This is a genomic window from Rhizobium sp. BK181, from assembly GCF_014193305.1.
In the GTDB taxonomy this organism is placed as follows: domain Bacteria; phylum Pseudomonadota; class Alphaproteobacteria; order Rhizobiales; family Rhizobiaceae; genus Rhizobium.
On record NZ_JACHZA010000001.1, the window covers coordinates 561,636 to 618,851 of the forward strand.

The 57,216-nt window shown below is 60.7% G+C and carries 52 protein-coding genes (2 of these 52 running past the window's edge); 17 read left to right on the forward strand and 35 right to left on the reverse strand.

Features of this window, described 5'->3' with window-relative positions:
• The 3 genes from FHT77_RS02810 to FHT77_RS02820 form a co-directional block, all read right to left on the reverse strand.
• Positions 1–586: the start of a methyl-accepting chemotaxis protein gene (locus FHT77_RS02810; RefSeq protein WP_183752303.1), read on the reverse strand. Its footprint begins 1,502 nt before the window's first position; the window shows 586 of its 2,088 coding nt (coding positions 1–586); it begins with the start codon at positions 584–586; its stop codon lies beyond the left edge, outside the window.
• A 194-nt stretch (positions 587–780) separates the two neighbouring features.
• Positions 781–1,533 carry a crotonase/enoyl-CoA hydratase family protein gene (locus FHT77_RS02815; protein ID WP_183752305.1) on the reverse strand — a complete coding sequence of 251 codons (753 nt, stop codon included), beginning with the start codon at positions 1,531–1,533 and terminating at the stop codon, positions 781–783.
• A 9-nt stretch (positions 1,534–1,542) separates the two neighbouring features.
• Positions 1,543–3,321: an acyl-CoA dehydrogenase gene (locus tag FHT77_RS02820; protein WP_183752307.1), complete on the reverse strand. Its 1,779-nt coding sequence runs from the start codon at positions 3,319–3,321 to the stop codon at positions 1,543–1,545.
• A gap of 215 nt (positions 3,322–3,536) precedes the next feature.
• Here FHT77_RS02820 and FHT77_RS02825 point away from each other — a divergent pair, with 215 nt between their 5' ends.
• Positions 3,537–4,532, forward strand: coding sequence for a transporter (locus tag FHT77_RS02825; RefSeq protein WP_183752309.1), 996 nt, complete (start codon positions 3,537–3,539; stop codon positions 4,530–4,532).
• 51 nt (positions 4,533–4,583) lie between these two features.
• Here FHT77_RS02825 and FHT77_RS02830 read toward each other — a convergent pair whose 3' ends face one another.
• On the reverse strand, positions 4,584–5,102 hold the full coding sequence (locus tag FHT77_RS02830; RefSeq protein WP_183752311.1) for a BA14K family protein: 519 nt from the start codon (positions 5,100–5,102) through the stop codon (positions 4,584–4,586).
• A gap of 155 nt (positions 5,103–5,257) precedes the next feature.
• Between FHT77_RS02830 and FHT77_RS02835 the strand changes: the two genes are divergently transcribed.
• Positions 5,258–6,247, forward strand: a complete 990-nt coding sequence (locus FHT77_RS02835; RefSeq protein WP_183752313.1) for a glycoside hydrolase family 25 protein — start codon at positions 5,258–5,260, stop codon at positions 6,245–6,247.
• Positions 6,248–6,317: 70 nt separating this feature from the next.
• On the opposite strand, the gene FHT77_RS02840 is transcribed toward FHT77_RS02835, so the two are convergent.
• A complete protein-coding gene (locus FHT77_RS02840) occupies positions 6,318–7,562 on the reverse strand; it encodes an aromatic ring-hydroxylating oxygenase subunit alpha (RefSeq protein ID WP_183752315.1) in 1,245 nt (414 codons plus the stop codon).
• Between the two features lie 415 nt (positions 7,563–7,977).
• Between FHT77_RS02840 and FHT77_RS02845 the strand changes: the two genes are divergently transcribed.
• The 3 genes from FHT77_RS02845 (at position 7,978) to FHT77_RS02855 (ending at position 11,082) form a co-directional block, all read left to right on the forward strand.
• Positions 7,978–8,586 carry a DUF6656 family protein gene (locus FHT77_RS02845; protein WP_183752317.1) on the forward strand — a complete coding sequence of 203 codons (609 nt, stop codon included), beginning with the start codon at positions 7,978–7,980 and terminating at the stop codon, positions 8,584–8,586.
• A 74-nt stretch (positions 8,587–8,660) separates the two neighbouring features.
• On the forward strand, positions 8,661–9,635 hold the full coding sequence (locus FHT77_RS02850) for an L-threonylcarbamoyladenylate synthase (protein WP_183752319.1): 975 nt from the start codon (positions 8,661–8,663) through the stop codon (positions 9,633–9,635).
• 19 nt (positions 9,636–9,654) lie between these two features.
• Entirely contained in the window at positions 9,655–11,082 is a 1,428-nt protein-coding gene (locus FHT77_RS02855; RefSeq protein ID WP_183752321.1) for an FAD-binding oxidoreductase, read from the forward strand.
• A gap of 21 nt (positions 11,083–11,103) precedes the next feature.
• Here FHT77_RS02855 and FHT77_RS02860 read toward each other — a convergent pair whose 3' ends face one another.
• Entirely contained in the window at positions 11,104–13,824 is a 2,721-nt protein-coding gene (locus FHT77_RS02860; RefSeq protein ID WP_183752323.1) for a DUF1217 domain-containing protein, read from the reverse strand.
• Between the two features lie 299 nt (positions 13,825–14,123).
• Here FHT77_RS02860 and FHT77_RS02865 point away from each other — a divergent pair, with 299 nt between their 5' ends.
• On the forward strand, positions 14,124–14,690 hold the full coding sequence (locus FHT77_RS02865) for a DUF6101 family protein (protein ID WP_016552966.1): 567 nt from the start codon (positions 14,124–14,126) through the stop codon (positions 14,688–14,690).
• Between the two features lie 72 nt (positions 14,691–14,762).
• Here FHT77_RS02865 and ubiA read toward each other — a convergent pair whose 3' ends face one another.
• The 4 genes from ubiA to FHT77_RS02885 form a co-directional block, all read right to left on the reverse strand.
• Positions 14,763–15,722 (reverse strand): 4-hydroxybenzoate octaprenyltransferase, encoded by a 960-nt coding sequence (ubiA, locus tag FHT77_RS02870; protein ID WP_183752325.1) that lies wholly within the window; start codon positions 15,720–15,722, stop codon positions 14,763–14,765.
• A gap of 65 nt (positions 15,723–15,787) precedes the next feature.
• Positions 15,788–16,369, reverse strand: a complete 582-nt coding sequence (locus FHT77_RS02875) for a histidine phosphatase family protein (protein WP_183752327.1) — start codon at positions 16,367–16,369, stop codon at positions 15,788–15,790.
• A gap of 57 nt (positions 16,370–16,426) precedes the next feature.
• The gene (locus tag FHT77_RS02880; RefSeq protein ID WP_183752329.1) at positions 16,427–17,686 is read right to left on the reverse strand and encodes a cyclopropane-fatty-acyl-phospholipid synthase family protein; all 1,260 of its coding nucleotides are present in this window, start codon (positions 17,684–17,686) and stop codon (positions 16,427–16,429) included.
• 135 nt (positions 17,687–17,821) lie between these two features.
• Complete coding sequence (locus tag FHT77_RS02885; protein WP_183752330.1) at positions 17,822–20,128, reverse strand: Tex family protein; 2,307 nt, start codon at positions 20,126–20,128, stop codon at positions 17,822–17,824.
• Positions 20,129–20,332: 204 nt separating this feature from the next.
• Here FHT77_RS02885 and glyS point away from each other — a divergent pair, with 204 nt between their 5' ends.
• Positions 20,333–22,510, forward strand: coding sequence for a glycine--tRNA ligase subunit beta (gene glyS / locus FHT77_RS02890; RefSeq protein WP_183752332.1), 2,178 nt, complete (start codon positions 20,333–20,335; stop codon positions 22,508–22,510).
• A 113-nt stretch (positions 22,511–22,623) separates the two neighbouring features.
• Here glyS and FHT77_RS02895 read toward each other — a convergent pair whose 3' ends face one another.
• Positions 22,624–23,064, reverse strand: a complete 441-nt coding sequence (locus FHT77_RS02895) for a YqaA family protein (RefSeq protein ID WP_183752334.1) — start codon at positions 23,062–23,064, stop codon at positions 22,624–22,626.
• A gap of 96 nt (positions 23,065–23,160) precedes the next feature.
• On the opposite strand from FHT77_RS02895, the gene FHT77_RS02900 reads away from it, so the two are divergent.
• Entirely contained in the window at positions 23,161–23,667 is a 507-nt protein-coding gene (locus tag FHT77_RS02900; protein ID WP_183752335.1) for a DUF523 domain-containing protein, read from the forward strand.
• 77 nt (positions 23,668–23,744) lie between these two features.
• Here the strand turns inward: FHT77_RS02900 and FHT77_RS02905 are convergent, their stop codons facing one another.
• Complete coding sequence (locus tag FHT77_RS02905) at positions 23,745–25,562, reverse strand: methyl-accepting chemotaxis protein (protein ID WP_183752337.1); 1,818 nt, start codon at positions 25,560–25,562, stop codon at positions 23,745–23,747.
• 292 nt (positions 25,563–25,854) lie between these two features.
• On the opposite strand from FHT77_RS02905, the gene FHT77_RS02910 reads away from it, so the two are divergent.
• Positions 25,855–27,381 carry a winged helix-turn-helix domain-containing protein gene (locus FHT77_RS02910; RefSeq protein ID WP_183752339.1) on the forward strand — a complete coding sequence of 509 codons (1,527 nt, stop codon included), beginning with the start codon at positions 25,855–25,857 and terminating at the stop codon, positions 27,379–27,381.
• A 100-nt stretch (positions 27,382–27,481) separates the two neighbouring features.
• The gene (locus tag FHT77_RS02915; RefSeq protein WP_183752341.1) at positions 27,482–27,709 is read left to right on the forward strand and encodes a hypothetical protein; all 228 of its coding nucleotides are present in this window, start codon (positions 27,482–27,484) and stop codon (positions 27,707–27,709) included.
• A 106-nt stretch (positions 27,710–27,815) separates the two neighbouring features.
• Here FHT77_RS02915 and FHT77_RS02920 read toward each other — a convergent pair whose 3' ends face one another.
• The 8 genes from FHT77_RS02920 to FHT77_RS02955 form a co-directional block, all read right to left on the reverse strand.
• Entirely contained in the window at positions 27,816–28,280 is a 465-nt protein-coding gene (locus FHT77_RS02920; RefSeq protein ID WP_183752343.1) for a plant virulence effector HPE1-like domain-containing protein, read from the reverse strand.
• 103 nt (positions 28,281–28,383) lie between these two features.
• Positions 28,384–29,655: a phosphoribosylamine--glycine ligase gene (purD, locus tag FHT77_RS02925; RefSeq protein WP_183752345.1), complete on the reverse strand. Its 1,272-nt coding sequence runs from the start codon at positions 29,653–29,655 to the stop codon at positions 28,384–28,386.
• Positions 29,656–29,779: 124 nt separating this feature from the next.
• A complete protein-coding gene (locus tag FHT77_RS02930; RefSeq protein ID WP_183753857.1) occupies positions 29,780–31,720 on the reverse strand; it encodes a DUF2207 domain-containing protein in 1,941 nt (646 codons plus the stop codon).
• 40 nt (positions 31,721–31,760) lie between these two features.
• Entirely contained in the window at positions 31,761–33,020 is a 1,260-nt protein-coding gene (gene aroA / locus FHT77_RS02935; RefSeq protein WP_183752347.1) for a 3-phosphoshikimate 1-carboxyvinyltransferase, read from the reverse strand.
• 92 nt (positions 33,021–33,112) lie between these two features.
• Positions 33,113–33,664: a LemA family protein gene (locus FHT77_RS02940; RefSeq protein WP_183752349.1), complete on the reverse strand. Its 552-nt coding sequence runs from the start codon at positions 33,662–33,664 to the stop codon at positions 33,113–33,115.
• A gap of 337 nt (positions 33,665–34,001) precedes the next feature.
• Entirely contained in the window at positions 34,002–34,961 is a 960-nt protein-coding gene (locus FHT77_RS02945) for a glycine--tRNA ligase subunit alpha (RefSeq protein WP_183752351.1), read from the reverse strand.
• Between the two features lie 77 nt (positions 34,962–35,038).
• Complete coding sequence (locus FHT77_RS02950) at positions 35,039–35,233, reverse strand: hypothetical protein (protein ID WP_016552949.1); 195 nt, start codon at positions 35,231–35,233, stop codon at positions 35,039–35,041.
• A 19-nt stretch (positions 35,234–35,252) separates the two neighbouring features.
• The gene (locus FHT77_RS02955; protein WP_183752353.1) at positions 35,253–36,113 is read right to left on the reverse strand and encodes a S49 family peptidase; all 861 of its coding nucleotides are present in this window, start codon (positions 36,111–36,113) and stop codon (positions 35,253–35,255) included.
• 168 nt (positions 36,114–36,281) lie between these two features.
• Here FHT77_RS02955 and FHT77_RS02960 point away from each other — a divergent pair, with 168 nt between their 5' ends.
• Positions 36,282–37,622, forward strand: a complete 1,341-nt coding sequence (locus tag FHT77_RS02960) for an Nramp family divalent metal transporter (RefSeq protein ID WP_183752355.1) — start codon at positions 36,282–36,284, stop codon at positions 37,620–37,622.
• On the opposite strand, the gene FHT77_RS02965 is transcribed toward FHT77_RS02960, so the two are convergent.
• A complete protein-coding gene (locus FHT77_RS02965) occupies positions 37,619–38,395 on the reverse strand; it encodes a tRNA1(Val) (adenine(37)-N6)-methyltransferase (protein WP_183753859.1) in 777 nt (258 codons plus the stop codon). The genes FHT77_RS02960 and FHT77_RS02965 overlap by 4 nt on opposite strands.
• A gap of 7 nt (positions 38,396–38,402) precedes the next feature.
• A complete protein-coding gene (locus FHT77_RS02970; RefSeq protein ID WP_016552945.1) occupies positions 38,403–38,630 on the reverse strand; it encodes a DUF2007 domain-containing protein in 228 nt (75 codons plus the stop codon).
• Positions 38,631–38,738: 108 nt separating this feature from the next.
• Between FHT77_RS02970 and FHT77_RS02975 the strand changes: the two genes are divergently transcribed.
• From FHT77_RS02975 to moaB, 4 genes are all read left to right on the forward strand, one after another.
• On the forward strand, positions 38,739–39,755 hold the full coding sequence (locus tag FHT77_RS02975) for a polyprenyl synthetase family protein (RefSeq protein ID WP_016552944.1): 1,017 nt from the start codon (positions 38,739–38,741) through the stop codon (positions 39,753–39,755).
• Between the two features lie 129 nt (positions 39,756–39,884).
• Positions 39,885–41,714, forward strand: coding sequence for a tetratricopeptide repeat protein (locus FHT77_RS02980; protein ID WP_183752357.1), 1,830 nt, complete (start codon positions 39,885–39,887; stop codon positions 41,712–41,714).
• A gap of 6 nt (positions 41,715–41,720) precedes the next feature.
• The gene (locus tag FHT77_RS02985) at positions 41,721–42,629 is read left to right on the forward strand and encodes a 4-(cytidine 5'-diphospho)-2-C-methyl-D-erythritol kinase (RefSeq protein ID WP_183752359.1); all 909 of its coding nucleotides are present in this window, start codon (positions 41,721–41,723) and stop codon (positions 42,627–42,629) included.
• Entirely contained in the window at positions 42,613–43,164 is a 552-nt protein-coding gene (moaB, locus tag FHT77_RS02990; protein WP_183752361.1) for a molybdenum cofactor biosynthesis protein B, read from the forward strand. The genes FHT77_RS02985 and moaB overlap by 17 nt, the downstream gene beginning before the upstream one ends.
• A gap of 30 nt (positions 43,165–43,194) precedes the next feature.
• Here the strand turns inward: moaB and FHT77_RS02995 are convergent, their stop codons facing one another.
• Positions 43,195–43,512: a hypothetical protein gene (locus tag FHT77_RS02995; RefSeq protein WP_183752362.1), complete on the reverse strand. Its 318-nt coding sequence runs from the start codon at positions 43,510–43,512 to the stop codon at positions 43,195–43,197.
• Between the two features lie 176 nt (positions 43,513–43,688).
• Positions 43,689–44,207: a glycosyl transferase gene (locus tag FHT77_RS03000; protein WP_183752364.1), complete on the reverse strand. Its 519-nt coding sequence runs from the start codon at positions 44,205–44,207 to the stop codon at positions 43,689–43,691.
• A 137-nt stretch (positions 44,208–44,344) separates the two neighbouring features.
• On the opposite strand from FHT77_RS03000, the gene FHT77_RS03005 reads away from it, so the two are divergent.
• Both FHT77_RS03005 and FHT77_RS03010 read left to right on the forward strand, forming a co-directional pair.
• Positions 44,345–45,502 carry a PA0069 family radical SAM protein gene (locus tag FHT77_RS03005; protein ID WP_183752365.1) on the forward strand — a complete coding sequence of 386 codons (1,158 nt, stop codon included), beginning with the start codon at positions 44,345–44,347 and terminating at the stop codon, positions 45,500–45,502.
• Between the two features lie 111 nt (positions 45,503–45,613).
• Complete coding sequence (locus FHT77_RS03010) at positions 45,614–46,303, forward strand: ribonuclease HII (protein WP_183752367.1); 690 nt, start codon at positions 45,614–45,616, stop codon at positions 46,301–46,303.
• Between the two features lie 80 nt (positions 46,304–46,383).
• Here the strand turns inward: FHT77_RS03010 and FHT77_RS03015 are convergent, their stop codons facing one another.
• From FHT77_RS03015 to FHT77_RS03065, 11 genes are all read right to left on the reverse strand, one after another.
• A complete protein-coding gene (locus FHT77_RS03015) occupies positions 46,384–46,875 on the reverse strand; it encodes a F0F1 ATP synthase subunit B (RefSeq protein WP_183752369.1) in 492 nt (163 codons plus the stop codon).
• 3 nt (positions 46,876–46,878) lie between these two features.
• Complete coding sequence (locus FHT77_RS03020) at positions 46,879–47,505, reverse strand: F0F1 ATP synthase subunit B (protein WP_183752376.1); 627 nt, start codon at positions 47,503–47,505, stop codon at positions 46,879–46,881.
• Positions 47,506–47,583: 78 nt separating this feature from the next.
• Positions 47,584–47,811, reverse strand: a complete 228-nt coding sequence (locus FHT77_RS03025; RefSeq protein ID WP_016552934.1) for a F0F1 ATP synthase subunit C — start codon at positions 47,809–47,811, stop codon at positions 47,584–47,586.
• Positions 47,812–47,880: 69 nt separating this feature from the next.
• Positions 47,881–48,633 carry a F0F1 ATP synthase subunit A gene (locus FHT77_RS03030; protein WP_016552933.1) on the reverse strand — a complete coding sequence of 251 codons (753 nt, stop codon included), beginning with the start codon at positions 48,631–48,633 and terminating at the stop codon, positions 47,881–47,883.
• Positions 48,634–48,706: 73 nt separating this feature from the next.
• On the reverse strand, positions 48,707–49,051 hold the full coding sequence (locus FHT77_RS03035; protein WP_183752378.1) for an AtpZ/AtpI family protein: 345 nt from the start codon (positions 49,049–49,051) through the stop codon (positions 48,707–48,709).
• Between the two features lie 281 nt (positions 49,052–49,332).
• On the reverse strand, positions 49,333–50,511 hold the full coding sequence (locus FHT77_RS03040) for a cell wall hydrolase (RefSeq protein WP_183752380.1): 1,179 nt from the start codon (positions 50,509–50,511) through the stop codon (positions 49,333–49,335).
• Between the two features lie 160 nt (positions 50,512–50,671).
• Positions 50,672–52,570: a potassium transporter Kup gene (locus FHT77_RS03045; RefSeq protein ID WP_016552930.1), complete on the reverse strand. Its 1,899-nt coding sequence runs from the start codon at positions 52,568–52,570 to the stop codon at positions 50,672–50,674.
• Positions 52,571–52,588: 18 nt separating this feature from the next.
• On the reverse strand, positions 52,589–53,563 hold the full coding sequence (locus FHT77_RS03050) for a magnesium transporter CorA family protein (protein WP_183753861.1): 975 nt from the start codon (positions 53,561–53,563) through the stop codon (positions 52,589–52,591).
• Between the two features lie 397 nt (positions 53,564–53,960).
• Positions 53,961–55,115, reverse strand: coding sequence for an iron-sulfur cluster carrier protein ApbC (gene apbC / locus FHT77_RS03055; RefSeq protein WP_183752381.1), 1,155 nt, complete (start codon positions 55,113–55,115; stop codon positions 53,961–53,963).
• A gap of 506 nt (positions 55,116–55,621) precedes the next feature.
• Positions 55,622–56,353, reverse strand: coding sequence for a helix-turn-helix transcriptional regulator (locus tag FHT77_RS03060; protein WP_183752383.1), 732 nt, complete (start codon positions 56,351–56,353; stop codon positions 55,622–55,624).
• Positions 56,354–56,551: 198 nt separating this feature from the next.
• Positions 56,552–57,216, reverse strand: partial view of an IclR family transcriptional regulator gene (locus tag FHT77_RS03065; protein ID WP_183752385.1) — the 3' portion only. Its footprint extends 130 nt past the window's final position; the window shows 665 of its 795 coding nt (coding positions 131–795); the start codon falls outside the window, past its right edge; its stop codon occupies positions 56,552–56,554.

The window sequence follows — 57,216 nt, forward strand, 5'->3', positions numbered from 1 at the left end:
GGAAGGCGGTGCCTTTGCCACCAAGGTCGATCTCCTTGATCATGTCGACCATGGTCTTCAGCGAGAAGTCGCTGCCGACGACGCCGGCCAGCTTGCCACCGCGGCTGACGGGAACTGCCGAGCTGATGATGAGATCTCCGCTCGAGGCATCCACGTAGGGCTCGGTCATGACGCTGGCGTTGGCTTTGACTGCATCCTGATACCAGGGGCGCTTGCGCGGATCATAGCCGTCCGGCATCGGCAGCTTCGGCCACATGGTGAAGACGCCCTGCTCGTCACCGAAATAGGTACTGACGAACTGGCTGGTCAGAACATCATTCTGGAGCACGGTCTCGACGCCCTTCTGGTCGACGGCGCGACCGATGGCGTTGGCCACCATGGCGGTCAGCGTCACGCGGCCGTTCATCCAGTTGGCCAGGCTGTGCGCAGCCTGCTCGCCCGAAGAGTTGATGTTGGCTTCGATTGCCGCCGTCGCGGTGCTTTGCTCGACGGAATTGATGTAATAGGAAAAGGCGGCAAACGCCACGAGGACAACGGCAGACGCGGCAACGAGGATGCGCGTCATCAAATTCGTCTTCTTTTTCAAGGATTTTCCTTTCGTGAGCGGTCCGCGCCGTGTTTGACGAACGCGGGCTGCTCGATGCGCAGGCTATGGGCAAAGCTGAACAAAGCGCCTCATGCGCCCGGACGACCGCGACATCGGCGCGCGCCGTCAAGCCCCTAATATTAGAGGGGCATTTAAAACTGACTTAAAATTCTACGGAATTCGAATTTTTCCAGTCAACGCCGCATGAAGGCTTCGAAGGCCGCCCTCGCTTCGGCGCTGTGCAGGCGTTCGAAGAAGTGGCGTGCCTCATCGTCAATGCGGGTGATGATTTCCTCCCGGTCGCCGCGGATCAGGTCACGGGCGATCTTCAGTGCCTCGGGCGGCTTGGCTGCGAGTTTGGCGGCGGTCGCCAGCGTCGTAGCTTCGACCTCGTCGGCCGCGCAGAGCTTCCAGACGAGTCCGGCTTCCCGCGCTTCCTCGCCGGAGAAGCCTTCGCCGAGAGCCAGAAGCGCAAAGGCACGCTGCTGTCCCATGATGCGCGGCGCAAGCAGGCTGGACGCTGCTTCCGGGACAAGAGCGAGATCGACGAACGGCGTGCGAAACTGGCTGCGCGCGGAGGCGACGGTCAGGTCGCAATGCATGTGCATCGTCGTGCCGATCCCGATCGCCAGGCCGTCCACGCCGGAGACGATCGGCTTTTCCGAGCGGACCATGGCATAGAGAAACTCGACGATTTCCCGCGGCATGGCCCCGCCCATCGCAGCAGCCAGGAAATCACCGAGATCGTTGCCGGCGGAGAAGCAGCCTTCGGTGCCAAGGAAGACCGTCGCGCGAATTCCTGTGTCGCCATTGGCTGCGATCAGCGCATCCGCAATCTTCCGATACATCGCCCGGGTGATGGCATTTTTCTTTTCCGGCCGGTTGAAACGGATGATCTGGATGCCGGGATGCGCTGCATCCCGTTCGACGATGACGTGCTCTGTCATGATGGTCCCTCAGGCAAGAATGATCTTGGCAGCGGCAAGGCTTGCGGCGCCGTTGATGACGCAGTCCTTCAGCGCCGTAACTTCCGAAAGAAGATTTTCCGCGGCAAAGCGGCAGAGCGCGATGCGCCGCTCGGCGCCACCATCCTGCGCCGGTGCGAGCCCGCCCTTGGCAAGGTAGCAGCCGGTCAGGACGAGGCCGAAGAGACGCTGATAGGGTGTCGCGCCGGCTAGCGCCTCAGTCGTCTTGCCATCGCCAACCTTCGCCAACAGCCAGTCCGTCGCTTCGCCGAGGTCGGTTATCGCTGCGTCGAGCTGGTTTGCCGTCGCGCCGAAGCCCTCGAGATTGGAATGGCGGACCTGATCGGCAATCTCGTTCAATTCGGCGATGAAACCGCGGACCTGGTCGCCGTTGGAGAGTGTCAGTTTCCGGGTGACCAGATCGATTGCCTGAATGCCGTTGGTGCCTTCATAGATCGGCGCGATGCGGGCATCGCGCAGGTAACGCGCAGCGCCCGTTTCCTCAATGAAGCCCATGCCGCCGTGCACCTGAATGCCGAGCGAGGCAACGTCGACGCCGACATCGGTGGAGAAGGACTTGGCGATCGGGGTCAGCAGCGCAGCGCGCTCCTGCCAGTGCGGCCTTCCGTCGGAGGCGCGATGCGACATGTCGATGGCGTGGGCGCAGGCGTAGGAAATTGCTCGTGCTCCCTGAGTCAGCGCCTTCATCGTCAGCAGCATGCGGGTAACGTCGGGATGTTCGATGATCGGGCTCATGCCACCGCCGGTCCAGCTGGGTGCCTTGCCCTGGGTACGCTCCTTGGCGTAGCCGATCGCCTTCTGCGTCGCTGCCTCGGCAACGGCAACGCCCTGCATGCCGACGGCGAGGCGGGCGTTGTTCATCATCGTGAACATGCAGGCGAGGCCCTTGTTCTCCTCGCCGACCAGCCAGCCGATCGCCCCCTTCTCGGAGCCGAACTTGCCATCGCCATAGATCATCGTGCAGGTCGGCGAGCCGTGGATGCCGAGCTTGTGTTCCAGAGAGTGGGCGAAGAGATCGTTGCGGGCGCCAAGCGAGCCGTCCGTATTGACGAGGAATTTCGGCACCAGGAACAGGGAGATACCGCGCGTCCCTGCTGGTGCATCCGGCAGGCGGGCTAGGACCAGATGAACGATGTTGTCGGCCGCATCGTGCTCGCCCCAGGTGATGAAGATCTTCTGGCCGAAGATGCGGTAGGTGCCATCGTCTCGGCGCTCGGCACGGGTCTTGAGCACGCCGAGATCGGAGCCGGCGTGCGGCTCCGTCAGGTTCATCGTGCCGGTCCATTCACCGGAGACAAGCTTTGCGAGATAGGTATTCTTGAGTTCGTCGGAACCGTGGCTGTTGATAGCCTCGATTGCCCCCATGGTCAGCGTCGGGCAGAGCGCGAAGGCCATGGAGCCGGAGTTCCACATCTCCAGCGCCGCGACGTTCAGCATGTGCGGCAGCGCCTGCCCGCCAAACTCTTCAGGTGCCGTCAGTCCGTTCCAGCCGCCGGCGCTCCAGTTCCGATAGAGATCGCGCCAGCCATCCGGCGTCACGACCTTTCCATCCACCAGCCGCGACCCCTGGCGGTCGCCTATCTCCGCGAGCGGGGCCACTTCATCTGTGGCAAATCGTCCCGCTTCATGAAGGATCGCATCGACGAGATCCTCTCCAAGATCACCGAGCAAACCCGCGTCGAGCGCGTTCCCCAATCCGGCAACGTGCTTCAGCGTGAACGCAATCTCATCGACAGGCGCTTTGTACATTCTTGACCTCCTCGCATTGCAGGCCCTCGAGCCGCAAAGCCCTCCGGCACCTCCATCGGCAGAGCTAATTGATTTTTACGTAAACGTCAATTTTAAACTTCCGACAACAATCCGGCGGGGAGTATGGTATCGGCAGTATTGCGCACTTGCACAAACAGCCGTCATAGAGAATCTCTAAGGACACATACCGCCATCGCAAGAGGACCGGCGCACCAATGGATACTTTGCCCGTCACCATCCCGGGACTCGTGTGGGCCTACCGCTTCCCGACGGACGGCGGCAAGGCAATGCGGCTCGCAAACAGCGCGCCGCAGACCGAACTTACGAACGGCGGCGGCTTCTACTGGCTGCATCTCAACCTGGCCGACGCCAGGGTTCCCGGTCTGCTCGATACGATCGAGAGCTTAAGCGACGATGCCAAGGCAGCGTTGGTCACGCGCGATACGCATGCGGCCATTACCGTGGACGAACAAATGCTCTACGGCACCCTCGTCGACTGCCAACGTGAGTTCGATCGCGAAACAGCCGATCTCGGTTGGCTGCATTTTGCGATCTCCGACTGCTTCATCATCACGACCCGGCTGCAGCCGCTGCGCAGCATCGAGCGCGTTCGCGTCATGGTCGAGAAGAATCCCAAGAAGTTCGAACGGCCTGTCGATTTGTTTGAAACCCTGGTGATCGAGTTCCAGCGTACGTTGATCTCGATCGTGATGGAGATGACCGAGGAGCTCAATGCCATCGAGGATTTCGTCTATGACGCAGCGCCGCGCGACGAACGCTTGCGGCTCGCGCCCGTCCGTCGCACGGTCGTTCGGTTACACCGGCACCTGAGAACGGTGCTCGCCCTGATGCGCCGCGCCGCCGCTTCGCATGACGACGAAATGCCGTTTGGTTTCGATGATGTTGCCGGACGGTTGACGAGCCGCCTCGAAACGGTCGACCACGACATCTATGCCCTGCAAGACCGCGCCCGCCTGCTGCATGAAGAAATCGACTCAAAACTGTCGTCCGAGACGAACCGTCACCTCTACATTCTATCGATCATGACAGCCTTCCTGCTGCCGCCGACGTTGGTGACGGGTTTCTTTGGCATGAACACCACCAACCTGCCTTTTGCCGAGGGGAGCGGCGGAACCGAATATGCGGTGGCGCTGATCATCGCCTCGATCGTGCTGGCATGGTGGCTGCTGAAGCGCGTCCGCATTCTCTGAACGCAAAAGCCCGGCATCGCTGCCGGGCTTTTGAGTTGTATCCAGCTTCACTCAATACGGAGAAACGCACTGCTGGCGCGGGCCGTTGTATGGCTGAAAGGTATTGTCGTAGGCGCGATAGGAGCGGTAGCGCGCTTCGCACCAGGCGACATGGCTCGAAGCCAGCGGAGCGGCGGGCGGCGCCACATAGGTCGGCTGCGAGGCGATCGCGCCACCGATTACAGCGCCGGCGCCGAAGGCCGCAAGCGGGAACCAATAGCCGTTGTAGTAACGGTAGCCGTTTCGGTAGTAAGGATACCCACGGTAGCCACCGTACCAGCCAGGCCGATAGGCTGGGCGGTAACCCGGATAGTAGCCAGGGCGGTAGCCGGGATAGTAGCCCGGACGGTATCCGGGGCGATAGCCGGGGCGGCAGTACGGGCCTCGGCAATACTGGACGTCCTGAACGTCACCGGACTTTTCAACCTGCGGCAAGGCTGGCATCTGCATCGCCTGCAAGGGCGCATAGCCACTTACCAGCGTGACAAGGGAAATAACGGCAATCGCTATCTTCTTAAAAAATCCAGTCATGGAATCTCCATTTCCAGGTTGGAATACGCGCGCACGATAACGCGAAGGCTATGAAAACGTTCCAATGACCGGTTTTCATGACGTTGGCGCGACTTTCCGTTCTTAAGCGATCCCGGATTAACCGGGCATTAACCGCCTTTCATCACGCTCACTCCATGAGGCAATCCTGGAGAAATTTTCTGCTTCGCTTGGTGGTTCCAGCGCTTGCCGCGGGGATACCGACGCAGGCTGCCTCTGCCGATGCCCTTCCCTGGAAGAACGCCAGCAACGCGCTCGTTGTCGACGCTTATGAATTAAACACGATCGACTGGAATTCTCTGCTCTCCGACAAGCGTATCGCCGCCTTCATCTCGAAGGCCTCCGACGGACTTCCGGAGAGCTTCTCCTGCACCGGCGACCATGCCGGGGACACGGTCGCCCACTGCAAGACCATGTGGCGCAAATATGCGGTGAGCCGCGAACTGTTCCAGACGCGGCGGCTTGTGGCGCGGGCGGCGGGCCTTCTCTGGGGCTCCTATCACCTTGCGCGACCGGGAAATCCCGTCGACCAGGCCAACCATTTCCTTGAATACGCCGATCCCAAGGACGACGAGATGATGATTCTCGACCTCGAGGGGATCGATCCTCAGAAATTCATGTCGTTGGAGGACGCGCAGATATTCGCCGGTCATATCAGGGCGCGAACCGGACGCTACCCGGTTCTCTATACCAACCACAACACTGCCCGTTACATCGCAGCCTACCGCAACGACTATCCCGTGCTGGCGCGGCTGCCGATCTGGTATGCGCGATACAAGCCCGATGTGAAGGGTGTGTTCCCGATGGGCAACTGGGACAACTATCTGATGTGGCAGTTCTCATCCGGTACGAACTGCAGCAAGCGCCGCTGTCCGTATCGCGTACCGGGCACGCTGACCGACATCGATGTCAACGTCGCGCCGATGAGCCGGGCGAAACTCGCAAAAATATGGGCGCGCGGCAACCTTCTGCCGGCGCGCGAACCCGACCCGCCGCTCATTCTCGCCAAGATCGAGATGGAACCGCGCGCAAGTCCGGCGATGGACATCGCAGCTCTTGCCCCGGATCCCATCGTCAGCTCTTCGATACCACAGAGCCAAGTGGTCCGAGCTCGTCGCGACTTCTGAGGCGCGCGCTTAAAAAAGACCCCGTCTCACAGGGAGACGAGGCCACTCGGGAGGTAGCTTTCTCAGCAGATCAGGCGACGACGGAGAGCTTCGCCTGATCGCCCTGCAGGCGATTGACCATGAAGTTCGAGTACCATTCGAGGAACTGCATCACGCCGCCCTCATGCAGCATCGAATAGGGGCCGGGCTCGTAGGCCGGCGAGTGGATGCCGAACGCATTCTCCTCGACGATACGGCGATCCTGATCGTTGGTCTCGGTCCAGACGTGGGTAAGTTCGGCCAGATCGTAATCCACACCCTCGACGGCATCCTTGTGCACAAGCCACTTCGTCGTGACCGCGGTCTCGTTGGCGCTGAGCGGCAGCACCCGGAACGAAATCGCGTGGTCGCCGAGAATGTGGTTCCAGGTCGTCGGATAATGAAACAGCAGCATCGTGCCGATGCGATCAAGCGTCACGTCCTCCGAAAGGGGCAGCTTGACGGCGCGTTTGCCGGACATGGTGTAGCTCTCGGCATCCTCGATCAACGGCATGCGAGCCGTGCGGAACTGGCCATCCGGAGAAATCTGGAACTTGCTCGGCAGGCCTCCGGCCTCGCAGCGTGCCCAATGTCCAGCGATTTCCGGATCGTCGGCGCCGCCATCCGTGCCGGTGACGCTCGGCGCTTCCGGGTAGGTGCGGCAGAGTTCGGGGTGGTTGGCCGCGCAGTGATAGCACTCGCGGTTGTTTTCCCAGACAAGCTTCCAGTTGCCCTTTTCGATGATCGTGCTCTGGAAGGCGACCTTCGCCTCGCTCAGGCGATGCGGCAGCATATAGGGCGCAACCATGTCGCGGATCGGCTGGAAGTCCGGCGCGTTCTCGGCGAGACAGATGAAGATATAGCCGCCGAAGCTCTCGCAATGGACGGGCTTCAGGCCATAGCCGGTCTTGTCGAAATCATCGCCCATGTGGCGGGCAAACGCGAGCTTGCCATCGAGATCGTAGGTCCACTGGTGATACGGGCACACGAGACGAACGGACGAGCCGTGCTCCTTGGTGCAGACACGCGAGCCACGGTGGCGACAGCTGTTGTGGAAGGCACGGATGAGGTTGTCTCGTCCACGCACGATGACGACTGGATACTGGCCGATCTGGACCGTGAAATAAGCCCCGGCTTTCGGCAGCTCGCAATCGTGGCCCATGAAGAGCCAATCGCGGTAGTAGATCATTTCCATATCGAGCTTGAAATAATCCTCGTCGATATAGAATGGCTGCTCGAGACTGAAGCCTTCCCGGCGGGCCTTGAGTTGCCGCAATACGTTGTTGCGAATATCCATCTGCACATCCTCGTATAGTTGGGCCGCCGCTTAGGTCGAAGGCGAGAGCCGCCGGAAGCTTCGCTCCCTCTCCGTCAGGAGATTTTCTTGAAGGGCATTTAACCACCGCCGGCCCGCGGCGCTTGGTTGTAAAGCGACATCGGCTTCGAAAATGACGACAGGCAGCAAAGGAGCCCGGAATCGGCTGCATCATTCCGCTTCCGCTTGCCTCGTTCCCGGCAACAAAGGTCAATTACGACATCAGCGCAAGCCAATTCACACTTGGGATTTCGACGTAGTGTTACCACCGCTCTCGCAATTGCGACCTAGCTACCTGGCCCTGATCTTGTCGATCCGCGATGGAGGCAGCGTTTAACACACCATTAAGCATGATTGCCTATCCTCGCCACATCAGACACGCATGCGGATACCTACCATGGCGAAGCTTCGCTATTTCGACGCCAGTAATAGCCTCAATGCCCGCAACGCGACGCCGGCGGCTTCGCATTCGGAATTCCTGCGTACCGGTAAGATCACGCGGACGCGGGCGCACTGGCTCGCCGAAGAACGGCGCTATCTCACGCATGACGAAGTCGCCGAGAGGACCGGCCGCACGCTGGCGAATGCCGGCGAAAAGACGCATCAGAATATCAACGGCTTCCACCGCTCGATCCAGTTTCCGAAGATGCTGTTCCATCGGACGCTGCGGGACAGCCCGCATCTCGGCTACTGCCACGTAACGGCGTCGCGGACGAAATTCGCCCGCTACGAGGAGGTCAGCTGGGCCTTCTACATCGCGAATTTCTACGCCGACATCGGCGACAACGACAATTTCTTTGACAGGATCGATGTCAAATATTCGCGCATGTACTTCGCGGTCGCCATCAAGCCTGGCGAACACACACCGGAAAAGATGACGATCGACCGCTCGGTGCGGGGCAACGGCATACTTTTCCGCACCGACGATCCGCAGGTCGCCATCAAGAACGTACTTCTACTTGGCGCGCGCAACGAACAATTGCGCGAGATCATTCGCCAACTCTGATCGGAGCATAGCTCTGATATTGATCCTGCCGCTGGGAAAGCATAAGGACTGCCGGACAGCAATCCGGGCAGCGCATGGCACGATCGATCGACATCACGAAAGACAGGCAAGAGGCCATCAAAGCCGGTTGCGCGGTGCTTGGCGAAGGGTTTCCGATCGCGATCCCGACGGAGACGGTGTACGGCCTTGCCGCCGATGCCACAAATCCGGTGGCGATCGCCCATATCTACGAGACCAAGGGCCGCCCGCGCTTCAACCCGCTGATCTGCCATATGGCCGATCTTGCCATGGCCGAAGACTATGCGGAGTTCGACCCGGTTTCACGCGCGCTGGCCGAAGCCTTCTGGCCCGGCCCGCTGACGCTCGTGCTGCCGCTGAAGCCCCGAAGCGCCATTCATTCCCTGGCGACCGCAGGTCTCGACACGGTCGGTATCCGCGTTCCGAAGGGCTTTGCCGGCGAGCTGATCCGCGCCTTCGGGCGACCGCTCGCAGCGCCCAGCGCCAACACCTCCGGCAAAATCAGCGCGACCAGCGCCGCCCATGTCGATGCCGATCTCGGCGAGCGCATCAGGCTGATCCTCGATGCTGGTGCGAGCGCCGTCGGTGTCGAGTCGACGATCGTCAAGGTCGAGGATGGCAAGGTCCGGCTGCTCAGGCCAGGCGGTTTGCCAGCCTCGGAGATCGAACGCGTGGCCGGTCAAAAGCTTCTGCGATCCCGGAAAGCGTCCGCAGCCATCGAGGCACCAGGAATGTTGGCGTCCCACTACGCTCCGGGTGCAACTGTCCGACTGGACGCAACCCACGTCGATGCTGGCGAGGCGTTGATTGCGTTTGGCAAGACCGCAGTTGCCGGCGCCGATGATGCCAGGATCGTTCTCAATCTCAGCCACGACGGCGATCTTGCCGAAGCGGCGGCGAACCTGTTCGACTATATGAAGAGAGCCGATGCCAGCGGCGCTGTGACGATCGCCTTCTCGGCCATTCCCGACGAGGGACTTGGCGAGGCCATCAACGACCGGCTGCGCCGCGCCGCCGCCCCACGAGAATAACAAGAAGGACCGAGTTTCGATGAGCAGCGTTTCCCCCGAACTTCTCGACCGTTTCACCGCCATCGTTGGCGAGAAACATGCCTTCCGCAGCGAAGCGGATCTCGCGCCGCATCTGATCGAAAACCGCGGCCTCTACCATGGCTCCTCGCCTCTCCTGCTGAAGCCGGGCTCGGTCGAAGAGGTGTCGGCAATCCTGAAGCTTGCGAGCGAAACCGGCACCGCGGTGGTGCCTCAGACGGGCAACACCGGCCTCGTCGGCGGCCAGACCCCGCGTGAAGGCAAGTCCGATATCATCATCTCGCTCGAACGCATGAACAAGGTTCGCGATGTCGATCCGGTGGCCAACGTTCTCGTCGCCGATGGCGGCGCGATCCTTGCCGACGTGCAGAAGGCGGCAGAAGCGCATGGCAGGTTGTTTCCGCTAACGCTTGGGTCCGAGGGGTCGTGCCGGATCGGCGGCAATCTCTCGACCAACGCCGGCGGCACGGCCGTGCTTGCCTACGGCAACATGCGCCACCTCTGCCTCGGCCTCGAGGTGGTGCTGCCGACCGGCGAGGTCTGGGATGGGCTGCGCCGCCTGAAGAAGGACAACACCGGCTACGACTTGCGTGACCTCTTCATCGGCGCCGAAGGCACTCTCGGCATCATCACCGGCGCGGTGCTGAGGCTCTTTCCGCAACCGCTCGGCAAGCAGGTTGCATTCGCCGGGCTCAATTCGGTCGAGGATGCGCTTGCGTTCTTCAACCTTGCTTCCAGCCTCTGCGGCACCTCGCTCACCGGTTTTGAGCTCATGCCGCGTTTCGGCGTCGAAATCACCGCGCGCAACATCGAGGGCGTACGCGATCCGTTGGAGTCGGCGCATCCCTGGTACGTGCTCGTCGATATTTCCACGTCCGACTCCGCCGAGACGGCCGAGCGGATGATGACGGCGCTGCTCGAGCAAGGCTTCGAGGCCGGGTTGGTTCAAGACGCGGCGATCTCCTCTTCCGTCGCTCAGCAGAAGGCGCTCTGGCATATGCGCGAAAGCATGTCGGAGGCGCAGAAGCCGGAGGGCGGATCGATCAAGCATGACGTTTCCGTGCCGGTTTCGGCGATCCCGGCCTTCATGCACGAGGCCGGCGAAGCCGTCATGGCTGCGATGCCGGGCGCCCGCATCTGCGCGTTCGGCCACATGGGCGACGGCAATATTCATTACAACATTTCCCAGCCCGTCGGCGCGGACAAGCAGGCTTTCCTTGAGCGCTGGCACGAGATGAACCATATCGTCCATGGTTTCGTCCTGGCACATGGCGGATCGATTTCCGCCGAGCATGGGATCGGCCAACTGAAACGTGATGAGCTGGCATCGATCCGTCCGGCGATCGAAATGGAACTGATGCGCAGGATCAAGCGCTCCTTCGACCCGGCCGGCATCATGAATCCCGGAAAGGTCGTCAATGTCGACTAGAGGAGGTCGCTGCTAAGGCGGTCAGCCCGATGTGCCACCGGTCAGAATGCTGAGCGCCGGTGAGTTGTTGGAATTGTTCTGCAGGTCATACATTGCGGTGAACCGCTTCAACAGCTTGTCGACCTTCTTCGAATCCTGAAGGTCGTCGAGATTGACGAACTTCTTCAGAAGATCGACCTGCTTCTCGACATCCATGCTGGAAATACCGCTCGGCAGGCTGAAGGTGGTTGTGATGACCTGGAACAACGCCTTGTCCCCGAGAATGCTGTAGAGCGAGGTTATGTCGGGAGCCTTGCGGGCGAAATAGAGAGCAAGACGCACGCCGTCGTTGCTTTCACCCTGCTGCGTTTCGAGAGTCTGCTGAAGATAGTTCGTCTGGGTCCGATCCTCGGCGCCAACATTCTGAACGGCGCCGATCTTGGCGCGTGTCAGGTCTCCGGCGGTATCGAAGTTGAAGTCGGCAACGATTTCCTTGAACTTGGAGTCCGCCTTTGTATTCAGATAGCTCTTGGAATCGGACGGATCCGACGTGAAGATTTTCCGCAAGGTTTCGTCGTCGTACTTCTTCGGATCGAGACCATTCGCCTTCAGCACGAAGCTGGTCAGCTTGTCGTTCTTCAGGAAATCATCAAGCGACTTCACCTCGGCCATGCCTTTGGCGAAATCATCGACGGCCTTCGTCGCGTCCTTCGAAGCCTTGTCCTTGATCGAGCCGTCGTCCATTCCCAAGGTGGCGCGCGACTTGTAGTTCGTCGCGTACTTGGCCATGACAGCGGGTGACAGCGCCTGCACTTCCGACGTGATCTTGCCGTCGCTGCCGAAGTTGAAGGCGCGGACGAGATTGGTGATGCGCTCGTCCTTGAACGAGGCGACATAGCCGTTCGGATCATAAGGGTCGCTCTTCAGCAACTTGCGCAGTGTCGAACGCGGCACGTCCTGCTCCGTCAGCCCGTAGGCGCGCAGCGCCATCTGATAGGGATCCGGCAAGCCATCGTTGCTGTTGTCGAGATCCGCCGTCGCGTTGGAGCGGAGGAAATCGTCCACTTTCTTGATGTTGTCGTCGCTCATCCGCTCCTTGTAATTGGCGACGGCCGCGTCCATGGCCTCTTGTTGTGCGTCGTCATAGCGGACCGAATAGCTGTCGGTGGTGTTCATCAGTTGTTCGGCGCTTTGCGGACCGGAGGCGGCCGCGGCCGAGCCATCGGCAGCAAAACTGAAGCCTGCGTTGACATTGCTGAAGCCCTGCGCGGCAGCGAAGCTGGGATCAATCAAGATGTTCTTGAGATCAGCATCACTGATATTGGCCGGCATCTGGTAGACCGACTTGATAAAGCTGGTCAGCTTCGTATCCGCGATCAACTGGTCGACATTGGAAATCGTGCCGATCGTGCTCTGGAAGTAATCGAGGTTGGAGCGCGCGCCTGAACTGGTCACGCGCGCCTGAGCGGAGGTCTGCGCATTGACGTCATCCGGTACGCTGCCATCTGCCTGAAAGTTGAAAGCCGAATGGACCGCATCATAGCCAAGGCTGGCGGCATAGGTTGCGTCGGTGAGAACGCTCTTGAAATCGGCATCGCTGAAGGTCTGCGGTATGCCATAGGCATCCTTGATATAGCGCGTCAGCCCTGCGTCGGCGACGAGATCGTCGACATTGGTGATGTTAACGATCGTGGACTGGTAGTAGCTGGTCGCCGAGGCGGCCAGGTCGCCCATGGTCTTTATCTGATCGGGCGTCTGCGCCGTGTAGGACGCCGCCGCGCCGTTGATCGTCCCGTCGGAATTGAAGTTGAACGCCTGATTGGCTTCGCTGAGATCCAGAGACGTCGCGTAGCTGGCATCGGTCAGCACGAGTCTCAGCGCTGCGGTGCTGAAATCCTGAGACATGCCGAAGGCCGTCTTGATGTAGGACGTTAGGCGGCTGTCAGCGAGAAGATCGTCGACGCTGGTGATCGCTCCGATCTTGGACAGGTAGTAGGCTTTGTTGTAGTCCGCTGCGGCAGGGGTGACGATCGACGGAACAGTCAAGTTGTACTGTTCCATGACGGCGTCCTTTTGGGCAGCGGTCTGCGCCGCGCCATTGACAGTGCCATCGGCATTAAAACTGAATTGCGCAGCAAGCGCCTGATATTTTTCGTTGCCGTTGACGTTCACGAAGCTGTTCGGATCGTTGACGTCGCTGGTCAGAACCTGCGTCAAGAAGTCATTGGAGACGTATGTAGGATCAATGCCGTAGGCCTTGAGGACATAGGTCCGGACACGGCTGTCACCGACGATATCCGAGACATCCTGCGCTGCATCGATCGCATTGCCGTAGTAGTCGGTCTCCGTCGCCGCATTCTTGCTCTCGTCGGCAAAGGACTGCGTGTAGAGGCCGATCAGATCGTCTTCCTGCGCGTCGCTTTGCGCATCCGCTGCCGGCGAATTGAAGTTGAACGCGGCGGCAAATTCCTTGTAGCGCGTATCGGTCAGCTTGTTGGCGAAGCTGCCGGCATCGGTCAGATCACTCTCCAGGACTTTCTTCATGAAGGCCTTGGCGTAGGTCATGTCGTCGAGGCCATAGGCCTTCATCGCATAGCTGTAGAGCCTGTAGTTGCCGAGGAAATCGTCGACGTCTTTGACCTTGTTGATGTTGTCCTTGTAGTAGTCGGCGTCGCGCTTGACCGTAGCCTGGGAGGCAACGCGATCGAGGCTCTGCTTAATGTTCCCCGACACTATGTTGTAGGCCATCGAAGCAGAGATCATAACACGCCCTTTTCCGGCAAAGTCTTCAAAGTACGACAGAGTGGTTCTGCGCCATTTTGCGATAAAAAGCTTACCCGAGACTTACCCATCTTGCGTTGCAATATGAGACAGCCGGCGTTCACCCTCCGGAAACCTTGCCGGCTTCGGTTTTGATAACCATTAAGGGAGGCAAAGTTTTCTTAACCGCGATTTTTAAGCTGTCTCGAACAGGCGGCGCCTATTGTCGAGCCATAGAGGGCGAAAAGCCCCGAGGAGAAGACCGGAAACCGGCTCTCAGGTAAGACAAGGGTAGAATGAACATGAACAACACCGTTATGAAGCCCGTATGGGCTGGAACGACACTGCGTCTCGATCCGTCTCGCTTTCCCCAACAGGTCAGCTACGCCATCCACGACTCCACAAGTGACGTCAGCATAACGATCGACGAACGTGGCGCTATCCTGCGCAAGGTTCTCCCCTCGAGCGGCCTGCCGCTTTCGATCGCACTTCCCAAGCGCGCCTTCAAGGGCGTTGCCGCCCGCGCCATCGACCATGGCAACGGCGAGGTCACCGTAACCCTGGAGCTTCACCACGAAGATCCGGAGCTCTGCGTACCCCTTCTGGTCGCTCACGACCTGGCGGATATTGCCGCCGACTGGCGCAGCTGGTCGGAAGCCTTCCGCATTCCGATGCTGATGGTCGAGGCAGATGGCATTGCCCGTCCACTGGAAGAACATCTCGGCGACCTGCGGACCAGCGCATTGAAGCCGCGCCGCCGCCACTCCTACTTCGCCAACCGCCGCCCGCGCTTCCTCGTGCGTCGCACGACCGGCAAGCTCGGCGTCGCCATGAAGATCGAAGGCAAGGAAATCATCGCCCGCAGCTGAGCGGGGCGATCTGCCAAAACCGAAAACCCGGCCATTGTGCCGGGTTTTTCGTCTTGGTCTTCCGTATCGTGCCTAAGGCAAGACAAAGAGCAGCGACAAGAAAAGGCCGGCAAAGATGATCAGTCCGACGCGATTGTTGGATTTGAACAGGGCCAGGCATTGCTCGCCGTCGTTGATATCCAGCGTTACGATTTGCCACGCAAACATACCGGCGGCAATGAGCAGGCCGAGATAGGCGAACAGTCCGACACCTGCCGCCAGGAAGGCGCAGAAGGCGAGCACGAGGGTCAGACCATAGAGGCCGACGAGCCACTGTTTCGTCTTGTCGCCGAACAGCCGCGCGGTGGAACGAACGCCAATCAGTTCGTCGTCCTCCTTGTCCTGATGGGCGTAGATGGTGTCGTAACCGATCGTCCAGACCACCGAGGCGACGTAGAGGAAAATAGGCGCCAGCGAGAGGCTCCCGAAAATCGCGGCCCAGCCCATCAAGGCACCCCAGGAGAAGGCAAGGCCAAGGAAGAACTGCGGCCAATCCGTAAAGCGCTTGGCAAAGGGATAAAGTGCCACAATGGCGAGCGAGAGGACGCCGAGGATGACGGCAAACCAGTTCAACTGCAGCACGACCAGCAGCCCAACCAGCGCCTGCAGGACGATGAACGCCTTGGCCTGGTTGCGCGTCACCCGACCCGACGGCAGCGGCCGCGAACGAGTTCGCGCCACTTCCATGTCGATCTTGTGGTCAACCAGATCGTTGTATGTGCACCCTGCCCCGCGCATCGCGACTGAACCGATGAAATAGAGCACGAGATGGAAAACCAGCTGGCCGCCCGAAAACTGGCCGAGAGTGGCTGCGGCGTTGGCAGCCATTGTCGCCGACCAGAAGCAGGGCCACATCAGCAACTGCCAGCCGATCGGCCGATCCCAGCGTGCAAGCTGCGCGTAGGGCCAGAGCCACGGAGGCAGGACCCGATAAACCCAGTTGTTCGATGGCGCATCCGCAACGCGCCCGTTCATTCCGCCGATCTGTTGCATGACGCCATCTAGCGATCGGTCAAGGCGCGGGTCAAGGTCCAATTCATGGCCGCCGGGGCGACCTTTCAGCGCTGGTTCCATCGCCGAATGACCGGTTCCGTCAGGTCATGCTCGTAGCCGAGAACGCTGATGCTTGTGGTGTCGAGGATGAAGCGCGCGCCGGATGTCGGCGGCAATTCGAGCCAGCGGGCGCCGAGAACGCGCAGGAAGTGCGAGCTGGAGAAAATCAGGATCGGGGCATTGGCCTGCCGGAGGCCCGAAATGATCCGGTCTGCCCGTGCACCAACGTCGTTCGCCGCCTCGCCGTTCGGGCAGCCGTCGTGAAACAGCTGCCAGCCTGGTCGGGTCGCATGAATTTCCTTGCTGGTGACGCCCTCGTAGTCGCCATAGTCCCACTCAGCCAGATCGTCCTTGACGATCGCGCCAACTCCGAAGCCGGCAAGTTCGCAGGTGTTGCGTGCGCGTTGCGACGGGCTCGACCAGACGGCCGCGAAGCTCTTGCCCGCAAGACGTGGACCGACCTGACGCGCGGCCAACTCGCCGTTTTCGGTGAGCGGGATATCACTGCGGCCAGTGTGTCGTCCGGACAGGCTCCACTCGGTTTCGCCGTGACGGACAAGATAGATTTCCGGAAGGGTGTTTGCCATTGCCATCAGGCTCCGAAATTGAAAGGGCGCGGTCCTTGCCGCGCCCTTTGATCTGGGTCAGAGAATGACCTTTTCGAGCGGCGGGCGCGTCGCCTCGAATTCCTTCAGCTTTGCCTCGTTCGCCGCGATGTAGTCGCGATTGTCGGGGGTCGAATACTGGTTCTTGGAAATCTGGATCTGCATGACGAACAGTTCGTCCCAGCGGAAGCCGATCTCGGACCCGGCGAGATAGAACTCCCACATACGGAAGAATTGCTCGTCGTAGAGTGCGACCGCTTCGGCCTTTCGCGCGACGAAGCGGTCGCGCCAGTGGCGCAATGTGTAGGCGTAATGCAGCGGTAGCACTTCGACATCGCGAACCAGCAGCCCCGCACTTTCGATGAACGGCAGCGTCTCGCCGATCGAGGGGATGTAGCCCTGCGGGAAGATATACTTCTCGATGAAGGCATTGGTCGCGAAACTCGGCTTCGGACGGGCAATCGAGTGCAGCACCATGACGCCGTCATCGGCAAGAAATTCATGCACCTTCTTGAAGAACTTGCCGAAATTGCCGATGCCGACATGCTCGAACATGCCGACCGATACGATGCGGTCGAACTTCCTGCCCGTCATCGTTCGGTAATCCTGCAACTCGAAGCGCGCGCGATCGGCAAGACCGCGCTTCTGCGCACGCTCCCGCGAGATCTTCAGCTGCTCCTTGCTGAGCGTGATGCCGGTGAGCTCCAGCCCTGGCGTGGATTCCACCAGGTACATGCCCATGCCGCCCCAGCCGGAGCCGATTTCAAGGACGCGCTGGTTCGGTTCGAGCAGAAGCTTCGCGGCGATGTGCCGCTTCTTGGCGACCTGCGCCTCCTCCAGGCTGATGCCGGGCGGGTTGTAGTAGGCACAGGAGTATTGCCAATCCTCGTCGAGAAAGAGTTCGAAGAGCTTTTCGGACAGATCGTAATGGTGGGCAACGTTACGTCTGTTGCGGTTGATCGGAATGCGGCTTTTCAGCTGCTGCAGGGCAATGCGTCCGATCAGCAGGGCCGCCATCGGGATATCGAAGATCTCGTTGGTGGTATTCTGTTTCACCATCGCCAGGAAATCGTAGATGTTGCCCTGTTCGAGGATGAACCGGCCCTCCATGAACATTTCCCCAAGCTTCAGGGTGGGGTCGCGGCGGATCAGCTGTTCCGCCTCTTCATCGGCCATGCGAACGACAACCAGTTCACCGGTGCCGTCGCCAACCATATGCGTCTCGCCGCTGGCGAGAGTCAGTCTCAGATTACCCTTACGGATGAGTTTTTGGACGATCGATAAGAAAGCCGACGCCATAAGCAAGGCCTCGCATTGTGACAGGATGGTCCAATCAACTTAGTACCTCTCTGCCGCCTTACAAGCGCCGTATTTCACACCTCGGCAACATGGTCGCCAAAGTGTGACATTTTTGCAAATTCGATGGCTAAGCGCTTATTTTCGCTTCATCGCCTCGGCCAGCGCGGCGCCGAAAGCTCCCTGGCTCTCTGGCTTTGAGGGAGCCGCGCGCCGGTCGTTCTGGCCGCGGACAGGCTGACCGCGTGACTCGCCACGAGGGGCCGGGGCCTGCGAACCGTCATCCTTTCGCATCGACAGGCCAATGCGCTTGCGCTTGGCATCGACCTCGACGACGCGAACCTTCACCACGTCGCCCGCCTTCACGACTTCATGAGGATCTTTGACGAAGCGATCGGCAAGCTGCGAGACATGCACCAAGCCATCCTGATGGACGCCGATATCGACGAAGGCGCCAAAGGCCGCGACGTTGGTGACCGTGCCTTCCAGCATCATCCCCGGTACCAGGTCGGAAATCTCATGGACGCCTTCTGCGAAGGTCGCGGTTTTGAAGCTCGGGCGTGGGTCGCGGCCGGGCTTTTCCAGTTCGGCCAGAATGTCCTTCACTGTCGGCAGGCCGAACTTGTCGTCGATGAACTGGCGCGGGTCAACAGCCTTCAGGACGGCGCTGTCGCCCATCAGCGAACGCAAGTCACGGCCGCAAGCGGCGACAATCTTCTTCGCGACGCCATAGGCTTCCGGGTGGACCGAGGAGGCATCAAGCGGCTCCTTGCCATCGCGAATGCGCAGGAAGCCAGCGCATTGTTCGAAGGTGCGCTGGCCAAGACGGGCGACCTTCAGCAGGTCACGGCGGCTCTCGAAGCGGCCTTCGCTGTCACGGTGTTTGACGATCGCCTCGGCGATCGAGGCGCCCAGGCCGGAGACGCGCGACAGCAGCGGCGCGGACGCGGTGTTGAGATCCACACCAACGGCATTCACCGCGTCTTCGACAACGGCGTCGAGCGAGCGCGACAGTTTCTGCTGATCGACGTCGTGCTGATACTGACCGACACCGATCGACTTCGGTTCGATCTTGACGAGCTCGGCCAGCGGATCCTGCAAACGACGGGCGATGGAGACGGCACCGCGCAACGACACGTCGAGGTTCGGGAACTCAAGCGCCGCTGTTTCGGATGCGGAATAAACCGAAGCGCCGGCTTCCGAGACGATCACCTTGGTCGGCTTCGGTGCGGGCAGATCGGAGAGCATGTCGGCGACGAGCTTTTCCGTCTCGCGGCTGCCGGTACCGTTGCCGATCGAGATCAGTTCGACATTGTGCTTGCGGATCAGCGAGGCCAGCTCGAGCTGCGCGCCGCGTACGTCGTTTCTCGGCTGGAACGGATAGACGGTCGAAGTGGCGACGACCTTGCCTGTTGCGTCGGTGACGGCAACCTTGACGCCTGTTCGGATACCCGGATCAAGCCCCATGGTCGGGCGCGAACCGGCAGGTGCCGCCAGCAGCAGGTCCTTGAGATTGCGGGCGAAGACGTGGATCGCCTCTTCCTCGGCGCGCTCGCGAAGCTCGCGCATCAGATCGAGCGACAGCGACATGGAGAGCTTAACGCGCCAGGTCCAGCTCGCGACCTCCATCAGCCAACGGTCGCCGGGGCGGCTGTTGCCGATCTCGTAGGCGGCGGCGATCATGCGCTCGACCGGCTTGTTCGGCGAGGCGGTTTCGGCGTCGGCTTCGATCGTCAGCGTCAACACTTCCTCGTTCCAGCCGCGCAGCATGGCAAGAGCGCGATGGCCGGGCGCGGTCGCCCAGCGCTCTGAATGATCGAAATAGTCGGAGAACTTTTCGCCTGCGGCCTGCTTGCCATCGACGAGCTTCGCCTTCAGTAGCGCGGCCGCGCGCATGTGGGCGCGCAGCTTGCCAAGCAGGTCGGCGTTTTCCGAAATACCTTCGGCGACGATGTCTCGCGCGCCTTCGAGCGCCGTCTTCACGTCAGGCACATCGGCGCTGACAAAGCCTTCCGCCAGCGTCGCCGGCTCCTTCGAGCGATCGGCGAGGATGGCTTCGGCCAACGGACCAAGACCACGCTCGCGGGCGATTTCGGCGCGGGTGCGACGCTTCGGCTTGTAGGGGAGATAGAGATCCTCAAGCTCGGCCTTGGTGCCGGCCTTGGCGATCTTCGCCATCAGCTCGTCGGTCATCTTGCCCTGGCCGTTGATGGACTCGACGATCGTGTCGCGCCGGGCTTCCAGCTCGCGCAGATAGACCAGTCGCTCCGCCAGATTACGCAGCTGGGTATCGTCCAGCCCACCCGTCACTTCCTTGCGGTAACGGGCGATGAAGGGCACGGTCGCCCCCTCGTCCAGCAGCTCGATCGCAGCCTTGGCCTGATCCGGCCGGGCGTTGATTTCGGAAGAGATGACAGCGGCGAGCGAACGAAGATCAGCGGCCATGGGAGTTCCTGCGTTTCACAAAAGTCGCGGGACAATAGCGACGGAAAACGGCAAGGCAATGCCCGACGTTGCTATCCACAGCAACATAGCACGGATGGCGGCCGTTTTTGCGGTTGTGCAGATGCGCCATTCTTTGCTAGCAGAGGCGACCGTTTTTAGCCCTGCCTTTGTGGCGCCTTCCCTGGGGAAGGCAAGGAAAGTGACATGCCAGATCTGCTCCTAGAACTCCGCTCCGAAGAGATCCCGGCCCGCCTGCAGCGCAAGGCTGCCGGCGACTTGAAGAAGCTCGTCACCGATGCGCTTGTCGAGGCAGGACTTTCCTACGAGGGTGCGCGCGAATACTGGACGCCGCGCCGGCTGACGCTCGACATCCGCGGTCTGACGGCGCGCTCCGCCGACGTGCGCGAAGAGAAGAAGGGCCCCCGCACCGACGCCAACGAAAAGGCGATCGAAGGCTTCCTGCGCGGCGCCGGCCTGTCTTCCGTTTCCGAGGCGCAGATCCAGAGCGACCCGAAGAAGGGCGATTTCTACATCGCTATCATCTCCAAGCCGGGTCGCGCCGCCGAAGAGATCATCAGCGATGTCATGCCGGGCATCATCCGCGATTTCCCCTGGCCGAAGCCGATGCGCTGGGGCGCGGCTTCCGCTCAGCCGGGCTCGCTGCGCTGGGTCCGGCCGTTGCAATCGATCGTCTGCACGTTCGGCACTGAACACGAAGAAACTGTCGTCATTCCGTTCTCGATCGACGGCATCGTCGCCTCCAACGTGACTTACGGCCATCGTTTCCATGCGCCCGGCGCCATCACCGTCAAGCGTTTCGGCGATTACATCGCGAACCTCGAAAAGGCCAAGGTGATCCTCGATGGCGAACGCCGCAAGGACATCATCCTCCACGATGCCCGTGACGTCGCTTTTGCGAACGGCCTGGAGCTGGTCGAGGACGAAGGGCTGCTCGAAGAGGTGTCAGGCCTCGTCGAATGGCCCCAGGTGCTGATGGGCAGCTTCGAGGAAGACTACCTCTCGATTCCGGCGGAGATCATCCGCCTGACGATCAAGACGAACCAGAAGTGTTTCGTGACCCGGCCGGTTGGCGGCGACGCACTGTCGAACAAGTTCATCCTCGTCTCGAACATCGAGGCCAGCGACGGCGGCAAGGAAATCATCCACGGCAACGGCAAGGTCGTGCGCGCGCGCCTGTCCGACGCGTTGCACTTCTGGAAGCGCGACCAGGGCGATCTTCCAGACCTCGAAACGCTCGAGGCTTCAGCAAAGAAATTCGGTCTCGACCTCAAGAAGCCGCTCGACCAGCGCATGGCGAAGCTCGATGCGCTCGGTGTGACCTTCCATGCCAAGCTCGGCACGCAGGGCGAGCGGGTGGAGCGCATCCGCGCCATGGCCGCAAAGGTCGCATTCCCTCTCGGCGCCGATTACAAGCTGGTCGACAGGGCCGTCGTGCTTGCCAAGGCCGACCTGCGCACCGAGGCTGTCGGCGAGTTTCCGGAACTGCAGGGTGTCATGGGGCGCAAATATGCCGCTCTTCAGGGCGAGGATGCAGTTGTCGCGACTGCGATCGAGGAGCATTACAAGCCGCAGGGACCATCCGACCAGTTGCCGCAGGACAAGGTTGCGATCACCGTGGCGCTTGCCGACAAGCTCGACACGCTAATCGGCTTCTGGGCTGTAGACGAGAAGCCGACCGGCTCGAAGGACCCGTTTGCGCTGCGTCGTGCCGCCCTTGGCGTCATCCGCATCCTGCTGGAGCGCCGCGTGCGCCTGACGCTGTTGCCGCGCATCACGAGCCACATGGGCCGCATCGATACGGATATCGGCAAGGCCGTTGACGACAACGACCTGTCGCGCCAATTCGACCTTCTCTCCTTCTTCCACGATCGCCTGAAGGTCTACCTCCGCGATCAGGGCGCACGCTACGATCTTATCGATTCCGTCCTGACCCCTGAAACGGACGACCTGCTGATGGTGGCTCGCCGCGTCGAAGCGCTGACGGCTTTCATCACCTCGGAGGACGGCAAGAACCTGTTGGTTGGCACCAAGCGCGCCACACAGATCCTCGCTGCTGAAGAAAAGAAAGGCACGGTCGTCGCTGACGGTGTTTCGGAAAATCTGTTCCGACTCGACGCCGAGAAGGAACTGTTCGCGGCAATCACCAAGGCTTCCGCCGAGGCATCCGCTGCCGTAGAGAAGGAAGACTTCCGCTCGGCCATGGAGGCGCTCTCGAAGCTTCGCGCGCCGGTCGACAGCTTCTTCAACGACGTGCTTGTCAACGACGAAGACGCCGCCATTCGCGCCAATCGTCTTGCCCTGCTGCGCCTGATCCGTGAAGCAACCGGGACTGTTGCCGACTTCTCGAAGATCTCCGGCTAAGCCCCAGGCATCCGCGCGTCAGATTTGACATGCGGATGGCGCCCTAACCTCCGGCGTCATCTGCAGAATTTCGCCTATTCAGATTTTGATTCAAGGACAGAATTCCGCTGGCATCAGTTCGCGACACCGAGCGTGACGGCAGCCAGAACCGCGTAGCGGGTGGTCTTCGCGATGGTCACAAGTAGCAGGAACATCGGGAACGGTTCGCGCAGGACGCCGGCCACAATGGTGATGGGATCGCCGATAACGGGCACCCAGCTCAGTAACAGCGACCATTTGCCATAGCGGCGATACCAGCGCTGCGCCTTGTCGAGCGCAGGCTGGCGGATGGGAAACCAGCGTTTGTCGCGGAACCGCTCGATTCCGAGCCCGAGCAGCCAGTTGATGGTCGACCCAAGGACGTTGCCTATCGTTGCCGCCAAAATCAGCGCGAAGACCGGATGCTGGTTTGCCAGGATGAGCGCGATAAGGCCGGCTTCCGATTGCATCGGGAAAATCGTCGCTGCCGCGAAGGCCATCAGGAAAAGGCCGATATAGACCGCAAGATCGGTCATGAATTATTGGCGCCAATGTATCGCCGCACCCTATTCCCCTTCATCGCGCCAGATAGCGGGCTGGAACTATCACGTCCTTGGGGCTATGCCAAAGCCATGAACAAGATTCTCGTCAGCGCCTGTCTCATGGGACATGCCGTCCGCTATGACGGCCAGTCGAAGCCGCTCGTCCATCCGGCGATCGCGCGCTGGATCGAGGAAGGTCGGCTGGTGACCATCTGTCCCGAGATGTCCGCCGGAATGCCGGTGCCGCGTCCACCGGCCGAAATCGAGGGCGGCGCCACCGGTGAGGATGTGCTTGATGGCACCGCCCGCGTCGTCGAGATCACCGGCGGCGACGTGACCGAAGAGTTCAAGCAGGCGGCCGAGAATGCGCTTGACCTCGCCACCGAGGCCGGCTGCCGCTATGCGTTGCTGATCGATGGGAGCCCCTCATGCGGCTCGGGTTTTGTCTATGACGGCACGTTCTCCGGAAACAAGCACACGGGGAACGGCGTGACAGCGGCTCTTCTGAGGAGGGCCGGCATTGCCGTCTACTCCGACCGCGATATCGAGGTCCTGGTCACACGGCTCGATGCCGACGAGGCCAACAGCGCCACCTGAAACATACCTAGCGACCTCCACGTAAAAACGGCCGCCGGATCGCTCCGACGGCCGCTCATTTGTTTTGCTGCCTACGCTCAGGCGGCGCGGCGAACCTGCGCGCTGTAGTCTTGGCTGTTGCCGACGCGGAAACCGCGGATGAGGTTGAGAAGCTCGTCGGTGTCGGTTGCCAGCGACTCGGCCGACGCAGTGGTTTCCTCCGCCATTGCGGCGTTCTGCTGGGTCGCGGCGTCGAGCTGGTTCATCGAGGACGAGATCGAGCGCAGCGTCGTGTCCTGCTCGGAGGCGCTGTGGGCGATCTTGGCAACGATCTCGTTGGCGGCCTTGATCTGGTCGGAAATGCGCTTCAGCGCCTCGCCGGCTTCGCCGACCAGGCGAACGCCCTGATCGACCTGACCTGACGAGCGGGCGATCTGATCCTTGATCTCCTTGGCGGCGGCGGCCGAACGCTGCGCGAGTTCGCGGACTTCCTGAGCAACGACCGCGAAGCCCTTGCCGGATTCGCCAGCGCGGGCGGCTTCGACGCCGGCGTTCAGCGCCAGCAGGTTGGTCTGGAAGGCGATGTCGTCGATGACGCCGATAATCTTGCCGATCTCGGCCGACGACTTCTCGATACCGCTCATTGCTTCGATCGCTTCGGAGACAACCGCATCGCTGCGGCTCGCCTCGCCGCTCACGGCCTCGACGCGCTTGCTGGCTTCATGGGCGCCTTCGGCGGTCTGACGAACGGCAACGGTCAGCTCGTCGAGGGCTGCCGAGGTTTCCTCGAGGCTCGCGGCCTGACGCTCGGTGCGCTGCGACAGATCGTTGGAGGCGCGACGGATCTCTTCCTTGCTGACGGCAATGTCGCCGCCCTTGGCGCTGACCTTGGCCATCGCCGCTTCGAGGTGCGATAGCGCGTCGTTGAAGTTGTCGCGGAGGGCTGCGTACTTCTGACCGAGATCGGCGCAACGCACCGTGAGGTCGCCGCGTGCGATCTGCTCCAATGCCTGGCCGATGGTCGAGACGACGTGGTTCTGGGCGACCGTTTCCTCGCGCTGCAGGCGCTGGCTGTTTTCGCGTTCGCCGTCGAGGGCCATCTGCTGGGCAGCCTCGCGCTCGGACATAGCGTGACGCTCCTTGACCTTCTGCTGCAGCGACTGCGTCGCCTTTGCCATCATGCCGACTTCGTTGTTCATGTCGGCATGCGGGATTGCGAGCGCGACGTTCTCGTCGGCAACCGCTTCCAGCGCCTGGTGCACATCCTGCAGCGGCTTGGAGATGCCGCGAATGAAATAGAAGGCGGCAGCGATACCGGCGACCGCGATGATCGCGCAGGCAATGAGCGCCTTCCAGATCGCCTCATTGATCTGCGCCTGCAGGTCGTCGAGGTAGACGCCGCTGGACACGACCAGCTGCCAAGGCTCGAAGGCGGCCGAGTAGGAGCCCTTCTCGAACAGCTCGTCGTCAGGCTGGCCGGGTTTGCTCCAGTAGTAGATGGTACGACCGCCGCCGGCCCGTCCCTTGGCGACCATGTCCTTGCTGAAATAAGTGCCGTTCTGGTCCACCTGCCCGCCCATGTTCTTGCCGATATTATCGGGCTTCGGGTGGAAGCGCTGGACGACATCGTAGTCGTAGCCGAAGAGGTAGCCCGCCGGTTCGAACTTGACCTTGGAGAGAACCTTGAATGCTTCGGCCTGCGCGGCCTCATGCGTCATCTCGCCTGACTTTTCACGCTGGTAGTAGGAGTCGAGAATGGAGATCCCGGACTGAACCTGCGCACGCAGAAGGTCGAAGCGGTCGTCGTAGATCGCCTGCGAGGTCGTTTTGATCTGGAAATAAGTGGCGATGGCGAAGGCTGCCATGAGCACGCCCACAAGGGCGAACAGTTGATGAGCAATCTTAAGCTTTTTCATGAATGTCTCGCGAAAACGGTGGGTTCGGCAATTCCGGATCGGTGAACTCCCGACCTCTGCGCTGACCCGCGCTTGGCGACGACAACATGCGTCTTCCGGCCTGGTCGTTAGAATTAGAGTGAAGGAATTAACAATTGCCAAGTGATGAACGCCTGCAGGATTATCAAATGTAATCAGTGCATTCTTGCAGTCCGCGGAGAGCTTGATTCATCCGTGCGCCCGAAAGTTGAAGTGCTTTCGCAAGGCTCGCCGCACGGTTTTCCGAGGCCGATGGTTGAGCTATATTTCTGACATGGCTGAGCCTTCGTATGCCTTCGGTGAATTCGTTCTCGATCCCGGCCGCGGCCTGCTGCGGAACGGGCGGGTGGTCCCGCTTGGCCAACGCGGCATTGCCCTTCTTGAAGCGTTACTTAAAGGCCGCGGCGGCGTTGTTTCCAAGGATGCGTTGATGGAGCGCGTCTGGCCCGGAATTGCCGTCGAGGAGAGCAACCTGACCGTCCAGGTCGCCGCGCTGCGCAAGGCGCTTGGGCCGGCGCCCGATGGGCAGGAATGGATCGCGACGGTGCCGCGCACCGGCTACCGCTTCATGCCGACAACCGTGGAGGCGAAAGCGGCTGCGACCCAGGAGCTGCGGCCGGCACTCGCAGTCCTGCCCTTCAGCAATCTCAGTGGCGATCCGAGGCAGGATTATTTTGCCGACGGGATCGTCGACGAAATCATAGCGGCCTTGAGCCGGTTCCGAAGCTTTGCCGTGATCGCCCGGGACTGTTCCTTTGCCTATAGGGGAATGGATGTGCGAAAGATTGCCGCCGAACTCGGCGTCCGCTACGTGCTTGAGGGGAGCATCCGCCAGTCGGGCAATCGGCTCCGTATCGTGGCAGAACTCGTCGAAGGTCAAGGCGGAACACATATGTGGGCGCAGACCTTCGATGGCACCCTGGACGAGATATTCGATTTTCAGGACCGCATCACCGAACGCGTCGCGACGCTGATCGAACCGCTGATTCAGACGGCCGAGATCGAGCGATCACGGCGCGAACGGCCGGGAAGCGTCGCCACCTACGACATCTACCTGCAGGCACTGGCGAAGATCTCGACGGAAATTGAAAGCGACAACGCGGCCGCCTATGCCCTTCTCATGCAGGGGCTCGCAGTCGAGCCGGACAACGCGCAGCTGCTTTCCCATGCTGCATGGGCACTCGAGCATCGCTACACGATGGGCTGGCCGGCGCTCACCGACGACGATGTGCGTGCATGTGCCGCGCTGGCCCGGAAGGCGCTGGAGCATGGCGCGGGTGACGCCATGGTCATGGCCCATTGCGGCGTCGCCTTGATGCAGACGGTGAAGGACTACGATTGGGGGCTCGCGGTTTTGCAGGCGGCCGCCGAATCCAATCCCAACAATCCGATGGCGGTTGTCAGGGCGGGCGTCGGGCATCTTCATTGCGGCGACATCAGCGATGCGCTCAGCCACTTCCACAGGGCCAATCGGCTAACGCCCGGCGATCGGGGCGCACATTTCTCGCTTTGCGGTATCGCGCATGCCTATGTCGTCCTTGGAGAGTACGATCAGGCCGTCGCGTGGGCGTCGAGGGCGCTTGCCAGCAATCCGAATTTCGAAGCTACCTTATGGGTCCTCATTGCAGCGAGCGCGCATCTCGGGCGCATGGAGGAAGCCCATCGTCATCTTGCAGCGTTGAGACGACTGACGCCTGACATCACGATCGAGCGCATCCGCGCCGGCCAGGCCAGCAAATATCCGGATCGCATCGCCGGCGTCCTCGACGGGTTGCGATTGGCGGGCGTTTCGGAGCGATAGATTCGGATCGTTTCGGAACTTTTCCGCTTGCGGTTCAGGACCGGAACACCGCAACCAGCAGAGACTGCTTCCACAGCAAAACCACAAGTGGGAGACGGCAATGATTACGACACTGACCATCCTTTCCCTCGATCAGGGACGCATCTATTCCCCTCAGCCGGAACCCAGTGCCGACTTGGCCCCTGACGAAAGCGAAGCAGGACTGGCGGCCGTCAGGCACGGCACCAAACAGCATCTGCGCTGGTTGAATGCTTCGACCGGATGGCAGGCGCTTGCACGTCTGCTTGTCCCGACCTTCGGAAGCACCCCGTTCGGCAAGGCGCCCTAGAAACGAAAAATGCGCCCCTGCTTCTCTCAGGGACGCATTTTATCCACCGCGGGGGTGGACCCCGGTCGACCGAAACCTTGGTCAGGCTGGGGCAGGGAACTGGAAATCAGGGCCGAAGCTCGAACTTAGAAACGTCGAGCGGCGTCATTTGTTCCTTCGGCGCAGCTCCCAGGCCCGCCGCGATCGGCTGGACGTCGCCACCGATAACCGCCGCCGTCGTCGAGGCACGGTCAATGTTGTCGGCCGGCTGCTTGGCGGCTGTCATGGACTCGGTTGGGGCCTTGGTTACGAAAACGACCGGCGACCCACCCATCCAGCCTTCGGTGCGATAAAGCTTCTTCTGGCCATCGACATCGCGAATTTCCGAGGATTGCAGCGAGCCGGGCGCGAGCGTTGGGACGGTGTAGTCCTTCTTGCGTTCGACGGTTTCAAGCGGCGGGCAGGTTTGGCAGCTTTCCTGGCTGATGCTCCCGCCATCGGTATGCGCGTCCTTGCCGACCACCTCGATCGAGGAGGCACAGGCAGAGCCTGCCGCAAACACAGCTATCGCACCCAAGAGAACCTGACGCATGGAACACTCCGTCTCACGTTGAGAGGAGATTAGCGCGGCTTTGTTTCCATCACGTCAGGGGAAAGGGTAAAAATTTAGAGAACTGACCCGATTTCGGGTTTGCTCACGCCTTTTCGCGCTCGACCGCGCGCCAGCCGATGTCACGGCGGCAGAAGCCGTTGTCCCAGTCGACCCTGTCGAGCAGCGTGTAGGCGCGAACCTGCGCCTCGCCAACGGTCTTGCCTGTCGCGGTAACGTTCAGGACACGGCCGCCGGTTGCGACCAGTGCTCCGTCCTTCAGGGCTGTGCCGGCATGAAACACCTTGGCGCCCTCGCCCGCATCCGGGATATGAGCGATCGGGGTGTTCTTGTCATAGGAGCCAGGATAGCCCTTCGATGCCATGACGACCGTGAGGGCCGGATCATCCGTCCATTCGGCGGACACCTGATCGAGCGTGCCGGTGGCGGTAGCATGGAGGAGCGGCAGAAGATCGCTCTTCAGGCGCATCATCAGCACCTGGCATTCGGGATCGCCGAAGCGGACATTGTATTCGATAAGCTCGGGGCCCTTGGCGGTGATCATCAGACCGGCGAAGAAGACGCCGGAAAAGGGATAGCCGCTCTCGGCCATGCCGCGCATGGTCGGCTCGATGATTTCCTTCATCGTGCGCTCGACCATCTCTTTGGTCATGACAGACGCCGGCGAATAGGCGCCCATGCCGCCGGTATTCGGACCAGTATCGCCCTCACCCACCCGCTTGTGATCCTGGGCCGTTGCGAGCGGCAGGACATGCTTGCCGTCGCAGAGGCAGAAGAAGCTCGCTTCCTCGCCGTCGAGATAGGCTTCGATGACAACCTCGGCACCAGCCGCACCGAAGGCACCCTCGAAGCAATCGTCAACGGCGGCAAGCGCTTCGTCGACGGTCATGGCGACGGTCACGCCCTTTCCGGCAGCAAGACCATCAGCCTTGACGACGATCGGGGCGCCTTGCTGGCGGATATAGGCCTTGGCCTTCGGAGCGTTGTTGAAGCGCTGATAGGCGCCGGTCGGGATGTCGTAGCGGGCGCAGATATCCTTGGTGAAGCCCTTCGAGCCCTCGAGTTGGGCTGCTGCTGCCGACGGGCCGAAGACCGCAAAGCCTTCTGCGCGCAGCTTGTCGGCAATGCCGGCGACGAGCGGCGCTTCCGGGCCGACGACGACGAAGTCGATCGCCTTGTCCTTGCAGAAGGCGATGACGGCATCATGGTCGTCGACATTGAGGGCAATCAGGGTCGCATGCTCGGCTATGCCGGGATTGCCGGGCGCGGCGTAGAATTCCCTCATGAGAGGCGATTGCGCCAGCTTCCAGGCCAATGCGTGTTCGCGTCCGCCCGATCCGATCAACAGAACCTTCATGCCCGTCCCTTTCACGTTTCCGTCTGGCGGTTAAGGGGAGAGCGCCGAAAGGTCAAGCGAGAATGCTTGCCCGGGTCAAGCAGGAATGCTTACCGCTGGGCAAGCCGGATCGCTTCGCGGGGTCCTACCAGCCGCCACCGCCGCCACCGCCACCGCCGCCACCAGAGAAGCCGCCCGAGGAACCGCCACCGGAAAAGCCGGAGGACGAACTGGACGGCGGCGCCGGAATGGTGGACGCGATGGTTGAGGCCATCGACGAGGAGAAGCCGCCGATACGATCGGAAAAGTTGCCACTGCCGAAATTGCCGGAATACCAGGATGGGGCGTAAGCGGCCGCGGCGCCTGCCGCTGCTGCGGCAAGCCATGTCTCGAAGGTGCGCGACCAGGGCTTTTCAACGCCGAGCGCCACGGCGTAGGGCAAGAGCTTCTCGAAGTGCTGAGGCGACATCTGAGGCGCCCCTGCCATGTTCATGCGGTCCTTCTCGGCCAGCGTCATGTACTGGCGTAGACCGTCGATGCCGTCCATCAGCTTGGCACCGAGCGGGGTCGGCGCTCCCATGATGAAGACGTAGAGCAGGTTCAGGAGAATGATGCCGCCAATGGCAAAGAGCATCGGCGTTTCGTGGAGTTCGACCAGCGAGGAGAACAGCGCCAGTGCCAGTGACGACACGATGCTGAAGCCGATGAAGACGGCAAAGGCGATCGCGATCACGGACATGATCTTGGCGCCAAGCGATCTGCCCGGACGGAGTGACTTGGCGAAACCGGCAACGAAAACCGAGAGGAAGACGACAACGACGATCGGAATGATCATCAAGGCGATCGTATCGGGCTCCAGCGTTCCGAAGACGAAAAGGGCCACCAGTGACGCGGCGCTGAGCGCGATGCCGCCCGTCGTGTAACCGGTATTCGCGTTGTAGTACTTGCCGCGGTGCTCGCGCTCGATGGCGGCGCGGAAGCTGTCGCCCACCGATTTCACCTTCGTTCCGTTAGCCTCGTCGATCGCCAGCGAGCCCTTGGTTCCCACTGCGTTGAGCAGGCTGGCTTCTCCGGCTTCCAGCCTTTCTTTGCCAACCGGCTTGTCGGTGCGACGAATGATGATCGAATTCTTGAGGTCGTCCAGCACGACATAGCCGCGCACCGCCAGATTGAGGGCAGTGGCCGACAGCGCCGTCCAGCCCTGCCCGGAGAAGCCACGATTGTCGATATAGTTCACCAGTGCCGGCGATATGCCGTCGGGCGGATCCCAGCGCGGCACCAGCACGCCGCGCGCCGGGTCACGGCCGACCTTCAGCCAGGAGCGCGTGTAGTAGAGGAAGACAAGAATGAGCCCGCCGAATCCCAGGAAGTAGTCGCGGTTGTCGCTCAGCCACCAGCGACGTTCATCGTCGGCACTCGGCGGATTGATCGAGCCCTTCGGCATCTTGACGGCGATCGTCAGTCCTTCGCCCGCATTGAGCGGCTGGGTCGTCGAAAACAGCAGTCGCGCCCCGCCGCCGGACACCTTCGCGTTCCTGTCGGTCGCGCCTTGGGGCCCTGTGAAGAAAGCCGTGTCGGTCGCATTGACACCGCCAGGCAGATTTACCGCGGCCGTCGCCGTCAGGATTGGGAAGATCCAGCCGTTGCCGGTGACATTCCAATAGAGTTCATCGTGATCGTCGAAATAGCGGATCTGGCGATTGGTGCGGTAGGTGAAGACGTAGTCGTGGCGGCCGTAGCTCACGGTGACGTCTTCCGAGCCGGCATAGATGCGGATACCGCCGCTGATGGACTCGGTATGCCATGGCTCGTCGCGGCCATCGCGCTTCACCGATATGACGTCGAAATCGACGCGGCGGAGACGGCCTTCCGCATCCTGATAGGTCAACGGAAAATCGCGGAAGATGCCGCGCCGGATACGATTGCCTTCGGCATTGACGGAGATCGTCTCCGTCACCGTCATCGCACCGCTCTTCTCAAGCGCTATGTCAGAGGTGAAGGCGTTGATCACCTCCGCAGCGATGGCGCCACGCCCCGCAAGCATCAGAAACAGAACGAAGCAAAGGCCGGAAAGCCGTCGGATCATCATACCCCTCGCCCGCGGCGCCCGGCCGCTTCAGATAATCTCAGCCTTCGTCGGCATAGGTCACGCCAAGCCCTGATAGCGTCCGCCAATAGGCCGGGAAGGTCTTGCCGACGCAGTCCGGATCGAGGATCGTGATGCCCGCGATCTTCAGGCCGGCGAGCGCAAAGCTCATGGCAATGCGGTGGTCGGCGAAGGTGTCGATGTTGGCAGGCAGGCGTTGTCCAACCAGCGATGGATCGGACTGGACAACCAGATCGTCGCCTTCCTCGGCCGCGATCCCCTGGCGGATGTTGTTGAGCCCGGTCGAGACGGCGCGGATACGATCGCATTCCTTGACGCGCAGATTGGCGATGCCGACGAAGCGGACCGGCGTCTCATTGAAAGCCGCAAGAACTGCCAAGGTCGGAACCGCATCCTGCATCTGCGAACCGTCGATAACAGCTGGAAGATGCGGGAACTGGGCGATCAGATCATAGGCCTTCGCGTCCGGCTGCGTGAACGCGCCATTCGCGACACCGAGGTCGATCTTGCCCGATGTCAGCACTTCGGCCGCCCAGAGGTAGGTCGCGGCAGAGGCGTCGGGCTCGACCACGAAATCTGCTGCCGTGTAGCCGGTCGGCTCGACGCGCCAGGTCACCGCGCTCGTCTTCTCGACCTTGGCGCCGAAGGCGCGCATCGCCGCTGTGGTCAGATCGATGTAGCCGAGCGCGCCGATGTCCTCACCTAGCAGTTCGATCGTCACCGCCTTGTCGCCGCCAGCAGCCATCATCAGCAGCGCCGAGACATATTGGCTCGACAGGCCGCCATCGATTTGGATGCGGCTCGCCTCAAAACGGCCAGTGCCCTTGACGGTGACCGGCGGGCAGCCGGTTTCGGTCGACGCGTCGATGCCGAGCGAACGCAGTGCATCGACCAGCGGACCGATCGGGCGCTTGCGCATGTGCTGGTCACCGTCGACGACGACGGTGCCATCCACCAGGGCGGCAGCGGCCGTGAGGAAGCGCGTCGCCGTTCCGGCGTTGCCGAGGAAAAGCGGCACCTGCGGCGGCAGCAGCTTGCCGCTGCCCGTGACGACAAAGCTCGTGTCATCCGGCTCTTCGATGATGACGCCCATGGCGCGGAGAGCGTCGGCCATATAGCGCGTGTCGTCGCTCTTCAAAGCGCCGGTCAGGCGGCTCCTGCCCTTGGCGAGACCTGCCAGGAGCAGCGCGCGGTTGGTGATCGATTTCGAGCCGGGCGGGACGGCGCGACCTGTCAGCGGCTTGTCCGGCGGGATGATGGTGAGCTTGTCTTTACTCATTGCCTGTCTTTTCCGTCTTTGCGCGAGGGCCACATCAGGCCACGATCATGCCCTGCTCATAGCAGTTTTTACGCAAAGGCAAATGGCGGATATCAGAACTTTACCGTCGGAACGGCGCGATCCGCTTCGTTGGTGATCTCGAAATAGTCCCGCTTCTGGAAGCCGAACTGGCCAGCGACAAGGTTGGAGGGGAAGCTTTCGACCTTGACGTTCAGATCACGGGCGGCGCCATTGTAGTAACGGCGGGCCATCTGGATTTCGCTTTCCATCGTCTCCAGCGAGGTCTGCAACTCGCGGAAATTTTCGTTCGCCTTCAGGTCGGGATAGGCTTCGGCCAGGGCTAGCACACGGCCGAGCGCCTGGCCGAGCAGACCTTCCGCCTGGGCCCGGCCGGCGACGTCGCCCGCCGGAACCGATTGCGCCTTATTGCGGAGGGCAACGACCTCTTCGAGTGTCGTCTTCTCGTGGGCGGCATAGCCCTTGACCGTCTCGATCAGGTTGGGGATCAGGTCGGCGCGGCGCTTCAGCTGCACATCGATGCCGGACCAGGCTTCCTCGGCCATCTGCCGCGCGCGAACAAGGCCGTTGTAGACAAAGACGGCATAGAGCGCGACCAGGACAATAAGGCCAAGAATTACATACATTCGCGAATCCCCCGCAACGACCGAAAGTATGCCCGGAGACTATGCGGGTTACCGCAGATTGTCATCCCGCATTCCGGCCCTCTTTCGGGGCAATCACTGGACGGGGGGTAGTGAAAAATCACGATACCGTCGCACCGGCCGAAGCCCTATTTTCACTCTGCACGTTGAACTGGCGTGCATACGCAAACTGCGACAAGGATCATTCAGACCATGAGCGCGTTTATTTTCCTGCTCAACATACTGGCCATCGCAATGTACTTTTTCGTCCAGAGCAAGGCTCGTCCGGTGGAACGCCGCGTCGAGATCAGAAGCGACGAGCGCCGCTGACTGCCGCTCTTCAAGCGGCGGTTTTCGCCAAGTTCACTCCACCCGCATCCGTCTGCAGGAAGGCCTCACCGCAGGCCTTCGCCAGCGTCCGCACACGCAGGATATAGCTCTGACGTTCGGTAACCGAGATGACGCCGCGCGCATCCAGCAGATTGAAAACATGTGACGCCTTGATGCACTGATCGTAAGCCGGGAAGACGCACTTGTGCAGCTTCTGATTATCGCTGTCGCCAGGCGCGCCGGCGGCGAGAAGCGCCTGGCATTCCTTTTCGGCATCGATGAAGTGGCGATGCAGCATTTCCGTATTGGCGTATTCGAAATTGTGGCGTGAATATTCCTGTTCGGCCTGCAGGAAGACATCGCCGTAGCTGATCTTCTCGTCGCCTTCGCGGCCGTTGAAGTTCAGGTCGTACACGTTGTCGACGCCCTGCACATACATCGCCAGACGCTCGAGACCATAGGTCAACTCGCCCGCGACGGGCGAGCATTCGATACCGCAGACCTGCTGGAAATAAGTAAACTGCGACACTTCCATGCCGTCGCACCAGCACTCCCAGCCGAGACCCCAGGCGCCGAGCGTCGGGCTTTCCCAGTCGTCTTCGACGAAACGGATGTCATGCAGCAGCGGATCGAGGCCGATGGCGGCGAGCGAGCCGAGATAGAGTTCCTGCAGGTTCGGTGGGTTTGGCTTCAGCAGGACCTGATACTGGTAATAGTGCTGCAGGCGGTTCGGGTTCTCGCCATAACGGCCGTCCGAGGGACGGCGCGACGGCTGCACATAAGCAGCCTTCCATGGCTTCGGGCCGAGCGCACGAAGCGTCGTTGCCGGATGGAACGTGCCGGCGCCAACCTCCATGTCGTAAGGCTGCAGCACCGCACAACCCTTGTCCGCCCAATAGTTATGGAGCGTAAGGATCAGCGCCTGGAACGAGCGCTTCGGGTTCATATGGTCGGGGATTGCTGCAGACATGGAACGGCTTCCGAATTCGTACAAAAGTGCGCGGACAGGTGCCACGCCCGGCCAGACGGGTCAAGGCTTTTGCGGCCCTACTCGTCCTCGTCCTTTTTCAGGTGGTATTCGCCGGTAACCGGATCCTTGACCAGCGTACCGATGGCGCCGGTCTGGCGCTCCTTCTCCTCCCGACGGGATCGTGCGGCCAGCCGTTGCGCGTCGGCGACGAAGCGGCGATAGAGAAGCCAGGCGCCGACCAGCAGAACGACGATGATTATCAGTTGCGGCATGATGCCAGCCTTCGCTCCCTCAGAGCCCGTAGCGGCTCCACAATGCTTTCTCCTCGGCGGCGTCGACCAGCCCGGTTGCGAGACCGGCGCCTGCGCCTTCCAGGTTGGCTGACGATATACCCGGAATGCGCCTTCCGAAAAGACCGCGCGCTGGCATCACCAGTTCGAGCTTGGTTTTCGCCCCATAGCGACGCTTCAATTCCTGACGCATGTCGCCCAGTCCGTCGATAAGGCCGAGTTCGAGGCCGCGAGTGCCGGTCCAGAAAAGGCCAGAAAAGACCACATCGTCGTTCTTCAACTTACCAGCACGCCGTTCGCGAACCATGGAGATGAAGACCTGATGAATCTCCAGCTGAAGGGTCTTCAGGTATTCAATGTCCTTTTCCTTCTCTGGTTGGAACGGATCGAGGATCACCTTGTTTTCGCCGGCCGTATAGACGCGGCGCTCTACGCCGATCTTCTTTAGCAGCTCCGGAAAGCCGAAGCCGCCGGAGACGACGCCGATCGAGCCGACGATGGAGGTGGGGTCCGCAATGATCTCGTCGCCGGCAAGAGCGATCATGTAGCCGCCGGATGCGGCAACATCCTCGACGAAGACAAGAACCTTCTTCTGCTTTTCACGCGCAAGGTCGCGGATGCGGCTGAAGACGAGGCGCGACTGAACAGGAGAGCCGCCGGGGGAATTGAGCGAGATGGCAACCGCCGGCGCATCCTTGAAGCTGAAGGCCTTTTCGAGGACCTGCGCGGCGGAGGCCAGATTGAGCGTCGGCCGGAATTGGCTTCCACCGCTCATGATCGGGCCGTGAAGCCGGACGACGGGGATTACCACGCCGTCCCTACGGAAACGCTTCGGCAGCAACCTCTTCAAAAATCCGGCCATTTTCCATCCTTTGCGACAAGATCAGCGAACGTCTTCCATGTATGCAACGGAGCGACAAACGCAATGGCTGCCGCAGAAAACATCTGCGAACCACAATTCTTGTTGCGAATGACTTGCATTATCATTCCAATCAGACATACTGGTTGCATCGAAAATAGGCGGACACTCATGGACATCGTAAATCCGAACGCGAAGACCGGCTGGCGACACGAGCGCGAAGAGGCATCGCTTTCCGATGTTTACCGTTCGGTCCAGACACACAAACACGGCTCGCGCTGGCGCCGCGTCGCCGCGTTCCTCGGTCCCGGCTACATGGTCGCCGTCGGCTATATGGATCCCGGCAACTGGGCGACTTCGCTCGCCGGTGGTTCGAAGTTCGGCTACGCGCTGTTGACCGTCGCGTTGCTGTCCAACCTGATGGCGATCGTTCTGCAATCGCTCTGTGCTCGGCTTGCTATCGCCTCCGGCCGGGACCTTGCCCAGGCCTGCCGTGACGCCTATCCGAAATACGTCTCGGTGCCACTGTGGGCTTTTGCGGAAATCGCCATTATCGCAACCGATATTGCCGAAGTGATCGGCACGGCCATCGGCCTCAACCTGCTCTTCGGCATCCCGCTAGAACTCGGCGTGCTTATCACCTCGCTCGACGTCTTCCTTATTCTCTATCTGCAGAAGATCGGCTTCCGCTGGGTGGAAGCCTTCGTGATCGCCCTGCTCGGCATCATCGCTGTATGCTTCGGCGTGCAGATCTTCCTGGCGGATCCGGAATGGGGCGCTGTAATCCGGGGCTTCTTCCCGACGACCGAGATCGTTTCCAATCCCGAGATGCTTTATCTCGCGCTCGGCATTCTCGGCGCCACCGTGATGCCGCACAATCTTTATCTGCATTCCGGTATCGTCCAGACGCGCGCATACGGCCATACGATACCGGAGAAGCGCGAGGCGCTGACCTATGCGACGATCGACTCGACCATCGCGCTGTGCTTTGCGCTGCTGATCAACGCTTCGATCCTGATCCTCGCAGCGGCTGCCTTCCATACCAATGGCAAGACGGATGTCGTGGAATTGGGCGAAGCCTCGTCGCTGCTTGCGCCGTTGCTCGGCCTTGCAATCGCGCCGACACTGTTCGGCATCGCACTGCTCTGCTGCGGCCTGAATTCAACCGTAACCGCAACGCTTGCGGGCCAGATCGTCATGGAAGGTTTCCTGAAGATCAGACTCCAGCCGTGGGTCCGCCGCCTGATCACGCGTGCGATCGCCATCATTCCGGCCGCCTTCGTCACCATTTGGTACGGAGACAAGGGCACGGCGGAACTACTGATCCTGACACAGGTGGTGCTCAGCCTGCAGCTTTCCTTCGCGGTCTTCCCGTTGGTGATGTTTACGGCAAGCAAGGCGAAGATGGGCGCGCTGGTCGCTCCACGCTGGCTGAGCGGAATCGCTTATGTGATTGCGGTCCTGATTGCCGGCCTGAACGTCAAGCTGCTGTTCGACTTCGTCGTCGGCTAGCGCCTGGCATAGGCCGCCCGGCCGTTGTTGAGATCGTCGACGAAGGGGGAGAATTTATGCGTCCCCTCCTCGTGCATGATGAGTGGCGCGCGCAGCGAAAGCCGCGCGCGCGACCCTTTTATCGCTGTGACCAGGATGCGCACGGCGTTCTCGCCCTCGCGCGGATGGATCGCGGTGACTTCGATGCCGCCGAAGCGGCGCCCGCAGGCGTCAATGATCTCGGCAATCGATTCCGGTCGCGCGATGAGTGATAGCTGCCCGCCGGGGATCATGATCGCCCCGGCCGTCCGCACCCAGCTTTCGAACAGTCCGTTCGTCATCGCGTGTGCCTCTGCCTTCAAGGCATCGGGGGTGCGGCGATCACCTGCATCGTTGAACGGGGGGTTCATGATGACGTGATGGAAGCTCTCGTCGACAAGGCCGGCCTCATTGCGCGCCTTCGCTTTCAGGGTCACATCCGCTTCAACTACGGCGACACGGTCCGCGACATGTGCATTTTCCGGCAGCAGGATGCTGCGGCGCGCATAGTCAGCCATCTCGCCGGAGCGTTCGAAAAGCACGACTTCGGCCCTCGGCAGACGCGACGCCACGGCCAAGCCGGCAGCACCGGCGCCGGCGCCAAGATCGGCAACCTTGACCGGACGGTCATCGGCGACGAGCGCAGCAAGCAACATCGCGTCCATGCCGGAACGGTGCCCCCTGCCCTTCGGCTGCAGCACATGGAAGAGCCCCCGATGGAAGGCGTCTATGGTTTCGGCAATATACCCCGTCATCATAGACTCACTTCGGAGCGCGCAGTTCGCCGCCTAGTCCGGCATCCACCAGAATGCGTCGCGCTCGGTCGGCTTGTTCGTCATCGACAAGGAGTCGGCGCGGCAGCATGCCGAGCGACCCTTCCAGAATGCTCATGCCCTGATCAGCGATGAAGCAGTGAATACCGGCATCCTTCAGCAGACTTTCCGCGAAGGAAAGCAGTACCGGATCGTTGGCGCGAATAAGTTCATGCATTTGCGGGAAAATCCCTTTCAAATTTGCGCGACGCGACAATTCACCCCTTGCCGCGCCAATCGCCCCTTTCTATTGTCGAACTCAATAATTTAACAGGAGTCCGGGTCGTTGGGCGTGGTCATACCGCTTGAAGAAAGCAAAAACAAACTGGCATCCGTCAAGCCACTGGTCGATTTGACCAAAGCGGACATGGAGCGGGTGAACCAGCTTATCCTTTCCAAGGCCGGCTCCGACGTCCAGATGATTCCCGAGGTGGCCAACCATCTCATCTCGTCCGGCGGCAAGCGTCTGCGTCCGATGCTGACTTTGGCATCGGCCGCATTGTTCGGCTACAAGGGCGAGAACCACATCAAGCTCGCGACATCCGTCGAGTTCATGCACACGGCGACGTTGCTGCATGATGATGTCGTCGATGAAAGCGACCTTCGTCGGGGCAAGTCCACGGCCCGCATGATCTGGGGCAACCAGGCCAGCGTGCTCGTCGGCGACTTCCTGCTCGGCCAGGCGTTCCGTATGATGGTGGATGTCGGCTCGCTCGATGCGCTGGACGTCCTCTCCGCGGCCGCTTGCGTGATCGCGGAAGGCGAAGTGCTGCAGCTCTCCGTCGCCAAGAACATGGAAACGACGGAAGACGATTACCTTGCCGTTATCCGAGCCAAGACGGCGGCATTGTTCGCCGCGGCTGCCGAAGTCGGCCCAATCGTCGCCGATGCCGGCAAATCCGGGCGCAACGCGCTGAAGTCCTACGGCATGAACCTCGGCCTTGCCTTCCAGCTCGTCGACGACGCGCTTGACTACGGCGGCAAGGCAGCCGATCTCGGCAAGAATGTCGGCGACGACTTCCGCGAAGGCAAGATCACGCTACCGGTTATCCTGGCCTATCGCCGCGGGACCGAGGAAGAACGGGCCTTCTGGCGACAAGCCATTGAAGGCGGCGAGAGCAGCGATCAGCATCTCGAAAAGGCGCTTGGCCTGATTACCAAGTATGGCACGCTGAACGATACCATTGCCCGCGCGGTTCATTACGGCACGATCGCACGCGATGCGCTCGCACCGCTTCCGGACACGGCATGGAAATCGGCTCTGATGGAAGTCATCGACTTCTGCATCGAGCGCGTCAACTAATCGACGGTCACTGATCGCGGACTGATTTTATTGCAGGACCGCTTCAAAAAAGCCATCCTGTTGTGAGTCAGTCAATTCAACTGATTTGCAGCCGGACGAGGCCGGCTGCCCGACAAGAGAGGTTTTCTAATGCGGCAAAAACTTGCCATCCGTCTTCTTTCGAGCGCAGCCATGGCAGCGGTCATCTCGCTGGCAGCGCTCGGCGGCGTGAATGCCGAAGAGACGGCCAAGAAGGACGATGCCGCCACAGTAATCTTCGATCCGGATAGCGTCACGAGCTTCTCCGGCGCATTTTTGGCTGCCCGGACTGCCGACGTCGATCACGATTACGAGACGGCGATCGAGTTGTACAAGAAGGCGCTGCAGATCGAGCCTGGCAATCCGGAAATTCGCCAGCGCCTGATGATCTCGCTGCTTCTGAACGGCGACATCAAGGACGGCGTGAAATACGCCAACGATCTCAAGGGCGACCCGACGGTCGAGCGCATCACGACGATCGTGCGCAGCATGGATGCCATTCGTCGCGGCGAATACAAGACGGCTGAATCGCTCCTGAAATATACCGGGCCGAACGATCTCGACCGCATGATGAACGATCTGCTTGCCGCCTGGGCTCGCGTCGGCTCCGGCCGTGGCAAGGATGCCCTGTCGATGGTGCAGAGGATGAAGGGACCGGATTGGGTCGGTATCTTCAAGTCCTATAACGCGGGTGCAATCGCCATCGTGAACGGCGATGTCAAGGCCGCCCGCCAGAACCTCAATGATGCCGTGCTCGACAAGGACGGCGGCGCGACGGCGCCTGATACCTTCATGCGCGCTGTCATGGCGCTTGCCCGCCTGGAAGCCTCGCAGGGCAACAAGCAGAAGGCGCTGGACGCGATTTCCGTCGGAGACAACCTGCTGCCCAACTACGCTCCGCTGAACGCGTTGCGCCAAAGCATCGAAAAGGGCGAAAAGCAGGAACAGCAGGTTCAGACTGCCAAGCAGGGAGCGGCCGGCGTCCTATTCTCCATCGGCGGCGCGCTGAACCGCGACGGGGCTGAAGACATCGTTTCGCTTTATCTGCAGACCGCGAAGACGCTTGATCCCGACAGCGCTGATACGCTTGTCATGCTTGGCGGCATTGCCGAGAAGCAGGAGCAGATGGACCGCGCGATTGCTCTCTACAAGCAGGTGCCAGAGACGTCGCCGATGCGCCGCATCTCCGAACTTCAGCTCGGCCTGGCCCTGGCTCAAGGCGGCAAGGTGGAAGAAGCACGCAAGCACCTGCAAAGCCTGATCGCCTCTGATCCGAAGGACGTTCGCAGCTACCTCGCCTATGGCAGCGTACTGTCGGATGCTAAGGATTATGCCGCGATGGCCGACAATTACGACAAGGCGGTCGAAGTCCTTGGTCCACTGCCCGGCAGGAGCGCATGGACAGTCTTCTTCCAGCGCGGCATCGCCTATGAACGCCTCAAGAAGTGGGACCAGGCCGAGCCGAATTTCCGCAAGGCGCTGGCGCTCAATCCGGACCAGCCGCAAGTGCTGAACTACCTCGGCTACTCCTGGATCGACATGAACCGGAACCTCGATGAGGGACTGGCGATGATCAAGAAGGCCGTCGATCTGAGGCCCGACGACGGCTACATCATCGACTCGCTCGGTTGGGCCTACTTCCGACTGAACCGCTTCGATGACGCGGTTAACGAGTTGGAGAAGGCCGCCCAGATCAAGGCTGGCGACGCCACGATCAACGACCATCTGGGCGATGCCTACTGGCGTGTCGGGCGCAAACTCGAAGCCGTCTACCAATGGAACCGCGCGCTGAGCTCGGAGCCTGAGGCCGCCGAGATCCCGAAGATCAAGGAAAAGATCGCCAACGGCTTGCCGCAGGATACCGACAGCTCAAGGGCCGCCGACAAAAAGCAGCCGGACCCGGCGCCCGTCGAGCCGAAGCCCACGGATAAGAAGTCCTGATAGGCGATGCCAACGGCGAGTTTGCGCGATGACCTGACCGTCATCGAGGACGCTCCGGCAAAGATCAATCTGGCCCTGCATGTGACGGGCCAGAGATCTGATGGATACCATCTCCTCGATATGTTGGTGACCTTCACCTGGCATGGAGATCGGTTGCAGTTTACGCCGGCCCAGCAGGACGAATTCGAGATCTCCGGGCGCTTCGCCGAAGCGCTTGGTGACAGCCGCGACGACAATCTTGTCCTCAAGGCCCGTGATTTTTTGCGCGACGCGATCGCTCGCGAGGGTGGCAGCACACCCTCCGTCCGTATTCAACTCCAGAAAAACCTTCCGATTGCGTCGGGAATCGGCGGCGGCTCGGCGGATGCCGCGGCGACACTTCGCGGTCTGATGAAACTCTGGGACGCGTCGCTCCCGCCTGAGACAGTTGCGGCAATCGCCGTTCGCCTTGGCGCCGACGTGCCGATGTGCCTGGCCAGCCGTCCGCTTGTCGCCCGAGGCATCGGCGAGCAAATCACCCTCGTCAACGACATGCCGGTCTTTGCGATGGTATTGGCAAATCCCCTGAAGGGGGTATCGACGCCCGAAGTTTTCCGTAGGCTGGCGACAAAGACCAATCCGCCGCTCGACATGACAGCTCGCCCTAGCTGGGTGGAGACGATAGGCGCGATGCGCAACGACCTTGAGCCGGTCGCGCGTGAGATACTGCCTGAGATCGCCGCGATCTCGGCGATGCTCAAGGCGCAGGGAGCCTCGCTGGTTCGCATGTCAGGCTCCGGCGCCACCTGCTACGGCATTTTTGCTTCGCTTGCAGCGGCTCAAGGCGCGGCTGCGGTGCTTCACAACGACCGGCCGGACTGGTATTTCGAAGCAACGGAAACGATTGCTGGAGGTCGTGATGCCAGGGCTGGATGAGACGCGAACCTTCATTCCGGTTGGCATTGCCGTGCTGACGGTCTCGGATACGCGGACGCTTTCCGATGATCGCTCCGGCGATACGCTGGCCGCCAGAATCAAGGAGGCGGGCCACCGGCTGATCGATCGTGCGATCGTTCCCGATGATCGGCTGGCAATCGCCTCGCGCGTCAAGGCCTGGACGGAACGAGACGATATCGACGTCGTGATCACGACGGGAGGAACGGGTTTTACCGGCCGCGACGTTACGCCGGAGGCTCTGGAGCCGCTTTTCGAGAAGAAGATGGACGGCTTTTCGGCGGTCTTCCACCGCATCTCCTACGACAAGATCGGCACCTCGACCATTCAGTCCAGAGCCACGGCAGGCGTTGCCAACGCAACCTTCATCTTCGTGCTGCCGGGCTCCCCCGGCGCCTGCAAGGATGCCTGGGACGGCATCCTGAAATCCCAGCTCGACTATCGCCACATGCCCTGCAATTTCGTGGAGATCATGCCCCGCCTCGACGAGCATCTGAAGCGCGGCACCGGCAAGTAAGGATCTTCTCCGCCTGCACAGTCCGTCGTGCTATGTCCCGATGCCCGGCAGGTTGGGCATCGTTTCCCAACTGTCGCCCGACAGCAGAAGGCAGCTTATGCCTCTGGTATCGGTAATGAGCAGCGTCCACGTGCCGCTCTGCGCAGCGTAGACCTCAAGCATGGCGTTCTGATTCACCAGTCCGACTGCCGTCAGCCTTTCGGCGAAGTTCTTGTCGAGAAAATTGACGACCTCGGATCGGGCTGCGCAACTGCGCATCATCTGCGATGCTGCCGAATGCGGATGCGCGATCATCAATGTCGCCAATATGACCGCCGATACAAGGCCGTGGATCATATTGCGTTTCATGACGCACCTCCCTTTGCCGGAAAACCGGCAGAAGAGGAGACTTCCGCTGACCTGTTCTGCCGTCTGCCGGCATTCCATGGTCGACCGTCACGAAGCGCGGCGCTCGGGCGGCGCCATGACCGAATTATAGCGCGAAATCGTATCGGGCGCCATTATTGCGGAGATGGAGATAACCGCTATCGGGCGGCGCGCGCGACCCAGGATGGAATCAGCTCGCTGGAAAGCTTCCGCAGCTTCTGCCCCTTGGCGAATTCGGAAAGGCGCATGCCGCTTCTTGCGGTCGCCATCGCCTGCTTCTTGGGAAGGAGAAGCCCAAGTTCCAGTGGCGAAGAGGCCCGGCTAATACGCTGCAGGAATGGGCGTCGATATCCGCGCGAAGCGGTGAACCGCGCCGGCAGCTTGTTGAGGGCCATATACTCAGCAATCTCATCGATCCAGCCGGTCTGCGGTCGTGCCCCCGGCTCCACGAAAAGCAACCATTCGCCTCGCGCAGAATGCACTATATCCTTGATATCCCATTGCGAATGAAAGCGGCAGCCGGCGGCGTCGGCCACCCGCGACGTCCCGTCCCGCGAGTCATGGTCCAGCACCACCACATCGCTGACGAGCCCCTCCACCGCGCCTGCAACCAACACCGATAAGGTCTGCGCCAGCTCAGGTTCCTGATCCTGGCATTCCAGTACAACAGTCAACATTGCCTATTCATAGAGCGCCGCACAAAATTTTGCCAGCGGCACTTTCCTCATTTTGTTCTTGCCTTGTTCTCATTTTACCGATAGGAATTTAATCATCAAAACGGACGGAAGCAAAGCTTTCGCCAGCGGAGAATCCGATGAACGAGCAGTCCCTTGCAGGGCAGGCCGCATTCGCGCCTGCCAATACGGCAGATATTGCCGATGCGATGATCGTATCTGCCGGCTTGCGGATCGATGTCGACCGTCGCCGCGGACGTGCGGCGGGATTGAATCCAAGCGGACGTTTCGAACCTATGCGCCGGGAGGCCATCGATGATGGCTGGCAGAATCTTGAAGACCTGCCGCCGTTCAAGACCGAGGTTCAGATCGAGAAGCCTCGGACGGCAATCACCCGCAACGAGTCACCGGACATTCCCTTCGACCGCTCGATCAATCCCTATCGCGGCTGCGAGCACGGCTGCATCTACTGCTTCGCGCGGCCAACGCACGCCTATATGGGGCTTTCCGCCGGTCTCGACTTTGAAGCCAAGCTCTTTGCGAAGCCGGATGCAGCCAAGCTGCTGGAACGTGAACTGGCAAAGCCCGGCTATAAGCCGCGCGTGATCGCGATCGGCACCAACACCGATCCCTACCAGCCGATCGAGAAGGAATGGCGCATCATGCGGCAGATTCTCGAGGTGCTTGAGAAGGCGAACCATCCGGTTTCGATCGTCACCAAATCGGCGATGATCATGCGCGACCTCGACATTCTCTCGGCGATGGCGGAGAGGAATCTCGTCCGCGTGTCACTGTCGGTCACCACGCTCGACCGAAAGCTCGCGAGGACCATGGAGCCCCGCGCCTCGACCCCCACGCGTCGGCTGGAAGCCATCCGCGCCCTCTCAGAGGCAGGCATCCAGACATCGGTGATGGCTGCCCCGATGATTCCGGCGCTGAACGACCATGAACTCGAGCGCATCTTGGAGTCAGCCCATGTGGCGGGTGCTACGGAGGCGGGCTATGTCATCCTGCGTCTGCCGCTCGAAGTGTCGCCGCTATTTCGGGACTGGCTGCTGCAGAATTATCCCGACCGCTACCGGCATGTCATGTCGCTCGTCCGCTCGATGCGCGGCGGCAAGGATTACGACGCGGAGTTCGGCAAACGAATGAAGGGGGCCGGGCCCTATGCCTGGCAGATTGCGCGCCGTTTCGAAATGGCGACGAAACGGCTCGGCATGACCCGCCGCAGCATGCCGTTGCGAGACGATCTCTTCGTTCCGCCCGATGGCAGCGGCGTGCAGCTTTCGCTGCTTTGATTTTTCCAGCTTCGCGGATGGTCGCCCTGCCCTTCCGCGTTCAAGTCCCCGGCCCGCCGCCCTGATCCGGGGACTTGCAGGAAATCGGGTTGGCGTGCGAGGGTCAGCCGCATGAAACGTCGCACGCCACCCGATTCTCCTATGCTTTTCGAAGACGTCCCCCTCGTGCCGGATTTTCGGCTCGAGCTGAAGGCGCGCAAGGCCGGCCACTGGCCAGTCGCCGGCGCGGATGAAGCTGGACGCGGTCCTCTCGCTGGCCCAGTGGTCGCAGCCGCCGTCATCCTCGACCCCAAGCGCATTCCCGATGGCTTGAACGATTCGAAGCAGCTTTCAGCACAGAAGCGCGAGGAGCTCTTTGCGCAGATCCTCGCGACCGCAACGGTATCGATCGCCTCGTCAAGTTCTACACGCATCGATGAAACGGATATCCGCAAGGCGAGCCTGGACGCCATGCGGCGCGCGATCTGTGGCTTGTCGATCCCCGCGAGCTATGTGCTGACCGACGGCCTCGATGTGCCGCCTGGTCTTCTCTGTCCCGGCCAGGCGGTCGTCAAGGGAGACGCGCGCTCCGTCTCGATCGCCGCAGCCTCCATCGTCGCCAAGGTGACGCGCGACCGCATGATGGCGCGTGCCGACAGTACGTTTCCCGCTTATGGCTTTGCTGCGCATGTCGGCTATGGCACCGCGCAACACCGCGCCGGCATTGAGAAGCACGGTCCGTGCTCGCTGCATCGCATGACCTTCAGCCCGCTGAAGAAGGTGCAGGGCGTCGATATCGATGTCGATATCGGAATCGACTGATCTCGCTTACCGACGACGACTAAGGTCCCAAACTAAAAAGCCCCGCAAAAGCGGGGCTTTTCGAAAGCGTAATGCTCGCCTTAGTTCAGGCGGCTCTTGACGTTACCGATGGCGTCGCTGAAGAGCTCGGACTGAACCTTCGTGTCTGCCTTCTTCGCCAGAACGTTCTCGGCAGCGGCAATAGCCAGATCGACGGCAGCGGAACGAACAGCCTTCATCGCGTCGGCTTCGGCCTGCTTGATCTTCTGCTCGGAAACCGCAGTACGGTTCGCGACGAATTCTTCCGTCTTCTTCTTGGCTTCAGCGGTCAGCATTTCGGCTTCGCGCTCGGCTGCGGCAACGATGTGGGCAGCTTCGGTTTCGGCTTCCTTGCGCTTGCGCTGATACTCGGCCAGCAGATGCTGGGCCTCTTCACGCAGACGCTTGGCTTCCGACAGCTCATTGCGGATCTGATCGGCACGGTCGTCCAGCGACTTTGCCATCATGCCCGGAACCTTCAGGTAGACAACCAGCGCCAGGAACAAGACGAGACCGACGAATGCGAAGAATGTTGCGTCGAGTGCAAATTCCATCGATCAAGCCCCCTTCTTGATGTCTGCAACCGCAGCGGCAACATCTGCCTTCGCGGAGGTGCCGATCAGCTGTTCTACGACGGCGGTTGCGGTTTCTTCAGCGATCGCACCGACGTCAGCGAATGCCTTCGCCTTGATGTCGGCGATGCGGCCTTCGGCAGCCTTCAGCTTTTCAGCCAGGCTTGCTTCGACGGCCTTGCGGTCGGCTTCGGCCTTCAGCTTGGCAGCGTCGCGGGCTGCGGTACCGATCGAATTTGACTTGGCGCGGGCTGCGGCCAGCTCGGCTTCGTAAGCGGCAACGTCGGCGTCGGCCTCCGCCTTCAGGCGGCTTGCCTCACCGAGATCCTGCGAGATGCGGCTGTGGCGCTGCTCGAGAATATTGCCGATGCGCGGTGCGATGACCTTTTGCATGAGCACGAAGAAGGCGACAAACGTAATCGCCAGCCACAGCAGCTGCGAGGGGTAGGTCTTCGCATCGAAAGGTGGGAATACGCCGCCACCATGATGCTCGGCTGGTACGCCGGTCTCGGTGTGGACATCGCCTGCAGCCGGGGCGGCATGCGCGTCTGCACCAGTTTCTGCGGTTCCCGCCGGGGCCTCTTCGGCGTAAGCCGGGGTCACAAAAAACATGCTCACCTCCAGGTGTACTGCAAATGCAAAGGATCACGGCATGCGGGCTGCAGGCCGTGATCCTTCAATGCGCCTGTATTAAACGGCGAAGAGCAGGAGGAGAGCGACGAGCAGCGAGAAGATGCCCAGAGCTTCCGTAACGGCGAAGCCGAAAACCAGACGGCCGAACTGGCTGTCAGCGGCAGACGGGTTGCGCAGCGCGCCGGACAGGTAGCTGCCGAAGATGTTGCCGAGGCCGAGAGCCGTACCGGCCATACCGAGGCAAGCCAGACCTGCGCCGATGTACTTTGCTGCGATGGGATCCATATTTTCACTCCTTTGAAATGGTTGTTACGGCGAATTGACTGACGCCCATGGACGTCAACATCGGTATCCTTAGTGGCCGCCCGGATGGATCGCGTCATTGAGGTACATGCAAGTCAGCACCGCAAAGACGTAAGCCTGAAGGAAGGCAACGAGGAACTCGAGACCGGTCAGGGCGACCGTCATGATGAGGGGAAGGATGGCACCGCCAACGCCGAGCGCACCTAGCGCTCCAAGCGAGGCGACGAAGCCTGCGAACACCTTCAGGGTGATGTGGCCAGCCAGCATGTTGGCGAAAAGACGAACGGAGAGCGAAATCGGGCGGGAGAGGAAGGAGATGATTTCGATCGACACGACCAGCGGCAGAAGAATGCCGGGAACGCCCTGCGGCACGAAGATATTCAGGAAGTGGAAGCCGTGCTTATAGAAACCGTAGACCAGAACCGTACCGATGACGAGCAGCGCCAGCGCAAAGGTCACGATGATCTGGCTGGTGATCGTGAAGAAGTACGGGAACATGCCGAGCAGGTTTGCAGTCAGCACGAACATGAAGAGCGAGAAAACCAATGGGAAGAACTTCATCCCCTTGGACCCAGCGCCTTCCTTCAGCATGTTGGCGATGAACTCGTAGGACATCTCGGCCACCGACTGGGAACGGCCCGGCACGATCGCCCGATTCGACGTCGAGAAGTACAGAAAGCCAGCAGCGACGGCAGCAGACGCCACCATGAAGAGCGATGCATTCGTAAACGAGAAATCAATTCCACCGACTTCGATCGGCACAATCTTCTGGATCAGGAACTGATGGGTCGGATCGTTAGACACCGCTTGTTCTCTCTATCTTTAGCCCGCACGAGACGGGATTATTGCACTGGATCGAACGCCGGAGCGCCCTGCCCTATTTTCCACCATTCTCGCGGCCGGTCGGATCTGGCTTTGCAACCTTCCCCGCAGCCCGCAGAACGTTCAATACGCCGGCACAAAATCCGAGAAGAAGAAGAACAATCAATCCCCAAGGCGCCGTGCCGACAAAACGGTCGAGGACATAGCCAAGAACGGCACCGACAACGATAGCGGAGATGAATTCGCTCGAAAGCTTCATCGCCTGGGCATAGCCTTTGCGGCTCGCCTCGGCGCTGGCTTCGATAGCCTCTTCCTTCCCCGCTTCAACACGCTTGGTTGCGAGCTCCGCCCCCAATTGCGCCCGGCGCTTTTCTAGACCTTCCTCGCGGTCGTCCGTCATGGTGCTCTCCTCCGCCAGCCGCTGTCCGCGATCCCGCTACCCCGGTTTTCCGGACAACGACCCCAAGGTTTGAGAACCTTTCGGCCCGTTCTGAAGTCGCGCGCAACATAGTTTTAGCAAAAAGCATAGTCAAGGCGTAGGCAGTCGATGTCCAGCCATAAAATAGACAAGAGAAAACATACGCTTAGGCCGATCCTGGCGAGGTTAGCCAAAATCGACCGAAAGAATCCGCTTTCGCGTGCGGCGATGAGACGCGAAATCGCGCTGAGATCGGCTTTTCCTCAGCTCCAGCCGCCGCCGTAGGTGCGGTAAAAGACGTGCAGGCCGATGCGGCCGACCTTTTCCATCGTCTTTGCCCATTTCGGGCGGACGTAGACAGCATGATAATGCGTTGCCGAGCCTACCTGCGGGAACCAGATCTTGCCGGCGGTAACAGCCATGGCGACTTCGCGGGCGATTCTCCAATGATACTGCGAGTTCACACGATCCTTTATATTGTCGCAGGCAAAGGAGAACTGGCAACGATTGCGCCAATCCTCGTTCTGGTAGACGACGCCGCAGATGGTCTTCGGGTAGGCGGGATTGCGAACGCGATTGAGAATGACCTGGGCGACAGCGGCTTGTCCCTTTACCGTTTCGCCACGCGCTTCGAAATAGATGCCGGATGCCAGACATTGCTGCTCGGCTGCCGAGAATACCGAAGGCGGCAGAATGCTTGCTGCCCAAGCGTGATCGCGCGGACCGATCTGCGGCACGAAGCGGCCGTCGTCGGCCTTGTCGGTCAAAATCGAATCGAACGGCGACTGGCGAGCGTAATCCGGAGCGGCCGGCGCGTATGCCGTCGCCAGGACATCGGCCTTGGAGTTGGTCACAAGACCGGCCAGCATCGGTGAGACGCCGCGATCCGGTCTCGGCGGCTCCTTCTTGTAGAAATTCGTGGCGATCTGGATTTCCTTGCCCTTGATCTTCGGCTTCACGAAGGCCGACCGATCCTTCAGGTCCAAGCTCGGCTGAAAGAGCAGGCGTGTTCTCTGGAGAATAGAGCCGGCGGAAAAATCCTTGGGCGGCTGCACCTTTTCAACAGCGACGACGCGGCCCTTCTTGAGTGGGCGATTGACGCGGTCTTCGTCCGGCGAGACCTCATGCCCCTTCTCCTTCGCCATGAAGGCGACCTTGCGGCCGTCGGGCAGAACCATGCCTGCCCCGGCCGCGATCGTGCCCGTCACAACAGGATCGGCAAAGGTCAGTTCCGCCTGATGGATCGAGCCGGCGGGCGAATTGGTCAGCACCATCCGCCAGTTCTCCCGACCCTGATCGAGGCCGGCAAGCAAGGCAGCGAGGTCCGCATGAGACGCCACAGTCGGCGACATCAGCCATCCGCAGACGCCGAAGAGCGCGGGGGAACTCCAATTTTGAAGCAAGAGGCGCAGCTTGCCACGGGAACGGCTATTTCGACGCAACGCGAAGACTCCGGCATGAGACGCATGAACATGCCGTTGAAAATGTCTCATTAACCTTGATGCTTGGTTAATGCGGACGCCGCGCGACGGCGAAAGCATTAGCAACAGGCAAATAAAAGCCCGGTCGATGCCGGGCTCCTGCTGAAATGATTTTGCTCGCTTAAATAATGACGTGCGAGCCGAGCTCCACGACGCGGTTTGCGGGCAGCCGGAAGTAGTCCGACGGATTTGCCGCGGCATTGGCAAGCGCGATGTAGAGGCGGTCCTGCCAATAGGGCATACCGGACTTGGCATCGGGAACCAGCTTGCGGCGACCGAGATAGAAAGACGTCGACATGATGTCGAACTTCAGCCCGGTCTTCCGCAGCGTCGCAAGCGCCTGCGAGACATTTTGCGATTCCATGAAGCCGAACAGCAACTCGACGCGCGAGAAGCGCTCTGAGATCTGCTCGACCTTGTAGCGATCGGCGCTCGACACGCGCGGTTTGTTGATCGTACGGATGGTCAGGATGACGTTCTTGTCGTGCAGAACATGATTGTGCTTCAGATTGTGCAGCAGCGCCGCGGGTGCCGATTCCGGATCGCTGGTCAGGAAGATCGCGGTGCCGGGCACCTGCGCCGGGGAATGGTCGCTCTTGCGCTCGATTGAACTGACGAAAGACGCGAGCGGGATGTCGGTATGGCGAGTCTTCTCGAGGAGAAGCGCCGAACCGCGGCGCCACGTCCACATGATGATCGTAAACACGGCCGCAATCAGCACCGGAATATAGCCACCATCGTGAATCTTCAGCAGGTTGGCGCCCAGGAAGATCATTTCCAGGCAAAGCAGCGGCGCAAGTGCCGCAGTTGCAACCAGGATCGACCAATTCCAGCGGACGCGGACAAACTCGAAGGCCATGATCGAGGTGACGACCATCGCGCCGGTCACCGAGATGCCGTAGGCGATTGCCAGCGCATCCGATGTCTTGAAGCTGATGACGAGGAAGATGACGCCAAAGAAAAGCACCGCATTTACAGACGGGACAAAAATCTGCCCCGTATTCGTCTCGGAGGTAAAGAGAACCTCCATCCGCGGCAGGAAGCCGAGGTTGATGCCCTGGCGGACGAGCGAGAAAGCACCCGTGATGACGGCCTGGCTGGCAATGATCGTGGCGGCAGTCGCAAGGATGACGACAGGCAGCAACGCCCACTGCGGGTACATCAAGTAGAAGGGATCCGACATCGCTGCGGGATTGCCGAGAACGAGAGCGCCCTGCCCCAGGTAGTTCAGCGTCAACGCCGGGAAGACCAACGCGAACCAGGCCCACTGGATCGGCCGACGGCCAAAATGGCCAAGATCAGCATAGAGCGCTTCCGCACCCGTCACGGTCAGGAACACAGCGCCCAGCACGACGACACCATAGAATCCTTCGTGCAGCAGAAAGCTGACTGCATAGTAAGGATTGAAGGCGGCGAGGATGCCGAAGTCATCGGAGATATGCGAAATGCCCGCGGCGGCCATCACGATGAACCAGAGCGCGGTGATAGGTCCGAAGAAACGGGCCATGGCACCGGTCCCCCGCGACTGAACTGCAAACAGCAACGCCAGGATGAAAACGGAAATCGGCACGATGTAACTGGTCAGACTTGGCGCCACGAGCTTCAGACCTTCGACGGCCGACAATACCGAGAGCGCCGGCGTGATCATCGCATCGCCAAGGAAGAGCGCCGCCCCAACAAGGCCGAGCAGCATCAGCATCGCGGTATGCCCGTTTGCGGTCTTCATCAACAACGCAAGCAGGGAAAGCGTACCGCCCTCGCCTTCGTTATCGGCGCGCAACAGGAAGAGCACGTACTTGATGGTGACGATAATGGTCAGGGCCCAGATCATCAGCGAGATGAGGCTGATGACCTCGAAGCGAGTGAGGCCGTCGATCGCGACGGGCTTCAACGCTTCGCGGAATGCGTAGAGCGGGCTGGTACCGATATCGCCATAGACGACGCCAACGGAGCCGAGCGCAAGGTAGAACAGCTTGCGCGGCTTCATTTTACGTTCGTGTGAATGGCTGCCTTCGTGCATGAAATGAAAACAGGCTCTTCAGAGCCAGCCTTTCCATCGAAAAAAGAAGAAGGGAATGATGGCGGATAACACCATCAGCCCAATCGAATACGGATATCCGTGGGCGAAGTGCAGTTCCGGCATGAATTCGAAATTCATACCGTAGATGGAGGCGACCAGGGTCGGCGGCAAGAACACCACGGACGCGATCGAAAAAATCTTGATGATCGAGTTCTGCTCGATGTTGATCAGGCCAAGCGAGGCGTCGAGCAGGAAGGTAATATTGCCGGCGATGAAGGACGCATGCTCGTTGAGCGACTGAATATCGCGCGAGACCGTCCGGCAGAGTTCCTTGGTGTCACGATCCTGCTGGACCGCCGGGACATTATAGAAAAACGTCATCAGCCGCGACAGCGACGCGAGACTATCGCGGATCTTGCTGACGAGGCGATGATGGCCGGCAATGTCCCTAAGCTTCTCTTCGAGATAGTTCGACGGCTTGCGAACCTTCCTTGCACGGTCGCCAAACACATGCGTCGACAGAATGTCGATACGGGCAACCGAAAGCTCCAGGATTTCCGCGGTGCGATCGATGACGGTTTCAAACAGCTTAGCCAGCAGTGCCGCACCGCTCCGCCACTGCTGTGGTACGCGATGAAGCGCGGCGATGAATAGTGAAAAGGACTTCGGCTGTGCGTAGCGGATCGTGACCATCCGTTTGCCAACCAGGATGAAGGCGACGTCGGTCAGGGTCGGCGCGTCCGTTTCTACCTTCCAGACGAGAGACGCCGTCATGAACACGGCATCGTTTTCGACGTAGAGGCGGGCCGAGGGTTCGATATCCTTGAGGTCATCGCGTGTCGGGACTTCGATGCCCAGCACCCTTTCGACGAACATCTCCTCGTCACGCGATGGCTCGACCAGGTCGATCCACATGACGTCGTCGCGCAAGGAACCTTGCGACAAATCGCGGATTTCAACCGGCTTGCAATCGGAACAGTAGGCCGTGATCACCGGTTGGACCTCCGGTAATCCGGGCGTGTTGCGCACATCGCTGTCTTCATCGAACGCCCTTCCACGGCGCGCTGTCTGCGAGAGCGCGTGGGGTACAAGTTCCAGATTGTAACGAAAGCGATTGAAGAAAGTTCATATGACTCCCGGCACATCCGGCGACCGCCGAGATATGCAACGTGCTCAACCGCATCGCAGTCACCAATCCTTCGACCAAGATAACTCCGAATATGCAGGCGGCCAGTCCCACCGGCCATCATCGAGCATTCGCAACACGCCGCCCTCATGGCGACGGCGCGCCATATGACGGAAAGCTGCGAAAGAATCAAGACATCTTACGTTCACTGCGCCGTTTGACCACATTTCCTCCGCAATTGGGAGTCTAGCGGCGGCGAAGCATTCACTCGAAAATGATGGCCGGCGCGGCCTTCTGCGGCTGCACGTCGAGCTGCTGCCAGACCTTGGCGGCGATCTCTCGATAGATGCCGGCGACGATGCCGTTGGGCTCCGTTGCAACCAGCGGCGTTCCGGCGTCGGAGGTCTCGCGAATGTTCATCGTCAACGGCACTTCGCCGAGGAAAGGCACGCCGATGCGTTCAGCTTCCTTGCGAGCGCCGCCATGACCAAAGATATCGTAACGCGTGCCCGTGTCGGGGGCGATGAAATAGCTCATGTTCTCGACCATGCCGAGCACGGGAACCTCGACCTTCTTGAACATGTTCAATCCCTTGCGAGCATCGACGAGCGCAAGATCCTGGGGTGTCGACACGATGACGGCTCCAGCGAGCGGTACCTGCTGCGCCATCGTCAGCTGCGCATCGCCTGTGCCCGGCGGCATATCGACGACAAGGACATCTAGTTCGCCCCAGGCAACCTCACGCAGCATCTGCATCAGCGCCGATTGCACCATGGGGCCACGCCAGATCATCGCCGTCTCCTCGTCGACGAGGAAGCCCATTGACATCACCTTCAGCCCGTAATTTTCCATCGGGTTGATGATGCGGCCATCGATCTGGGTGGGGCGGCCGGAGATCTTGAGCAGGCGCGGCATCGAGGGGCCGTAAATATCGGCGTCGAGAATGCCGACCCGCAAGCCATTGGCCTGGAGGCCGAGCGCAAGGTTGACGGCGGTCGTGGATTTTCCCACACCGCCCTTGCCGGAGGCAACGGCGATGATCGAGCCAATACCGGGAACGCCGAGCTTGCCGGCGCGGGGCTGCTGTTGCGGCGCGTGGGCATGGCCGTGATGCTCATGTCCAGTCTGCGGCTGCGGGCGCGAGACCGGCGCCGAACCCGCACCAGCCTTCTTGTCCGCCGTCAGCGCAACCAAGGCTCCCTTGACACCCGGCATTTCCTTGATGACCCGTTCGGCGGCGAGACGAAGAGGCTCCAGCTCCTTGGCGTTCTCCGCAGGGACCGTAATGGAGAAATAGACCTTGCCGTCGGAAATGAAGACATCAGAGACCATGCCGAGCTCGACGATATCGTGTTCGAGATCGGGTCCGCGGACCGTCTTCAGCGTTTCGAGAACTTGTTCCTTGGTGACGCCGGTCATTCCATCCTCACTGCCTATGTTGGCATTCTAGATAGAGGAGCGCCGCGTCTTCGCCAAACAAAATCGGCGGTCGACGCAGCAAATGAGGAGCGAGTTCAACCGGAAGGCCGATGCGTCCATCAAGTCCGCCGGGCTTTCGCCCTGATGGTTACAACAGCCTTCCGGGATACCGAGGTAAGCCTTGCCACCTAGAGCAAGCACGGCAAAAGGCCAGTACAAAACGTGCATCGGGCGCTGAAGGTTTAGGGTTTGCGGGCGGCGGCGTGTCCCAAAAGCAACAACCGCCGCCGACGCCTTAGCCCGAGATCAGACATAGTAGCGTCGGCCGACGGTGTGCGGGTCGCGCCATTTATCCGGCGTCGTGACCAGGTCCCCTCTGGACCGCTGCAAACAAAGAAGCAGAAAACGTGCCAGATGGCAAACATCCGCGAAAGCCGATGTGCACCGGGGACAAAGTCGTGCGCATTGGTGAAGTTTTAGGCGCGCGAGCCCAGAATTTGCCCACCCTACTTTATGAGTCCGATCCGCAATGCCTTGGCGACGGCCTGCGTACGGTTCACAGTATCGAGCTTCTTGGTCGCACGGTTGAGATAGTGGTTCACCGTGTGCTCGGACAGCGTGAGGATTTCCGCAATCTCGACACTGGTCTTGCCGGCGGCAGTCCAGTTCAGGCAGTCAATCTCTCTGTCAGTCAGGGTTTCCGTGACCCTGTTGTCGTGGCTGCGAATTTCCGCCAATCGGTCGAAGACGTGGATGGAAATATAGTGGAGTTCGCGCATTTCCTCCGCGCTGAATGCCTCACGGTCGCCCGAAAACGATACAGCACCCCGGCTGCCAGAGGGCTCATGCGCCGGGAAGTAGGCACAACGCATCATGCGGAAACGTTCAAAGAGGGCCTTGACGATCCCTGCCTTGCCATCGGGCCTTTCCAGCTTTGCCTGCGACACGTCGTTGAAGAACGGCGTGGTCGAGGTCCGCAGCCGCTTCATGACCGGACTATTGGCCACCAGCCCCTCATGGTCGTAAGCCGCCAGCAATTCCACTGGCCAACTCGAGATGACTGTACTGTTCTGCAGATTGACGGCTGTCACGGAGGGAATGTTGAAGACCATGAAGGCCCGCGCTCGATAGGCTTCCGTCACTTTCTTCATGAAGCGGAAAATATCGAACTGCGTTTTCAGTCCGGCGATCTCGCTAACGTGGACGTCCACGGAAGATCCTGGCTGCGATGGATTCATTTATTTATTCAACTCGAATAGATGGAATGTCTGATGGATGTCGTCTCGTCGTCGTCGCTAAGTTTGCATCGCCGATTAACGATTAACCCAGCACATACACCCCAAGACGGGGGATTGACGAGCGTAAATTGTGATGATTCGTCAGAAAATCACAATATTTTAAGCTTCAACCTTGTATTGGGCGACATTGAGTAAGGTTTAGCGGCGTGGACCAAGTCCAATGCGCATGGCTTCTCTGATCTGTTCTGCCGTCTTCCGGATCGGGGCCGCCCATTCCGAAAGCCTTTCCATCGTAAGCCGATAGGCCGGCCCGGTTACCGATACACCACCGACAAGCGACAGGTTTTCGGACCAGATAGGGGCGGCGACACAGCGAATGCCGACTTCGTGCTCCTCACGGTCGAAGGCATGACCTTGCTTGCGTATTTCCTCGATCTCGGCAAGGAGAGTGTCCGCCGTATGCGTATTTGCGGTGAACTGGTGGAAGGCAAGGTCGGCCACCAGTGCCGCAACCCGCTCTCTCGGCAATATCGACAGGGCTGCCTTGCCGACACCTGTACAGTAAACCGGCGAGGTGTTGCCAATCTGCGAGTACATTCTGACAGGCTGCTGGCCTTCGAACTTGTCGAGGTAGATGATCGAGCTGCCGCGAAGCACACCAAGATGAACCGTTTCGCCCGTCAGATCCTGGAGGGCCCTGAGGTGAGGCTCGGCTATGAGGCGAAACTCGTTGCGCGCCCAGCTGCGAGAGGCGAGATCCAAAAGCCGCAAGCCAGATGAGTAGCGGCCGTCGGCATCGATCTCAAGAAGACCTTCTTCGACGAGATGGCTTAGCTGACGATGAAGCGTGCCGCGCGGCTGAT

Excerpts from the sequence above, each read along its gene's own strand:
- FHT77_RS02815 (WP_183752305.1), bottom strand. The coding sequence starts at position 1,533 with ATGACAGAGCACGTCATCGTCGAACGGGATGCAGCGCATCCCGGCATC.
- FHT77_RS02820 (WP_183752307.1), bottom strand. The coding sequence starts at position 3,321 with ATGTACAAAGCGCCTGTCGATGAGATTGCGTTCACGCTGAAGCACGTT.
- FHT77_RS02825 (WP_183752309.1), top strand. The coding sequence starts at position 3,537 with ATGGATACTTTGCCCGTCACCATCCCGGGACTCGTGTGGGCCTACCGC.
- FHT77_RS02830 (WP_183752311.1), bottom strand. The coding sequence starts at position 5,102 with ATGACTGGATTTTTTAAGAAGATAGCGATTGCCGTTATTTCCCTTGTC.
- FHT77_RS02835 (WP_183752313.1), top strand. The coding sequence starts at position 5,258 with ATGAGGCAATCCTGGAGAAATTTTCTGCTTCGCTTGGTGGTTCCAGCG.
- FHT77_RS02840 (WP_183752315.1), bottom strand. The coding sequence starts at position 7,562 with ATGGATATTCGCAACAACGTATTGCGGCAACTCAAGGCCCGCCGGGAA.
- FHT77_RS02845 (WP_183752317.1), top strand. The coding sequence starts at position 7,978 with ATGGCGAAGCTTCGCTATTTCGACGCCAGTAATAGCCTCAATGCCCGC.
- FHT77_RS02850 (WP_183752319.1), top strand. The coding sequence starts at position 8,661 with ATGGCACGATCGATCGACATCACGAAAGACAGGCAAGAGGCCATCAAA.
- FHT77_RS02855 (WP_183752321.1), top strand. The coding sequence starts at position 9,655 with ATGAGCAGCGTTTCCCCCGAACTTCTCGACCGTTTCACCGCCATCGTT.
- FHT77_RS02860 (WP_183752323.1), bottom strand. The coding sequence starts at position 13,824 with ATGATCTCTGCTTCGATGGCCTACAACATAGTGTCGGGGAACATTAAG.
- FHT77_RS02865 (WP_016552966.1), top strand. The coding sequence starts at position 14,124 with ATGAACAACACCGTTATGAAGCCCGTATGGGCTGGAACGACACTGCGT.
- ubiA (WP_183752325.1), bottom strand. The coding sequence starts at position 15,722 with ATGCAACAGATCGGCGGAATGAACGGGCGCGTTGCGGATGCGCCATCG.
- FHT77_RS02875 (WP_183752327.1), bottom strand. The coding sequence starts at position 16,369 with ATGGCAAACACCCTTCCGGAAATCTATCTTGTCCGTCACGGCGAAACC.
- FHT77_RS02880 (WP_183752329.1), bottom strand. The coding sequence starts at position 17,686 with ATGGCGTCGGCTTTCTTATCGATCGTCCAAAAACTCATCCGTAAGGGT.
- FHT77_RS02885 (WP_183752330.1), bottom strand. The coding sequence starts at position 20,128 with ATGGCCGCTGATCTTCGTTCGCTCGCCGCTGTCATCTCTTCCGAAATC.
- glyS (WP_183752332.1), top strand. The coding sequence starts at position 20,333 with ATGCCAGATCTGCTCCTAGAACTCCGCTCCGAAGAGATCCCGGCCCGC.
- FHT77_RS02895 (WP_183752334.1), bottom strand. The coding sequence starts at position 23,064 with ATGACCGATCTTGCGGTCTATATCGGCCTTTTCCTGATGGCCTTCGCG.
- FHT77_RS02900 (WP_183752335.1), top strand. The coding sequence starts at position 23,161 with ATGAACAAGATTCTCGTCAGCGCCTGTCTCATGGGACATGCCGTCCGC.
- FHT77_RS02905 (WP_183752337.1), bottom strand. The coding sequence starts at position 25,562 with ATGAAAAAGCTTAAGATTGCTCATCAACTGTTCGCCCTTGTGGGCGTG.
- FHT77_RS02910 (WP_183752339.1), top strand. The coding sequence starts at position 25,855 with ATGGCTGAGCCTTCGTATGCCTTCGGTGAATTCGTTCTCGATCCCGGC.
- FHT77_RS02915 (WP_183752341.1), top strand. The coding sequence starts at position 27,482 with ATGATTACGACACTGACCATCCTTTCCCTCGATCAGGGACGCATCTAT.
- FHT77_RS02920 (WP_183752343.1), bottom strand. The coding sequence starts at position 28,280 with ATGCGTCAGGTTCTCTTGGGTGCGATAGCTGTGTTTGCGGCAGGCTCT.
- purD (WP_183752345.1), bottom strand. The coding sequence starts at position 29,655 with ATGAAGGTTCTGTTGATCGGATCGGGCGGACGCGAACACGCATTGGCC.
- FHT77_RS02930 (WP_183753857.1), bottom strand. The coding sequence starts at position 31,720 with ATGATCCGACGGCTTTCCGGCCTTTGCTTCGTTCTGTTTCTGATGCTT.
- aroA (WP_183752347.1), bottom strand. The coding sequence starts at position 33,020 with ATGAGTAAAGACAAGCTCACCATCATCCCGCCGGACAAGCCGCTGACA.
- FHT77_RS02940 (WP_183752349.1), bottom strand. The coding sequence starts at position 33,664 with ATGTATGTAATTCTTGGCCTTATTGTCCTGGTCGCGCTCTATGCCGTC.
- FHT77_RS02945 (WP_183752351.1), bottom strand. The coding sequence starts at position 34,961 with ATGTCTGCAGCAATCCCCGACCATATGAACCCGAAGCGCTCGTTCCAG.
- FHT77_RS02950 (WP_016552949.1), bottom strand. The coding sequence starts at position 35,233 with ATGCCGCAACTGATAATCATCGTCGTTCTGCTGGTCGGCGCCTGGCTT.
- FHT77_RS02955 (WP_183752353.1), bottom strand. The coding sequence starts at position 36,113 with ATGGCCGGATTTTTGAAGAGGTTGCTGCCGAAGCGTTTCCGTAGGGAC.
- FHT77_RS02960 (WP_183752355.1), top strand. The coding sequence starts at position 36,282 with ATGGACATCGTAAATCCGAACGCGAAGACCGGCTGGCGACACGAGCGC.
- FHT77_RS02965 (WP_183753859.1), bottom strand. The coding sequence starts at position 38,395 with ATGACGGGGTATATTGCCGAAACCATAGACGCCTTCCATCGGGGGCTC.
- FHT77_RS02970 (WP_016552945.1), bottom strand. The coding sequence starts at position 38,630 with ATGCATGAACTTATTCGCGCCAACGATCCGGTACTGCTTTCCTTCGCG.
- FHT77_RS02980 (WP_183752357.1), top strand. The coding sequence starts at position 39,885 with ATGCGGCAAAAACTTGCCATCCGTCTTCTTTCGAGCGCAGCCATGGCA.
- FHT77_RS02985 (WP_183752359.1), top strand. The coding sequence starts at position 41,721 with ATGCCAACGGCGAGTTTGCGCGATGACCTGACCGTCATCGAGGACGCT.
- moaB (WP_183752361.1), top strand. The coding sequence starts at position 42,613 with ATGCCAGGGCTGGATGAGACGCGAACCTTCATTCCGGTTGGCATTGCC.
- FHT77_RS02995 (WP_183752362.1), bottom strand. The coding sequence starts at position 43,512 with ATGAAACGCAATATGATCCACGGCCTTGTATCGGCGGTCATATTGGCG.
- FHT77_RS03000 (WP_183752364.1), bottom strand. The coding sequence starts at position 44,207 with ATGTTGACTGTTGTACTGGAATGCCAGGATCAGGAACCTGAGCTGGCG.
- FHT77_RS03005 (WP_183752365.1), top strand. The coding sequence starts at position 44,345 with ATGAACGAGCAGTCCCTTGCAGGGCAGGCCGCATTCGCGCCTGCCAAT.
- FHT77_RS03010 (WP_183752367.1), top strand. The coding sequence starts at position 45,614 with ATGAAACGTCGCACGCCACCCGATTCTCCTATGCTTTTCGAAGACGTC.
- FHT77_RS03015 (WP_183752369.1), bottom strand. The coding sequence starts at position 46,875 with ATGGAATTTGCACTCGACGCAACATTCTTCGCATTCGTCGGTCTCGTC.
- FHT77_RS03020 (WP_183752376.1), bottom strand. The coding sequence starts at position 47,505 with ATGTTTTTTGTGACCCCGGCTTACGCCGAAGAGGCCCCGGCGGGAACC.
- FHT77_RS03025 (WP_016552934.1), bottom strand. The coding sequence starts at position 47,811 with ATGGATCCCATCGCAGCAAAGTACATCGGCGCAGGTCTGGCTTGCCTC.
- FHT77_RS03035 (WP_183752378.1), bottom strand. The coding sequence starts at position 49,051 with ATGACGGACGACCGCGAGGAAGGTCTAGAAAAGCGCCGGGCGCAATTG.
- FHT77_RS03045 (WP_016552930.1), bottom strand. The coding sequence starts at position 52,570 with ATGCACGAAGGCAGCCATTCACACGAACGTAAAATGAAGCCGCGCAAG.
- apbC (WP_183752381.1), bottom strand. The coding sequence starts at position 55,115 with ATGACCGGCGTCACCAAGGAACAAGTTCTCGAAACGCTGAAGACGGTC.
- FHT77_RS03060 (WP_183752383.1), bottom strand. The coding sequence starts at position 56,353 with ATGAATCCATCGCAGCCAGGATCTTCCGTGGACGTCCACGTTAGCGAG.